Source organism: Actinoallomurus oryzae, from assembly GCF_039541955.1.
Lineage (GTDB): Bacteria > Actinomycetota > Actinomycetes > Streptosporangiales > Streptosporangiaceae > Actinoallomurus > Actinoallomurus oryzae.
Genome location: NZ_BAABHF010000054.1, coordinates 169,287 through 226,685, shown reverse-complemented (window position 1 = coordinate 226,685; position 57,399 = coordinate 169,287). Strand labels below are relative to the sequence as shown.

At 69.8% G+C, this 57,399-nt stretch carries 52 protein-coding genes (1 of these 52 cut by a window edge); 35 read left to right on the top strand and 17 right to left on the bottom strand.

The genetic code is table 11. The features are described 5' to 3' along the window. Positions 1-402, bottom strand: the 5' portion of a protein-coding gene (locus tag ABEA10_RS43780; protein ID WP_345474446.1) for a hypothetical protein. Its footprint begins 105 nt before the window's first position; only the first 402 of its 507 coding nucleotides appear in the window; the start codon lies at positions 400-402; its stop codon lies beyond the left edge, outside the window. A 90-nt stretch (positions 403-492) separates the two neighbouring features. Between ABEA10_RS43780 and ABEA10_RS43775 the strand changes: the two genes are divergently transcribed. Next, entirely contained in the window at positions 493-1,422 is a 930-nt protein-coding gene (locus tag ABEA10_RS43775; RefSeq protein ID WP_345474444.1) for an ArsR/SmtB family transcription factor, read from the top strand. A 16-nt stretch (positions 1,423-1,438) separates the two neighbouring features. Here ABEA10_RS43775 and ABEA10_RS43770 read toward each other — a convergent pair whose 3' ends face one another. Together ABEA10_RS43770 and ABEA10_RS43765 are read right to left on the bottom strand one after the other, a co-directional pair. Continuing rightward, positions 1,439-2,440 carry an NADP-dependent oxidoreductase gene (locus ABEA10_RS43770; RefSeq protein WP_345474442.1) on the bottom strand — a complete coding sequence of 334 codons (1,002 nt, stop codon included), beginning with the start codon at positions 2,438-2,440 and terminating at the stop codon, positions 1,439-1,441. Positions 2,441-2,535: 95 nt separating this feature from the next. After that, positions 2,536-3,342, bottom strand: coding sequence for an SAM-dependent methyltransferase (locus ABEA10_RS43765; RefSeq protein ID WP_345474440.1), 807 nt, complete (start codon positions 3,340-3,342; stop codon positions 2,536-2,538). 218 nt (positions 3,343-3,560) lie between these two features. Here ABEA10_RS43765 and ABEA10_RS43760 point away from each other — a divergent pair, with 218 nt between their 5' ends. From ABEA10_RS43760 to ABEA10_RS43740, 5 genes are all read left to right on the top strand, one after another. Further along, on the top strand, positions 3,561-4,322 hold the full coding sequence (locus tag ABEA10_RS43760) for a hypothetical protein (protein WP_345474438.1): 762 nt from the start codon (positions 3,561-3,563) through the stop codon (positions 4,320-4,322). A 149-nt stretch (positions 4,323-4,471) separates the two neighbouring features. After that, positions 4,472-5,212, top strand: a complete 741-nt coding sequence (locus ABEA10_RS43755; RefSeq protein ID WP_345474436.1) for an IclR family transcriptional regulator — start codon at positions 4,472-4,474, stop codon at positions 5,210-5,212. A gap of 85 nt (positions 5,213-5,297) precedes the next feature. After that, positions 5,298-6,275: a thiamine pyrophosphate-dependent dehydrogenase E1 component subunit alpha gene (locus ABEA10_RS43750; RefSeq protein ID WP_345474434.1), complete on the top strand. Its 978-nt coding sequence runs from the start codon at positions 5,298-5,300 to the stop codon at positions 6,273-6,275. Between the two features lie 8 nt (positions 6,276-6,283). Beyond that, positions 6,284-7,309: an alpha-ketoacid dehydrogenase subunit beta gene (locus ABEA10_RS43745; RefSeq protein ID WP_329259387.1), complete on the top strand. Its 1,026-nt coding sequence runs from the start codon at positions 6,284-6,286 to the stop codon at positions 7,307-7,309. Beyond that, positions 7,306-7,533, top strand: a complete 228-nt coding sequence (locus ABEA10_RS43740; RefSeq protein WP_345474430.1) for a biotin/lipoyl-containing protein — start codon at positions 7,306-7,308, stop codon at positions 7,531-7,533. Before ABEA10_RS43745 ends, ABEA10_RS43740 begins: the two co-directional genes overlap by 4 nt. 7 nt (positions 7,534-7,540) lie before the next feature. Here the strand turns inward: ABEA10_RS43740 and ABEA10_RS43735 are convergent, their stop codons facing one another. Beyond that, positions 7,541-8,386 carry an NAD(P)H-binding protein gene (locus tag ABEA10_RS43735; protein WP_345474428.1) on the bottom strand — a complete coding sequence of 282 codons (846 nt, stop codon included), beginning with the start codon at positions 8,384-8,386 and terminating at the stop codon, positions 7,541-7,543. A 63-nt stretch (positions 8,387-8,449) separates the two neighbouring features. Here ABEA10_RS43735 and ABEA10_RS43730 point away from each other — a divergent pair, with 63 nt between their 5' ends. From ABEA10_RS43730 to ABEA10_RS43720, 3 genes are all read left to right on the top strand, one after another. Continuing rightward, complete coding sequence (locus tag ABEA10_RS43730) at positions 8,450-9,175, top strand: helix-turn-helix transcriptional regulator (protein WP_345474426.1); 726 nt, start codon at positions 8,450-8,452, stop codon at positions 9,173-9,175. Positions 9,176-9,424: 249 nt separating this feature from the next. Continuing rightward, the gene (locus ABEA10_RS43725) at positions 9,425-9,550 is read left to right on the top strand and encodes a hypothetical protein (RefSeq protein ID WP_345474424.1); all 126 of its coding nucleotides are present in this window, start codon (positions 9,425-9,427) and stop codon (positions 9,548-9,550) included. A gap of 135 nt (positions 9,551-9,685) precedes the next feature. Further along, positions 9,686-10,723 (top strand): phosphatidylinositol-specific phospholipase C domain-containing protein, encoded by a 1,038-nt coding sequence (locus ABEA10_RS43720; RefSeq protein ID WP_345474422.1) that lies wholly within the window; start codon positions 9,686-9,688, stop codon positions 10,721-10,723. Between the two features lie 146 nt (positions 10,724-10,869). On the opposite strand, the gene ABEA10_RS43715 is transcribed toward ABEA10_RS43720, so the two are convergent. Beyond that, the gene (locus ABEA10_RS43715; protein WP_345474420.1) at positions 10,870-13,296 is read right to left on the bottom strand and encodes a lamin tail domain-containing protein; all 2,427 of its coding nucleotides are present in this window, start codon (positions 13,294-13,296) and stop codon (positions 10,870-10,872) included. A 554-nt stretch (positions 13,297-13,850) separates the two neighbouring features. On the opposite strand from ABEA10_RS43715, the gene ABEA10_RS43710 reads away from it, so the two are divergent. The 5 genes from ABEA10_RS43710 to ABEA10_RS43690 all read left to right on the top strand — a co-directional run bounded on the left by ABEA10_RS43710 (position 13,851) and on the right by ABEA10_RS43690 (position 19,067). After that, entirely contained in the window at positions 13,851-14,384 is a 534-nt protein-coding gene (locus tag ABEA10_RS43710) for a hypothetical protein (protein WP_345474418.1), read from the top strand. 14 nt (positions 14,385-14,398) lie between these two features. After that, a complete protein-coding gene (locus ABEA10_RS43705; protein ID WP_345474417.1) occupies positions 14,399-14,779 on the top strand; it encodes a hypothetical protein in 381 nt (126 codons plus the stop codon). Next, positions 14,746-15,012, top strand: coding sequence for a glycosyl hydrolase (locus ABEA10_RS43700; RefSeq protein ID WP_345474415.1), 267 nt, complete (start codon positions 14,746-14,748; stop codon positions 15,010-15,012). Before ABEA10_RS43705 ends, ABEA10_RS43700 begins: the two co-directional genes overlap by 34 nt. A gap of 187 nt (positions 15,013-15,199) precedes the next feature. Beyond that, positions 15,200-18,460, top strand: coding sequence for a GH92 family glycosyl hydrolase (locus ABEA10_RS43695; RefSeq protein ID WP_345474413.1), 3,261 nt, complete (start codon positions 15,200-15,202; stop codon positions 18,458-18,460). Between the two features lie 202 nt (positions 18,461-18,662). Then, positions 18,663-19,067 (top strand): spore-associated protein A, encoded by a 405-nt coding sequence (locus ABEA10_RS43690; protein WP_345474410.1) that lies wholly within the window; start codon positions 18,663-18,665, stop codon positions 19,065-19,067. A gap of 91 nt (positions 19,068-19,158) precedes the next feature. Here ABEA10_RS43690 and ABEA10_RS43685 read toward each other — a convergent pair whose 3' ends face one another. From ABEA10_RS43685 to ABEA10_RS43665, 5 genes are read right to left on the bottom strand one after another with little or no spacing between them, the layout of a single operon-like run. After that, the gene (locus ABEA10_RS43685) at positions 19,159-19,830 is read right to left on the bottom strand and encodes an ABC transporter permease (RefSeq protein ID WP_345474409.1); all 672 of its coding nucleotides are present in this window, start codon (positions 19,828-19,830) and stop codon (positions 19,159-19,161) included. Beyond that, complete coding sequence (locus ABEA10_RS43680) at positions 19,830-20,552, bottom strand: ABC transporter permease (protein WP_345474407.1); 723 nt, start codon at positions 20,550-20,552, stop codon at positions 19,830-19,832. The genes ABEA10_RS43685 and ABEA10_RS43680 overlap by 1 nt, the downstream gene beginning before the upstream one ends. Then, complete coding sequence (locus ABEA10_RS43675) at positions 20,549-21,586, bottom strand: ABC transporter ATP-binding protein (protein WP_345474405.1); 1,038 nt, start codon at positions 21,584-21,586, stop codon at positions 20,549-20,551. The genes ABEA10_RS43680 and ABEA10_RS43675 overlap by 4 nt, the downstream gene beginning before the upstream one ends. Before the next feature lie 46 nt (positions 21,587-21,632). Then, a complete protein-coding gene (locus ABEA10_RS43670; RefSeq protein WP_345474403.1) occupies positions 21,633-22,529 on the bottom strand; it encodes an ABC transporter substrate-binding protein in 897 nt (298 codons plus the stop codon). Beyond that, the gene (locus ABEA10_RS43665) at positions 22,529-24,568 is read right to left on the bottom strand and encodes a CocE/NonD family hydrolase (RefSeq protein ID WP_345474401.1); all 2,040 of its coding nucleotides are present in this window, start codon (positions 24,566-24,568) and stop codon (positions 22,529-22,531) included. The genes ABEA10_RS43670 and ABEA10_RS43665 overlap by 1 nt, the downstream gene beginning before the upstream one ends. A gap of 233 nt (positions 24,569-24,801) precedes the next feature. Between ABEA10_RS43665 and ABEA10_RS43660 the strand changes: the two genes are divergently transcribed. The 4 genes from ABEA10_RS43660 (at position 24,802) to ABEA10_RS43645 (ending at position 29,598) form a co-directional block, all read left to right on the top strand. Next, positions 24,802-26,277, top strand: coding sequence for a glycoside hydrolase family 76 protein (locus tag ABEA10_RS43660; protein WP_345474399.1), 1,476 nt, complete (start codon positions 24,802-24,804; stop codon positions 26,275-26,277). 181 nt (positions 26,278-26,458) lie between these two features. Further along, positions 26,459-27,346 carry a DUF8017 domain-containing protein gene (locus tag ABEA10_RS43655; protein ID WP_345474397.1) on the top strand — a complete coding sequence of 296 codons (888 nt, stop codon included), beginning with the start codon at positions 26,459-26,461 and terminating at the stop codon, positions 27,344-27,346. Between the two features lie 138 nt (positions 27,347-27,484). Then, positions 27,485-28,642: an RNA-guided endonuclease InsQ/TnpB family protein gene (locus ABEA10_RS43650; RefSeq protein ID WP_345474396.1), complete on the top strand. Its 1,158-nt coding sequence runs from the start codon at positions 27,485-27,487 to the stop codon at positions 28,640-28,642. 158 nt (positions 28,643-28,800) lie between these two features. Next, the gene (locus ABEA10_RS43645; protein WP_345474394.1) at positions 28,801-29,598 is read left to right on the top strand and encodes an IclR family transcriptional regulator; all 798 of its coding nucleotides are present in this window, start codon (positions 28,801-28,803) and stop codon (positions 29,596-29,598) included. On the opposite strand, the gene ABEA10_RS43640 is transcribed toward ABEA10_RS43645, so the two are convergent. Continuing rightward, positions 29,562-30,626 (bottom strand): dihydroorotate dehydrogenase, encoded by a 1,065-nt coding sequence (locus ABEA10_RS43640; protein WP_345474393.1) that lies wholly within the window; start codon positions 30,624-30,626, stop codon positions 29,562-29,564. The genes ABEA10_RS43645 and ABEA10_RS43640 overlap by 37 nt on opposite strands. Continuing rightward, positions 30,623-31,921 carry an MFS transporter gene (locus tag ABEA10_RS43635; RefSeq protein WP_345474392.1) on the bottom strand — a complete coding sequence of 433 codons (1,299 nt, stop codon included), beginning with the start codon at positions 31,919-31,921 and terminating at the stop codon, positions 30,623-30,625. Before ABEA10_RS43635 ends, ABEA10_RS43640 begins: the two co-directional genes overlap by 4 nt. Positions 31,922-32,264: 343 nt before the next feature. On the opposite strand from ABEA10_RS43635, the gene ABEA10_RS43630 reads away from it, so the two are divergent. The 12 genes from ABEA10_RS43630 (at position 32,265) to pntB (ending at position 45,053) form a co-directional block, all read left to right on the top strand. After that, positions 32,265-33,155, top strand: a complete 891-nt coding sequence (locus ABEA10_RS43630) for a DUF6282 family protein (RefSeq protein WP_345474390.1) — start codon at positions 32,265-32,267, stop codon at positions 33,153-33,155. A gap of 19 nt (positions 33,156-33,174) precedes the next feature. Beyond that, a complete protein-coding gene (locus ABEA10_RS43625; protein ID WP_345474388.1) occupies positions 33,175-34,083 on the top strand; it encodes a cupin domain-containing protein in 909 nt (302 codons plus the stop codon). Beyond that, on the top strand, positions 34,080-34,868 hold the full coding sequence (locus ABEA10_RS43620) for an HpcH/HpaI aldolase family protein (RefSeq protein ID WP_345474386.1): 789 nt from the start codon (positions 34,080-34,082) through the stop codon (positions 34,866-34,868). The genes ABEA10_RS43625 and ABEA10_RS43620 overlap by 4 nt, the downstream gene beginning before the upstream one ends. Continuing rightward, positions 34,865-35,389: an LLM class flavin-dependent oxidoreductase gene (locus tag ABEA10_RS43615; RefSeq protein WP_345474384.1), complete on the top strand. Its 525-nt coding sequence runs from the start codon at positions 34,865-34,867 to the stop codon at positions 35,387-35,389. The genes ABEA10_RS43620 and ABEA10_RS43615 overlap by 4 nt, the downstream gene beginning before the upstream one ends. A 21-nt stretch (positions 35,390-35,410) precedes the next feature. Beyond that, positions 35,411-36,346: a 3,5-dioxohexanoate:acetyl-CoA acetone transferase gene (gene kce / locus ABEA10_RS43610; protein WP_345474382.1), complete on the top strand. Its 936-nt coding sequence runs from the start codon at positions 35,411-35,413 to the stop codon at positions 36,344-36,346. Continuing rightward, entirely contained in the window at positions 36,343-37,101 is a 759-nt protein-coding gene (locus ABEA10_RS43605; protein WP_345474380.1) for an SDR family NAD(P)-dependent oxidoreductase, read from the top strand. Before kce ends, ABEA10_RS43605 begins: the two co-directional genes overlap by 4 nt. A gap of 887 nt (positions 37,102-37,988) precedes the next feature. Next, on the top strand, positions 37,989-39,230 hold the full coding sequence (locus ABEA10_RS43600; RefSeq protein ID WP_345474378.1) for an MFS transporter: 1,242 nt from the start codon (positions 37,989-37,991) through the stop codon (positions 39,228-39,230). 75 nt (positions 39,231-39,305) lie between these two features. Then, positions 39,306-40,238: an NAD-dependent epimerase/dehydratase family protein gene (locus ABEA10_RS43595; RefSeq protein WP_345474376.1), complete on the top strand. Its 933-nt coding sequence runs from the start codon at positions 39,306-39,308 to the stop codon at positions 40,236-40,238. Continuing rightward, complete coding sequence (locus tag ABEA10_RS43590) at positions 40,235-41,158, top strand: RNA polymerase sigma-70 factor (RefSeq protein WP_345474374.1); 924 nt, start codon at positions 40,235-40,237, stop codon at positions 41,156-41,158. Before ABEA10_RS43595 ends, ABEA10_RS43590 begins: the two co-directional genes overlap by 4 nt. An 83-nt stretch (positions 41,159-41,241) precedes the next feature. Then, entirely contained in the window at positions 41,242-41,670 is a 429-nt protein-coding gene (locus ABEA10_RS43585; RefSeq protein WP_345474372.1) for a spore-associated protein A, read from the top strand. A gap of 342 nt (positions 41,671-42,012) precedes the next feature. Further along, entirely contained in the window at positions 42,013-43,542 is a 1,530-nt protein-coding gene (locus tag ABEA10_RS43580; RefSeq protein WP_345474370.1) for a Re/Si-specific NAD(P)(+) transhydrogenase subunit alpha, read from the top strand. A gap of 59 nt (positions 43,543-43,601) precedes the next feature. Next, positions 43,602-45,053, top strand: a complete 1,452-nt coding sequence (gene pntB, locus ABEA10_RS43575) for a Re/Si-specific NAD(P)(+) transhydrogenase subunit beta (RefSeq protein ID WP_345474368.1) — start codon at positions 43,602-43,604, stop codon at positions 45,051-45,053. Positions 45,054-45,173: 120 nt separating this feature from the next. Here pntB and ABEA10_RS43570 read toward each other — a convergent pair whose 3' ends face one another. Both ABEA10_RS43570 and ABEA10_RS43565 read right to left on the bottom strand, forming a co-directional pair. Continuing rightward, positions 45,174-47,207 carry a hypothetical protein gene (locus ABEA10_RS43570; protein ID WP_345474366.1) on the bottom strand — a complete coding sequence of 678 codons (2,034 nt, stop codon included), beginning with the start codon at positions 47,205-47,207 and terminating at the stop codon, positions 45,174-45,176. After that, the gene (locus ABEA10_RS43565; RefSeq protein WP_345474364.1) at positions 47,204-47,749 is read right to left on the bottom strand and encodes a hypothetical protein; all 546 of its coding nucleotides are present in this window, start codon (positions 47,747-47,749) and stop codon (positions 47,204-47,206) included. Before ABEA10_RS43565 ends, ABEA10_RS43570 begins: the two co-directional genes overlap by 4 nt. 311 nt (positions 47,750-48,060) lie before the next feature. Here ABEA10_RS43565 and ABEA10_RS43560 point away from each other — a divergent pair, with 311 nt between their 5' ends. The 4 genes from ABEA10_RS43560 to ABEA10_RS43545 all read left to right on the top strand — a co-directional run bounded on the left by ABEA10_RS43560 (position 48,061) and on the right by ABEA10_RS43545 (position 51,374). After that, entirely contained in the window at positions 48,061-49,272 is a 1,212-nt protein-coding gene (locus ABEA10_RS43560) for a globin domain-containing protein (RefSeq protein WP_345474362.1), read from the top strand. A gap of 72 nt (positions 49,273-49,344) precedes the next feature. Further along, positions 49,345-49,797 carry a hypothetical protein gene (locus ABEA10_RS43555; RefSeq protein ID WP_345474360.1) on the top strand — a complete coding sequence of 151 codons (453 nt, stop codon included), beginning with the start codon at positions 49,345-49,347 and terminating at the stop codon, positions 49,795-49,797. A gap of 63 nt (positions 49,798-49,860) precedes the next feature. Further along, entirely contained in the window at positions 49,861-51,240 is a 1,380-nt protein-coding gene (locus tag ABEA10_RS43550; RefSeq protein WP_345474358.1) for an L-lactate MFS transporter, read from the top strand. A 2-nt stretch (positions 51,241-51,242) separates the two neighbouring features. Next, positions 51,243-51,374, top strand: coding sequence for an MFS transporter small subunit (locus tag ABEA10_RS43545; RefSeq protein ID WP_345474356.1), 132 nt, complete (start codon positions 51,243-51,245; stop codon positions 51,372-51,374). Positions 51,375-51,482: 108 nt separating this feature from the next. Here the strand turns inward: ABEA10_RS43545 and ABEA10_RS43540 are convergent, their stop codons facing one another. Continuing rightward, a complete protein-coding gene (locus ABEA10_RS43540; protein ID WP_345474354.1) occupies positions 51,483-54,149 on the bottom strand; it encodes a DEAD/DEAH box helicase in 2,667 nt (888 codons plus the stop codon). Positions 54,150-54,294: 145 nt separating this feature from the next. Then, the gene (locus ABEA10_RS43535) at positions 54,295-54,804 is read right to left on the bottom strand and encodes a hypothetical protein (RefSeq protein ID WP_345474352.1); all 510 of its coding nucleotides are present in this window, start codon (positions 54,802-54,804) and stop codon (positions 54,295-54,297) included. Between the two features lie 92 nt (positions 54,805-54,896). Between ABEA10_RS43535 and ABEA10_RS43530 the strand changes: the two genes are divergently transcribed. Next, a complete protein-coding gene (locus ABEA10_RS43530; RefSeq protein WP_345474350.1) occupies positions 54,897-55,340 on the top strand; it encodes a 3'-5' exonuclease in 444 nt (147 codons plus the stop codon). Positions 55,341-55,472: 132 nt separating this feature from the next. Here ABEA10_RS43530 and ABEA10_RS43525 read toward each other — a convergent pair whose 3' ends face one another. Then, positions 55,473-57,308 (bottom strand): DUF262 domain-containing protein, encoded by a 1,836-nt coding sequence (locus tag ABEA10_RS43525; protein ID WP_345474348.1) that lies wholly within the window; start codon positions 57,306-57,308, stop codon positions 55,473-55,475. Between the last annotated feature and the right edge of the window lie 91 nt (positions 57,309-57,399).

Below are 57,399 nucleotides of genomic sequence, written 5' to 3'. Positions count from 1 at the left end.
ATAGCCCGCCGGGTAGGCCTTGTTGCCGATCGGGATGCCGATCGCCACGCCCTGGCCGAAGTACCAGATCGCCCCGCCGTTCTGCATGTTCACGACCCGGCCGTAGCCGGACACGTCGCGGACGGCCGACTTGCCGTTGGCGGTGTTGGTGAGGCGGATCACGAGCGGTCCGCGGAACTCCTGGATCCTCGGTGACCCGTCCGGAAAGGTCGCGTCGGTTCGGACCTCCTCCTCATCCTGGACGATGTCGGCGTGGACGGTGAAGGAGCATCGGCCGACGGCGTCGAAGGGCTGGGTCCGGTACGGCACCCAGCCGTCATTTCCACCGGTGGCCCCGGCGACCGGGGCTCCCAGGACGACGGTGATTCCGGCGACGGCGGCGATGGTGGATAGTCTGCGCATTGCCTGCCTTTCGGGAGAGCTTTCCGCGCATCGTCGTCTCGCCCGTCCCGGGGGCGCCATGGTTTAGACCCAGGGCGAAAGGTCGCGAAAGTGCTTCGACTGCGCTTCACCGCAGAGGACCTGATGAACGTCCGGTTCGCCGACCGGCCGGCTCCGCTGCTGGAGCTGGGAATGGCGGTCGCCACCTATCAGCGCGACGACGCCGTGTTCGCGAGCTGGACCCGCCGTACGCGCCTGACCGGCGAGGCGCGGGCGCTGCTGGAGCTGATCCCGCCCGGGGCGAACGGACCGCTGTTCATCGACCCCTGCAGCGAGGGCCTGGAGGACGGGCTGGAGACGGTCCTGTCCACGCCGCCGGGCTACGCGCGGGCCGAGCTCATGCGCACGACCCGGCCGACACCGTGGGTCAGGAGACTGGCCGGCCTCGACCGGGAAGCGTGGCGGCTCCTCGAGAACGCATTGCGGCGTGCCCATGACACGGTGATCGCGCCGGACCGGGAGCGGGTCCGCGCGAGCTTCGACGCCGATCTCGCCTGGCGGCGGACGCAGCTCGCCGAGCGGGGCGTGGCCTCGGCCCTGGCGAGCCTGTACCCCGGCTCCCGCTGGAACGGCACCACGCTGGAGATCGAGGTGCCCGAGGACTCCGCGCACGCGCCGGCCGGCCGCGGCCTGACGCTGATGCCGTCGGTGTTCTGGACCGGCCGGCCGATGATCGGCCGGCACTCCGACGGGTCGATGCTGCTGCTCTACCCGGCGCTCACGCCGCTGCCGCTGGTCGACGTCAAGGCCCGCGACGCGCTCGCCGCGCTGCTCGGCCGTACCCGCGCGGCGATCCTCTCATCGGTCACCGAGGGACGGACGACGAGCGAGCTCGCGGCCGAGCTGGGGGTCAGTGCCGCGTCCGTGTCGTCGCACACCAAGACGCTGCGCGGCGCGGGCCTGATCGTCACGCTCCGTACGGGCAAGGCGGTGAACCACGTGGCCACACCGCTGGGAATGCGTCTTCTGCGCGAGCACTGAGCGCGGCGCCCGGCCCCTACAACCGGACGATCATCTTGCCGAGGTTCTCGCCCCGCAGCATGGCGAGGAACGCGTCGACGGCGTGGTCGATGCCGTCGACGAAGGTCTCCTCGAAGGTGATCTTCCCGTCGCGGATCCAGCCGCCCACGTCGCGGATGAAGTCGCCGTACCGGTCGGCCCAGTCCGTGACGATGAATCCCTTGAGGGTGCCCCGCTTGCCCACGAGCAGGGCGAGGTTGCGCGGGCCGGGCGGCGGCTCGGTCGCGTTGTACACCGAGATCGCGCCGCACAGCGCGGCCCGGCCGCCCTGGTTGAACGCGCCGATCGCGGCCTCGAGGTGGTCGCCGCCGACGTTGTCGAAGTAGACGTCGACGCCGTCGGGCGCGCTGTCGGCCAGCAGCCGGTGCACCGGGCCGGACTTGTAGTTGAACGCGGCGTCGAAGCCGAGACGGCCGGTGAGGTAGGCGACCTTCTCGTCCGAGCCCGCGCTGCCGATCACGCGCCGGGCGCCCTTGATCCGGGCGATCTGCCCGGCCATCGAACCGACCGCGCCCGCGGCGCCGGAGACGAAGACGGCGTCGCCCTCCCTCATCTCGGCGACGTGCAGCAGCCCGACGTACGCCGTCATGGCGGGCATGCCGAGCGCGCCCAGGTACGCCGACAGCGGGACGCCCTCGACCGGGGTCAGCCGCCGGAACCGGCGCGCCGGGCCCCGCGCGTGCTCGCGCCAGCCGAAGTCGTGCAGGACCACGTCGCCCTCGGCCAGGTCGGGGGAGCGGGACGCGACGACCTCGCCGACGGCACCGCCGGTCATCACCTCGCCCAGCCGGTACGGCGGCACGTAGGACTTGACGTCGTTCATCCGGCCGCGCATGTACGGGTCGACCGACATGAACAGGTTGCGTACGAGCACCTCGCCGTCATCCGGCTCGGGGCGTTCGACCTCGACGAGAGCGAAGTCGTCGGCCGTCGGCCAGCCCTGCGGGCGCGCCGTGAGATGGACCTCGCGCGTCTTCACCGTGTCTACTCCTCGCGTGGGCGTCGGGAAAAACCCTAGTCGCCGCACGCGAGGAGACGTTCACCCGGGCCGCCGTCGCGCCCGGGCGGGAGCGCCTACTGCCGGCGGCCGACGCCGCAGAGCATCCAGACCGAGTCCGCGTCCGCGGCCGGCGCGTCCGGGCGCCACTGCGGCAGGAACACCAGGCCTGGCTCGACCAGGTCGTACCCGTCGAAGAGGGAACCGATCTCCTTCGGCGTGCGCAGGATGGCCGGGGACGTCGCGCGAGCCTTGTACACGTCCGCGGCGGCCGCGGCGCCGTCGGTGTTCTGCTCCGGCGAGGTGATGTGGGACAGCGCGAGATGGCTGCCGGGCACGGAACGGTCGCGGAAGGCCGCCACCAAGCCGTACGGGTCCTCCTCGTCGGCGATGAAGTGCAGCACCGACATGAACAGCACGGCGACCGGCTCCTTGAAGTCGATCAGCCGGTGCAGGTCCGGGTGGTCCAGGATCGGGCCCGGGTCGCGCATGTCCGCCTCGATGACCGCCGTGGTGCCGTCGGAGGGCAGCAGCGCGTGCGCGTGGGCGCGCACGATCGGGTCGTTGTCGACGTAGACCACGCGCGCGGACGGGTCGACGGCCTGGGCGACCTCGTGCACGTTGCCCTGGGTCGGCAGCCCGGTGCCGACGTCGATGAACTGACGGATGCCCGCCTCGGCGGCGAGATAGCGCACCGCCCGGCCGAGGAACTTCCGGTTCTCCTGCGCCAGGACGCGGACCTCGGGGGCCGCGCTGAGCACCTGTTCGGCCGCTTCCCGGTCGACGGCGAAATTGTCCTTGCCGCCGAGGTAGTAGTCGTACATCCGGGCCGGAGTCGGCCGATCGGTGCGCAGATCCGGGATTGTGGAACGTTCGTCGGGCATGTAAGGAGCGTACTGTATTTCCCCCGCGAATCTCCGGAGCGACGCGTTGCGTTGCGACGGCAAGGCATCGGCAATAAAGGTCTTTGCGGTGTATTGCGGGAAATGTTCGGCTTTCGGGTAGCGGGCCGTGGAGAACGGGCGGAGGCCGTGCCCGTCGAACGCCGAGGCTCCGGCGAAAACCGGCTGCCGTCCGGCCTCCGGGCCGCCATGCTGGAGGCGTGGGACACAGGACGGGGACGCGCTGGGCGGCGTTGATCGCCGGGACGGCGTGCGTCGCCGGCGGGATCGCTCTGGGGTCCGGTCCGTACCACGATCGCCAGGCGTTCGAGAAGGCCGGCTACTGCGGCGCCGTCGCGCGGGACGACTGTGTGACGCGGATGGACATGACGGTGGTGTCGCGTTCCACCTACACGACCGAGGATCCCGACCCCGACCCGCCCCAGCAGCCACCTCCACCGCCGCCGCCCCCGGCGCCCGGCCCCTTCCGCTGGGGCCCGTCGATCGCGGCGCTGCCGGTGGACCCGATCGTGGCGGCCCTGCCGGTGGGCCGGGTCGTGGCGGCCCTGCCGATGTCGCAGACCACGCACTACCGGCTGACCGTGCGCACCGCGGACGGCGAACGCCACACGTTCGAGGTCGACCACACCATGTACGCCACGGCGCGCGCGGGAACCCGCGGCACGGCCGAGGTCTGGCACGGCCGTATCTCGCGGCTCCGGATCGGCTCCCACAGCGACGACGAGTGGTCGTACTGGTCGCTGGGGTTCGCCTGGGTGATCGGCTGGATCGGCGTGATGCTGATCATCGCCTTCGCCCTGCCGCTCCCCGACTCGGCGACGTTCCCCGCCGTCTTCGCCTGGTGGATGGGTGTCGTCCTGTTCGCCGGCCTGCACACGTGGCCTCCGGCACTCTGGGTGATACCACTGGCCGTCGGCGGCGTGTTCCTGCTGTACCGCGTGTGCGTCGCGGTCGCGCGCTGACGGCGGCGCCGGACGGCTCGGCAGAACGGACGCCCGCCGGCACTCGCGAGACCGGCCCCCGCCGTGGCCAGCGTACGGGGCGGTTGCCAACGGACGCGGGCGGTTCCATGCTGATGCCGTAGCAGCGAGTCGCCTCCGGAGGTGCCGCCGTGGGTGAGGCCACCCCGACGCTGATCGGCTCGGTGCGGCGCGCGCTCCATCTGCTCGACGCGGTGTGCGCCAGCGAGCGGCCCGCCACGGCCAAGCGGCTCGCGCACGCGCTCGACCTGCCGCTCCCCACCGTCTACCACCTGCTGCGGACCCTCGTGTACGAGGGCTACCTGCGCAAGCTCGACGACGGGTACGTGCTCGGCGGCCGGGCGAACGGCCTGCGGCAGGGCAACGCGCGGCAGGCCGCCGTCGGCCGCGCGCGGCCCATGCTCGCGCACCTGCGCGACGAGATGCGCGCGGCGGCCTACCTGTCCTCCTACGAGGACGGCGAGGTCGTGCTCGTGGACGTCGTCGACGGTCCCGGTGCGGAGTGCGTCGACCTGTGGGTCGGCATGCGCGACGCCGCGCACGCCACCGCGTTCGGCAAGTGCATCCTGTCCTGTCTGGACAAGCCGTGCCGCGACGACTACCTGGCGCGGCACGAACTCGCCGACCTGACCCCCCGTACGGTCACCGATCGCCGCGTGCTCGAACGGGCCCTCGGCGCGCGGCCGCCGTACGCCGTCGACCGCGAGGAGTACCTCCTCGGCACCGCGTGTGTCGCGGCGCCCGTGCGCGCGCCCGGGTTCGTCGGCGCGATCGCCATCTCGGTGCCGGTCCGCCGGTTCGCCTCGTCGGTGGCCGACGCCGACCGGCTCGGGCGGATCGCGCGCCGCATCGCCCGCGCCGTCGCGCTCTGAGCCCCTATCACCATCTGAAATCCACGACGTTGCCCGAGGCCCGGCGCCCGATGGACAGTGGCCGGGAGACGCCAGGGAGGCCCGCATGGACGATCAGCTCAGGCTGGATCTCCACCGGATGATGGTGCTGATCCGCACGTTCGAGGAGGCGATCCTCCGCGAGTACCACGCGGACAAGAAGCCGGCGTTCGACATCGGCGCGGGCGCCATTCCGGGGGAGATGCACCTGTCCGCCGGGCAGGAGCCCGCCGCGGCCGGGATCTGCGCCCACCTCACCGCCGGCGACGCGGTGACCGCGACGCACCGGCCGCACCACTTCGCCATCGCCCACGGCGTCGACCTGCGTGCGATGACGGCGGAGATCTTCGGGCGCGTCGGCGGGCTCGGGCGCGGGCGGGGCGGGCACATGCACCTGTTCGACCCGGCCACGCACTTCTCCTGCTCCGGCATCATCGCCGAGGGCTATCCGCCGGCCCTCGGGCAGGCGCTGGCGTTCCGGCGCCGCGGCACCGACCGGATCGCGGTCGCCGTCACCGGTGAGGGCGCGGCGAACCAGGGTGCCTTCCACGAGTCGCTCAACCTCGCGGCCCTGTGGAGGCTGCCCGTCGTGTTCGTCGTCGAGGACAACGACTGGGGCATCTCCGTACCCCGCAGCGCCTCCACGTGCATCACCTCCAACGCCGACCGCGCCGCCGGGTACGGCATGCCGGGGGAGCGGGTCGAGGACAACTCCGTCGAGGCCGTGTACGAGGCCGCCGGCCGGGCCGTCGAACGGGCCCGCGCGGGGCACGGGCCCAGCCTCATCGAGGTGCACACACTGCGGTTGTGGGGGCACTTCGAGGGCGACGCGCAGGCGTACCGCTCTGACCTGGAAGGCGTCCCGGGGCGCGACCCGATCCCGACGTACGAGGCGGCGCTGCGCGAGCGCGGCCTGCTCGACGACACGGGGATCGAGCAGGCGCGGAAGGCGGCGAGCGAACGCGTCGAGGACGCGATCGCGTTCGCCCGCGCCAGTGCCGAGCCGGATCCGGCGACCGCCCGTGACCATGTTTTCGCCCGTTAGGAGAGACCATGACGCTCACCGGCGCGACGACCCGGCGCCTCACCACGGCCAAGGCGATGGTCGAGGGGATCGCCCAGGAGATGGAGCGCGACCCGGACGTCTTCGTCCTCGGCGAGGACGTCGGCGCGTACGGCGGCATCTTCGGCTCCACGACCGGCCTGCTCGAACGCTTCGGGCCCGAGCGCGTGCTGGACACGCCCATCTCCGAGACCGCCTTCATCGGCACCGCCGTCGGCGCGGCGGTCGAGGGCATGCGGCCGATCGTCGAGCTGATGTTCGCCGACTTCTTCGGCGTCTGCATGGACCAGATCTACAACCACATGGCCAAGATCCATTTTGAGAGCGGCGGGAACGTGCGGGTGCCGATGGTGCTGACCACGGCGGTCGGCGGCGGCTACTCCGACGGCGCCCAGCACTCCCAGTGCCTGTGGGGGACCTTCGCCCACCTGCCCGGCATGAAGGTCGTCGTGCCCAGCACGCCGGCGGACGCCAAAGGCCTGATGATCGCCGCGATCCGCGACGACGATCCGGTCGTCTACATGTTCCACAAGGGGATCATGGGCCTGCCGTGGATGGCGAAGAACCCGCGCTCGGTCGAGCCCGTCCCGGAGGAGCCGTACGAGGTGGAGATCGGCCGGGCGCGCGTCGTACGGCCGGGCACGGACGTGACGGTCGTGACGCTGTCGCTGTCGGTCCACCACGCGCTCGACGTGGCCGGCGAACTCGCCGCCGAGGGCGTCGACTGCGAGGTCATCGACCTACGCGGCCTCGTACCGCTGGACACCGGGACGATCCTGGAGTCGGTCGGCCGCACAGGCCGCCTGGTCGTGGTCGATGAGGACTACCTGTCCTACGGCCTGTCGGGTGAGATCGTCGCCCGCGTGGCGGAGGCGGACCCGTCGCTGCTACGCGCCCCCGCCGCCCGCGTGGCGGTCCCGGACGTGCCGATCCCGTACGCGCGGTCGCTGGAGTACGCGGTCCTGCCGACCCGGTCCCGGATCCGCGCGGCGATTCTGCGTACGGCGGGCCGATGACCGACGTCCTGTTCCCCCCGGTCGGCGACGCGGACGCGGAGGGCGTCCTCGCGACCTGGTTCGTGCACGACGGCGAACGCGTGAACGAGGGCGCGCTGATCGCCGAGGTCGCCGTGGACAAGGTGGACCTGGAGCTCACCGCGCCCGCCACCGGCGTGATCCATCTCCTGGCCGGGGAGGGCGACGTCAGGCGGCGGGGCGCGGTGATCGCCCGGATCGAGTAGCCGCCGGTCAGGCGAACGCGGCGCGGTGGTCGTGGACCCACGTGACGAACGCGCGGGGCGGCCGGCCGAGGATCCGCTCGACGTCGTCGGTCAGCGTCGCGTTGCCGCCGGCGGCGACGAGGCGCGCGCCGCCGACCGCGCTCTCGACGAACACCGGGTCCAGGCCGGCGCCGCGCAGACGGTCGCGGTACTCCTCCGGCGACAGCTCGGCGGTCGCGACCGTACGGCCGAGGGCCTCGCCGAGCCGCGCGGCCAGGTCCGGCACGCTCAGCGCCTCCGGGCCGGTCAGCGTGTGGACGTGCCCGTCGAGGTCCGGCGAGGTCAGGGCCCGTGCGGCGACCTCGGCGACGTCGCGGGGGTCGACGACGCCCTGGGCGCCCTCGCCCATCGGGTTCGGGACCGGCGCGCCGGAGCGGATCGCCGCGGCCCAGCCCAGCACGTTGGAGGCGAAGCTGGACGGCCGCAGGATCGCCCACGCCAGGCCGCTCGACCGTACGGCCCGCTCTCCGGGGAGATGCCAGTCGCCGACGCCCGGGTGGTCGCCCGTGCCGATCGCCGACAGCTTGACCACCCTGCGCGCGCCCGCCTCCCGCGCCGCGGCGAGGATCGCCTCGTCGTGCCGTTCCACCCAGGGCCCCGGCGCGCTCAGCATGAACACCGCCTCGGCGCCCTTCGCCGCGTCCGCCAGCGACGACGGGTCGTCGAAGTCTCCCCGTACGACCTCGACGCCGGCGGGCGGCGACGCCGCCTTGGCGGGGTCGCGCGTCATCGCACGCGTCCGCGCACCGCCGGCCGCCAGCAGCCGGACCACTTCTCTGCCGATGGTGCCCGTGGCACCCGTGACCAGGATCATGGCCACCACGCTGCCAGCACCCGTACCGGCCGTTCTTGGAAAAATCGGCGGTACCGTCTGGCCATGGCCAGTGCGTTGATCGAGGAAGCCCACGACCTCAGCGGCGGCGCCGGCGACCCGCTCGTGCACCTCCCGGACACCGCCACCGCGCTGGTGTTCCGCACGAGGGCGGACGGCCGCGGTGACCTGGTCGTGGTGGGTCCGCGCACCCGGGCGGCCTACTTCGCCGGCAAGGACCTGGCGGTCTGCGTCCGGGTGCGGCTGCGGCCCGGTACGGCCCGGCCGCTGCTGGGGGTGCCGATCAGCGCGCTGGTGGACCGGACGACGCCGCTCGCCGAGCTGTGGGGCGGCGCCGCCGTCCGCCTCGAACGCCGGCTGACCCGCCTCGACGGCGACCGCCGCCTCATCCTGGAGCAGCTGGAGACGGCCCTGGACGCCCGGATGCGCGGCCCGGCCGTTCGCGACGGACTGGTCGGCGCCGCCGCCATGGCGTTGTCCGCCCGGGGGCGGGAGCGCCTGAGCGACCTCGCCCCGCGGATGGGCGTCAGCGAACGCCACCTCCGCGACCTGCTCACCGAGGACGCCGGGCTCACGCCCAAGTCCTTCGCCCGCATCGCCCGCCTCCGCGACGCGCTCGCCCATGGCGGTCGTTCCTCGGGCCTGGCCCAGCTCGCAGCGGCCACCGGCTACTACGACCAGTCCCACATGACCGCGGAGTTTCGCAGCCTGATGGGCGTGCCTCCCGGAGCGTTCTTCGCCGGCCGCCTCCCCGCCCTCCAACGCTGCTGAGAGCCGCCGAACGGGCGGGGGTGTTTCCCCGTCCGCATGGACACCATCGGCGATCGTCGCGAAGCTGGATCGGGCGCGCGTTCGGAGCGCGAGCCGCGCCATGGCCCGATACGGGTTCGCCGAATGGTGCGGGAGGCTGACCGTGACCGTGGGCCTGGACGGCCGGCCGCCGTACGTCGCGAGGTTCCGGCGCACCGCCATCGCCGCGATGATCCTCGAGGGCGCCGCCCGGCCCGGTTGCGGGCGGCGATGCGCGCGCACGCTCCCGGCGTCCCCATCGTCGAGAAGCGCTCCGACGCCTACCACGATCTCGTCGGCTGGCGTGCCGGCCGGGACCTGATCGAACGCCGGAACGCCGGCGAGCCGTTCTGGTGACATCAATGGTGACTGTTGCCGACAACCGATGGCAAATCGTTCATCCAGAAGTCCTTCCCTTTCCTCGTAATCCGGTTTAGCGTCCCCGGTGCGCGAATCGACTCCCTGGATTCCCCGCTGCCCTCGGGAGGCTTGATGTCGTTCCACCGAATCGCTCGCCGGGCCGTTACCGCCGTTTCGGCCGCCGTTCTGGCGGTGACGGCCTGGCCCGGAGCCCCGGCGCGTTCCGACGCCGTGTCCGCGGCCCAGACGACCGTCGTCGGACTGCACAACGCCTACAACAAGGCGGACTTCCCCTACCTGGCGCAGGCGCTCGACGCGGGCGCCTCCATGGTCGAACTGGACGCGTGGGACGACATCTTCACCCGTGAGTGGAAGGTCAGCCACGACAAGCCGACCAGCAACGACAACAACTGCGTCGACGCTTCGAGTTCCGCCGACATCTATTCCGGCAGTGCCAACAAAGACCTCGGCTCGTGCCTGGACGACATCAAGTACTGGCTCGCCGCGCATCCCACCCAGGGGCCCGTCTTCGTCAAGGTGGAGCTGAAGGCCGGTTTCCAGAACAATTACGGGATGGGGCCGAGCGCATTCGACGCCGTGCTGAACTCCCATCTCGGAGACACCCTCTTCCGGCCCGCCGACCTGCTCGGATCCCACGCGACCCTCGACGAGGCCGCGACGGCGAACGCCTGGCCGAGCCGGTCCGCGCTGGTCGGCAAGGTCATCGTGTACGTCATCCCCGGCACGGTCGAGCTGGCCAACCCGACCGACCGGCTGCACACGGACGTCGAGTACGCCACATACCTGAAGAACCTCAAGGCGGCCGGGAATCTCCGGACCGCCACGACCTTCCCCGCCGTGCTCGGCGCGCTGACCGGAGACCCTCGCGCGCAGTACACCGACGCGAGCATCCGGCCGTGGTTCGTGGTCTTCGACGGCGACGCCGCGACCTACGTGAGCGGAGTCGACACCTCCTGGTACGACACGAACCACTACCTGCTGACGATGACCGACGCCCACAACGTGCCACCGGCCCTGTCCGACACCGACCCGCCGGTGGCGGACGCCAAGGACCGGGTCGCCGAGCTGGCCGGCGACCACGCGAGCATCGTGTCGTGCGACTGGTACGGCCTGCCGTCCGTGATGTCGGAAGTCCTGCCGCGCGGCTGACGAGATGAAAGACCTCCCGGCGCGGACACGCGCCGGGAGGTCTCGCGTATGTGGCTCGGTCGCCGCCGGAGGCGAGGTCGAGTGACGTGCGGGGAAACGCGGCGGCGGGCGGGGGAGTCCCCGCCCGCCGCCAGGTCGTTCCGCTCCTAAGGAGTCAGGCGCAGGACCTGGGGGTCGTGGTCGCTCGTCTGTCCGGTGTACTCGGCGTTGATGTGGACCACCTGGTACCGCACCCCGCGTACGCCGGGGCTCACCAGGATGTGGTCGAGCACCTCGGAGATGCCGTCGAACACGTAGGTGTACTGCTCGTCCCGGGGCAGCGTGCTGATCAGGTCGGTGAGGATCGGCCGGCCGTGGCCGGTGGGCGAGCCGGTCCGCAGGACGGACAGCGCCGGGCTGAACTGGTAGTCGTTCAGGTCGCCGAGCACCACCACGTTCGCCTTCCGGTCCACCTTCTGGATCTGGCCGACGAAGTCGTGCACCGCCGTGGCCTGGGCCGCGCGCTGTTCGGCCGACGCCTGCGCGGGGTACTGGAAGCGGCCGTCCGCGTTCTGGTCGCCCAGCTTGGAGTCGAAGTGGTTGGCGATGACGAACACCGGCTCGTTGCGGAAGCGGAACTCGCCCGCGAGCGGCTTGCGGCTGGCGTTCCACGCCGCGTCGGCCGGGTCCACGCGGCCCGGCGACAGGCTGAGCGCCGGCCTGCCCTTGATCTTCTGCACCGCCGTCGGGGCGGTCGAGCGGTTCACCGAGGACGAGCCACGGTCGACGAACGACACCCGCGCCGGGTTGAACAGGAACACCACCCGGATGTTGCCGCCGGGCTGCCCGCCGTCCTGGTCGTCGACCGGGTCGATCTCCCGCCAGTCGTACTTCGGCCCGCCCGCCGCGACGATCGCGGCGGTCAGCTTGGTCAGGGTCTGGTCGGCCGCCACGACGCCGTCATCGGTGGCGCCGGTGTTGTCCTGCACCTCCTCGACCGCGACGATGTCGGGCTTCGCCAGGTTCGTCACGACGCCCTGGGCCAGTCGCGTGAACTTGGCGGCCGGGTCGCCGGGCGCGAGGTTCTCCACGTTGTACGTCGCGACCGCGAGCTGCTTACGGCTCTGCGGCGTGGCGACGACGGGAGGCAGGTTCTTGTGCCGGACGGTGCCGACCTGGGTCGCGGCGATCGTGTAACCGCCGTACAGCGAGTAGTCGACCGGTCCGGCGGTCGCGCCCTGGAAGACGTCGCCGACCGAGACGCCCGGGCTGCTCCCGTCCACCGGGACGACCTCGACCCGGCCGGACGGCACGGCGTTCTCGGCGCGCAGCTCGGTGCCGCCGCGGTACGTCGGCGCCTGTGACGGCTTGGTCGTGACGTACTGCTCGCCGTAGTCGTTGGAGGGACCGACCACGCGGGCGTCGTCGACCTCGACGCGCATGCCCTCGCGCGACTCCCAGAAGTCCAGCGCCGAACGGCCCGGCGTGACCGGCGTCGACTCGATGTTCGCCCCGCCGAGATCCGGAGCGTACGCCGACGGCACCGTGGAGGGCGTGATGACCTCTGCGGCCGGCAGGGCGTTGCCGTGGGACAGGACGCTCACCGACGCGCCGCTGATCTCGGTCACCGACAGGTTCGAGGTCTTCTGGACCGTGTCGCCGCTCGCGAGCGGGTAGTAGTCCTTGACCGTGCCCGAGACGAGGACGGAGTCGCCGACCACCACGCCGGGCGAGGTGGAGTAGACGAACAGGCCCTCGCTGGTGGCCGGGTCCGCGTCCGGCGTGGGGTCCTGGATCCAGTAGCCGCGGCTGCTGCCCGCCGTACGGATCGCGGTCACCACGCCGGGCACGTTCGTGACGTGCTCGTTGCCGTGCGGGGAGAGCCAGCCCGCGCCCTGGATGTCGTGGATGCGCAGCGGGCCGGGCTCGCCGCCTCCACCGTCCCCTTCGCCTCCGCCGGTGTTGGCGGCGCCGGGCGTCGGGTCGCCCGCGGTGAAGTCGGCGGAGTTGTCGTCGCTGTCCGCCTTGCCGGAGCGTTGCACGGAGGCGGTGTTGGACGCGCCCGCGGCCGGGGCCGTCTCCCGCAGCGCCGCCGTGCCGTAGCCGACCAGGTCGGCCGAGGCACTCTGGCAGCTCGCCGGGTCCGCGCAGGTCAGCGCCGTGGTGCCGGAGACGAGCGCGACCGTGCCGGAGGTGGCGGACATCGCGATGCCGCCGCTCGCCTGCGTCGTCGGCAGTGCCTGGGTGCCGCCGGCGCCCTTCGCCTCGCCGACCAGGTAGAAGCCGCCCGGGGCGATCGAACCGCTGAGCGGGGTGACCTGCCACGTGCCGGTCGCGCCACCGGAGTGGTACTGGACCGACCAGCCGTCGAGGCTCACCGCGGCGTCGCTCCGGTTCGTGAGCTCGATGAAGTCGTTGGTGTAGGTGGCGCCCGAGTTCCCTCCGCCGCCGTACACCTCGTTGATCACCACCGACGTCGCCGGCGTTGCGGACGCCGGTGCGTCGCCGCCGGCGACCAGCGCGGCGAGCACGAGACCGCAGACGGCGGTACCCGCGGTCGCCCGCGTCAGCCCGGGCAAGACATGGACGCGCAAGAGATCCTCCGATGACCGTTTTATGTCGGTCACCCATGATGGTGGGCGAATGACCGCGACGAAATGGCGCGCCGGCGTATTTCTCGCCAACGGCCGGGATACGGCGGCTCCTGCCGTAACGGCCGGTCAGGCGTCCGGAAAGCGCAGCGTGAGCGCGTGGATACGAAGGTGCCGGAGAGTGAGGGAACCCGCCCAACGGACACGCCGAGGACCGGCGACTTCTGCCGACGCGGCCACCGCCCCGCCTCCGCTACGCCCGGGGCCGTCGCGCCGTCCCGCGAGGTGGCCGGAAGCGGCCGGTGCCTCTCCCGCGGTGGGCCCGCGCGCCGCTTTCCCGGTCGCCATGGGCGAGCGGGAGCCGGAGGGGTACAACGACGGCGAGCCGTCGTACGTGGCCATGTCCATGGTCCGCGCACGTCGCGGCGGCGCGGCACCGATCGGCACCCGCGGGACGCCGGGGCGGGGGCGCGGCGCGCGACGGATGACGGAAACGAACAGAGACCCGCGCGGAGCCTCCGTCGCGGTCGGCACGAATAACGAGAACGGACACAGAAATGACGACATTCACCCTCAATGAGGAGGCGGCGCGTGACTGGGTGACAAGTCTGGTGATGGCCTATGAGCTCGCCGAGATGAATGGCGGAGCCGACGATCCGGTGGCCGTGTCGATGCCGCAGATCGGCATGGACTGGCACCCTCGCGAACCAGGTCAGGAGGACGCCGTCGCCTCTCTGGTGCGCTGCGCCCAGGTCCAGAGCGGAATTCTGGTGCCCGCGGAGAACGCCGAAGTGGCGCTGGAATTCGTCGACGACGGAGATGACTGGAGCTATCGCTTCTTGCTCCATGTCCGGGCGCCGGTGCCGGTCACGCTCGTGTCGCCGCCCAGAGAGGTTCATCGCATCGGGGAGGACTCCGCCTCCGGGGTCGACGCGGCCGTCGCGATTCTCCGTGAGGCGGCACTGGTCGCGGGAGACCTGCGGGAGCGGCTGGAATCGTTCGCCGAGGCGGTCGCCCGGCGGTACCCGGGCGAGACCGGCCCCGGGAGGGCGGGCGCGCGCGAGGCTCAGGCGCGCGCCGACCTGAACTGACGCTCGGCGGCGGGGTGCGGGAGGGTCCGGCGGAAAAACCGGACGAACGGGCGCTCGCCGACCTGGCCTCGGGGTGCCTGCCGCTCCTCTACAACATCGTCGCGGCGGACTGGGACGGGCGACCCGCGCCGCTGTGGCGCAAGCGGTTCGCCCGGCACATCCGTGGGTGCACGGGCTGCTCCGACCGGTCCTCGGATCTGATCCCGGCCGAACGGCTGCTGGCCTCCCTGCCGCTCGTCCCCGTACCCCTGGAGCTCGCGCACGCGAGCCCCGGCGCGTACGCACGTCTGAGTGGCACCCGCGTGCGGCACGTCGTGAAGGCGCGGAGCCTGCCGGTCAGCTTCGCCGCTACGTGCGGGCGGTGTACGCGCGCTACCACAAGCCGATCCGGCTGACGGAGTTCGCGCTGGTCCGCTTCGGCACGCCCAAGGTGTACCCCTCGGGGCGGCAGCAGGCGGCCTTCAGGAAGGCCGCGACCGCGATGCTCGCGGGCCTGCGCGGCGTCGAACGCCACGCCTGGTTCGCCCTGCCGGCCACCAAAGACGGCGGCACGGGGCTGTTCACCGCGGCGGGCGCGCCGACGGCCGTCGGCCGGGCCTTCCAGGGCCTGCCGCGCACCGCCCCCTGACCGCCGCCGGAGAGCTCACGCCGTGCCGCCTGACGCGCTCGCTTAGTACGCCTCCGGACCTGTGTCCAGCCCCGTGTCCGCTTTTGGCCGTGACGAGAGTCTTTAACCGTTACGGATTGACCGCTTTGTGGCTAAGGATCACGATGCCGGAGGTTGACAACGTTGTCATTAATCGAAAGGGGAGCACATGAGGCGACCGGCGGCGCGCCTGGCGACCGCGGTGGCACTCGCCACGGCAGCGGTCCTCGGCAGCGGCCTTCCCGCCATGGCGCAGGGCCCGAAACCTTCACCCAGCACCGGATCCCAGCTTCACAACGCCCGTACGGTCACCTGCGCCAAGGCGGCCGACGGGCGTCTGATCGACTGTCCGAAACCCTTGAGCGCCAAGGCCCTGCCGAAGGCCGCCAAGGACACCTCGACCCTCGCGTCCGTGAGCGACCCCGCGACGCTCGTCGACACGCGTACCTGGACGACCGGCGGCGGCAACACCTTCCCCGGCGCCGACGTGCCGTACGGGATGATCCAGTGGAGTCCCGACACCATGCCGCACCGGAACGCGGGCGGCGGTTACAACTACGGCGACGAGCAGCTCACCGGCTACAGCCTCACGCACGTCAGCGGCCCCGGCTGCGGCGCGGCCCAGGACGTGCCGATCCTGCCGATCACCGGTGACCTGCCGAGCGGCGACCCCAACGACGCCACCACCGCGTTCACCAACGCCGGGGAGGTCGCTCAGGCCGGGTACTACTCGGCGCAGAGCAACCTGCCCGACACCATCACCACGCAACTGACCGAGACGCCGCACAGCGCGATGGGGCGCTTCACCTTCCCCTCCACCACGCAGGCCGGCTTCCTCATCAAGCTGATGGACAGCCAGAACCCCGTCTCGGCCACCAGCGGCCAGATCGTCGGCGACAACGAGATCAAGGGCTCGGAGACGAGCGGCGGTTTCTGCGGCGACTCGCACCCGTACACGGTCTACTTCGACATCGTCTTCGACCACCCGTTCACCACGTCGAAGGTGATCACGGGATCGGGTTCGAGCCCACAGGCGGTGTCGGTCGGGTTCGACGCCACCAAGACCCCGACGGTCCAGGCGAAGGTCGGCATCTCGTACGTGAGCGCCGACAACGCGAACCTGAACTGGCGTACGGAGAACCCGGGCTGGAACTTCGACGCGGTCAAGAAGGCCGCGCAGAGGTCCTGGAACACCCTGCTGGGCCGGATCAAGGTCTCCGGCGGCCAGGCGTCGACCACGCAGGAGTTCTACAGCCTGCTGTACAAGGACTTCCTCCAGCCGAACATCACCAGCGACGTCAACGGCCAGTTCATGGGCTCCGACGTCAAGGTGCACTCGGTGTCGGGGCGTCAGAAGCAGCAGTACGGCATGTACTCCGGCTGGGACACCTACCACTCGCTCGCCCAGCTCCAGGCGATGCTGACGCCGAAGGAGGCCGGCGACCAGGCGCAGTCCCAGGTCAACTACTACGCCGAGAACGGCATCATCCAGCAGTGGGGCTACCTGCATCTGGACAACTGGGTGATGGCCGGCGACCCGGGCACGGCCCTGATCGCCGACTACTACGCGTTCGGCGCGAAGGACTTCGACACCAAGACGGCGCTGGCCGACATGCTCAAACAGGCCTTCTCGGTCAACGACGTACGGCCGGGTGAGGCGCTGGAGGAGCAGTACGGCTACATGCCCGAAGACGGGACGTACGGCTGCTGCAACCCGCACGCCCAGGTGTCCTCGCTCCTGGAGTACGACAACGCGGACTTCGCGCTGTCGCGCTTCGCGGCGTCACTCGGCGACTCCGCCAACGCGGCGAAGCTGCAGGACCGGGCGAACAACTGGGCGAACGTCTTCAACACCTCGACGGGCCTGCTGACGCCGCGCCTGAAGAACGGCGCGTTCCTGAGCGGCATCACGCCGTCGACGACCAGCCACTACATCGAGGGAAGCGCGGAGGAGTACCTGTGGGACGTGCCGAACGACTACGCCGGTCTGTTCTCGCTCCTGGGCGGCCCGTCGAAGGTCAAGCCGGCGCTGCGCAAGTTCCTGTCCCGGCCGGACGGGTACGGCGAGTACGCCCAGCTGTCCAACGAGTTCAGCTTCGGTGAGCAGTACGCCCTGGACTACGCGAACGACCCGGCCGGGGCTCAGCAGGCCGCCAACACCCTGCGGTACGGCCTCTACCTGCCCGGTCCGTCCGGTCTGCCGGACAACGACGATCTGGGAGCCAACAGCTCCGCGTTCGTCTGGGCGATGCTGGGGATGTACCCGGAGAACCCGGGCAGCGACACGCTGGTCTTCGGCAGCCCCGGCTTCCCCAAGGCCACCATCTCGCTGCCCAGCGGGAAGACCATCACGATCAACGCTCCGGGCGCCTCGCCGTCGGAGTACTACGTCAAGTCCATGAAGATCAACGGAAGGGCGAACAGCAAGCTGTACGTGCCCTTCTCGACGCTGGCCAAGGGCGCGACGCTCGACTGGAAGATGAGCACCGCGGAGACGTCCTGGGGGACCGGGGCGGAGAATGCCCCGCCGTCGTACGGCCCGACGTTCGCCGCCACCGGCTCGGCGAGCCCGTCGTCCCTGATCCTCTCGCCGGGCGAGTCGTCGAAGACGACGCTGAAGGTCACGTCGGTCGCCTCGGCCGACCAGCAGGTGCAGTGGACCGCCTCGGCGCCGTCGGGGGTCACGGTCAGCCCGTCGAGCGGGACGCTCAAGGTGTCACCGGACGGCAGCGCGAGCGCGGACGTGTCCGTGGCGGCCGGCGACGTCGACGGGAACTATCCGGTGAAGTTCACGCTGACCAGCGCGGCGGGGAAGATCCTCCCGGTGTCGCTGTCGGTCATCGTGGCCAAGCCGGGCGACCTGGGCCCGTTCTTCGACAACACCGGCATCAGCGACGACAGCGCCACCTCCTCGGCGAACTATGACGGCGGGGGCTGGAGCTACTCCGAGCAGGCACTGACCGCGGCGGGCCTGGCGCCCGGCGCCTCGGTGACGGCGGGCGGGCTCACCTACACGTGGCCCGACACTCCGGCCGGCAAACCGGACAACATCACGGTGGGCGGCCAGACCGTCCCGGTGAGCGCCCCCGCGGGAGCGACGAAGCTGGGCTTCCTGGGCAGCGCGTACAACGCGGGCACGGACGGCTCGACCGGCACGGCGACGATCACGTACACGGACGGGTCGACGTCCACCGCCTCGTTCGGCTTCAGCGACTGGACGCTGTCGGCGGGCAGCGGTACTCCGCAGTTCGGCAACGTGATCGCGGCGAGCGCCGCGTACCGCAACCACACGAGCGGAAAGGACAACGTCAAGACGTACGTCTTCGCCCAGACCATCCCGATCAGCAGTGGAAAGACGGTGGCGAGTGTGACGCTGCCGCCGTCCCTGAGCCGGGGCTCGATCGGCATCTTCGCCATCGCGGCCGGCTGACCCGGTAAGTCGCGAGGCCGGGGCCGTCACGGCCCCGGCCTCTTTTCATGCCGTCGACCGAGACGCCGTCGATCGAGGCGCCGTCGCCCGGCGAAGCCGAGGTCGGCCGGGCCGAAAAGTCGATCTTGACGAGGACCATAACGGATATGTATAACAAGCATGCATTTTTACCGCTGAGGATTCATACAGGCAGGAGAACCCAGTGCCCAATCTCCGTCGAGGAGCGGCGCTCGCGCTCGCCACAGGAGCCGTACTCGCCACCACGTCTCTGCTCCCCGGCAGTGCCGCCATGGCGGCCTCGTCACCGATCGCGGCGTGCGGCGGCGGCTCGTACCACGTCATCGACTCGCACGACCTGGGCAAGGCCACCATCTACCTGATGTACAACGGCAGCACCAACTGCGTCGTCACCTGGAAGGACAGCTCGAACACCCTTTTCGTCACCGCCAACATCAAGGCGGCGGGCGACGACTACTACCAGGAGGACGCGGGTCACTACTCGTACTACGCGGGTCCGGTGAAGCGCTCCGCCGCGGGGAAGTGCATCACGTGGGGCGGGGTGTACGACATGAGCAGCTATCAGTCCGGCTGGGAGCACTGCGGCTGACCGTACCCCGACGTCATCGGCGGGCGGGCAGGGCGCGCCCTGCCCGCCTTCTCGGTTCGGGGAGTCGCTGCCGGTGACGCCGACGGATGGCTCAGCGGTCCGAGCCGCCGCCGTTGCCCAGATGCCGGACTCCGCGCGGAGTGAGGAGCTTGCGCACCCCGCCGAGCAGCGCGTCCGCCACGAGGGCGAGCACCGCGACCCACAGAGCCGCCGCGATCACGCCGGAGAGGCCGTAGGCGACCTGGTTGAGGATGATGTCGCCCAGACCGCCGCCGCCGGCGACCGCGGCCAGCGTGGCGCTGGAGATGACGTACACCACCGCGATGCGGATACCGGTGAACAGCACGGGCAGCGCGAGGGGCAACTCGATGCGGAACAGGATCTGCCACGAGGTGAGACCCATGCCACGAGCCGCCCGTACGAGGTCGGTGTCCACCTGCTCCACGGCGAGGTAGGCGTTGGTGAGGATGGGCGGCACCGCCATGATCACCAATGCGACGAGGACGTTGGTGAACCCGATGCCGAGCAGGCCGAGGAAGATGGCGATGAGCGCGAGGCTGGGCAGCGCGCGTCCCACGTTGGAGACGCTGATCGCGATGAAGCCTCCCTTGCGCCGGTGACCGAGCCAGACGCCCAGCGGCGCGGCGATGACCAGCGCGACCGCGAACGCCGCCGCGGAGAGCACGAGATGGCTCCAGGCCTTGCCGAGCAGCAGGCCGAGATGCCCGCCCATGAAGGTGAAGCTGTCGAGGAAGGTGTGCATCAGACGGCCCTCCGCGCGTGAGTCCACGGGGTGAGCAGGCGGCCGACGAGGACGATCAGACCGTCCGCGGCGAGCGCGAGCGCGACGGCGAGGGCGCCGGCGGCCACGAACTGGGTGTTGAAGGGCGACTGCAGACCCTGCAGGATCGGCGACCCGAGTCCCTGGTCGATGATGAACGCCGCGATCTCGACCGTGCTGATCGTCGTGACGGTCGCGACGCGCAGGCCGCTGAGGATCGAGGGGATCGCCAGGGGGAGTTCGATCCGCAGCAGGATCTGCCGGCGCGTCAGCCCCATCCCCTCACCGACGCGCCGGACGTCGGGCGGCACCTCGCGAAGGCCGGTCAGGGTGTTCTTGAACAGCACCATGAGCGTGTAGGCGACCAGCGCGATCTCCACGGTGAGCACGGAGACGCCGGTGCCCGGCACGAGCAGCTCGAACAGCGCCAGCGGCGGGATCGTGTACAGGAACGCGGTGAACCCGCCGACCGGCCGTTCCAGCCAGCCCTTGAAGTGGGCCAGCAGGGCCGCCGCGAAGGCCAGGACGAAACCGATTCCCACCGCCATGACGGTGAGCCGTACGTGCTCGACCAGCGCGGGCCAGAACACGCTGTCCCAGTTGGCGGTGAACCAGTCGGCGCAGAAGAAGCCGTTGTCCTGGACGCAGCGGCTGACGTGCCCGAAGTCGGGGATCACCGGATGGGGTCCGGCGGCGAGGATCATGCGACCTCCCCGTCGGCCGGGCCGGCGTCCGCTTCGGCCCGGTGGTCCTCGTCCGGCGACGGCCGGCCGGCCTCCGCGCGGATGAGGTCGAGGGTCACGGTGCCGACGACGCGTCCGTCGCCGTCCGCGACGGGCAGCCGGTCCGCACTGGACGCCATCAGAGCGGACAGGGCCGTGTGGAGGGTCTCCGTGGCCGCGAGCGGCGCCGTGTCCGGTGCGGCGCCCGCGGGTTCCAGCGCGAGGTCGGCCAGACGCCGCAGGGTGAGCGCCTTCAGCCCCCGGTCGGCTCCGACGAAGCGAGCGACGAAGTCGTCGACGGGAGCGGTGAGAATCCGTTCGGGCGTGTCGTACTGCACCAGATGGCCGCCCTCGCGGAAGATCGCGATGCGATCGCCCATCTTGACCGCCTCGTCCATGTCATGGCTGACGAAGAGGGTGGTCTTGCGGACCTGCTCGTGCAGCCGCAGGAACTCATCCTGAATGCGCTCGCGGGTGATCGGGTCGAGCGCGCCGAAGGGTTCGTCCATGAGCATCACCGGCGGGTCCGCGGCGAGCGCCCGTGCGATGCCCACCCGCTGGCGCTGCCCGCCCGACAGCTGAGCCGGATAGCGGCCGCCGTACTCCCGGGGCGGGAGCCCGACGAGGTCGAGCAGTTCGCGCACGCGGTCGCGGACGCGGTCGCGCTTCCAGCCGAGGACCTGCGGCACGGTGGCCACGTTCTCCTCGATGGTCATGTGCGGGAACAGCCCGATCTGCTGGATGACGTAGCCGATGCGGCGGCGCAGGCCCGTGGCGTCCTGCTCACCCACGCTGACGCCGTCGATGCGGATGTCACCCGAGGTCAGCTCGACCAGACGGTTGACCATGGTCAGAGCGGTCGTCTTGCCGCTGCCGGAGGGGCCGAGCAGCACGCAGATCTCTCCGGCCGGTACTGTCATCGACAGTCCGTCCACGGCGGGGCCCGGGGCGCCCCGGTACACCTTGGTCGCCCGGTCGAAGACGATCTCGGCCGCGCTGTGCCCTTGGTTCGCCATCAGGTCCTCTCCGTTCGTACGTCCGTCGGCAGGCGCGAGACGCGGCTCACGTCAGGTGGTTGGCCGCGAGGAACCGGCGCGCCACCTCGGCCGGGCTGAGGCGCTTGATCGCGACGGCCTCGTTGAGCGCCTGCATCGCCGGCTCGGTGAGCAGCGCGTCGACCTGGTCGAGCGGCTCGGTCAGCCGGGTTCCGTACCGCTCGACCAGCTGCCGGCGGATGACCGGCGCCACGTTCTGGAAACCGAACACGTGCTTGTCGTCATCGAGAATCGTGAAGTCGTAGTGGCGCAGCTGCGGGTCGGTGGTGAACACGTCGGCGGCCTGCACCTTGCCGGTCTGCAACGCCGGGTACTGCAGGCCGATGTTCAGCGGCCGTACCTTCATCCGGTGCAGGCCGTAGGCCTTGACGATCGCGTCGTAGCCGAGCGGGCCGGTGATGTTGTCCGGATACTCGGCGTACGCGATGTCGCCGAGCCGCGCCAGGTCGGCGATGGTCCGCAGGTTGTGACGCCGGGCGTCCGCGCTCCGCACGGCCACGGCGTTGCGGTTCTGGAAGGGCGTCGACGCGAGCAGGGTCAGCCCGCGGGTCTCCTCGAAGCGCTTGGCCGCCTCGTACGTGCCCTGCGCGGTGTCCGGCAGGTTCTGCGCGGTCGCCAGGCTCTGCAGGATCACGCCGGTGTACTCGGGGTACAGATCGAGCTCCCGGCTGCGTATGGCACGGTCGATGAGGGTGGCGCTGCCGACGTTGGACTTGAGCGCCACCCGGAACCCGCGGGCGGTCAGCACCTGCGCGTACAACTCGCCCATCACCCACGACTCGCTGAACTCCTTGGAGCCGATGGTGATCGCGGGCCCGCCGCCGGCCACCGACCAGGCGGAGGCGCCGACGGCGGCGCCGGCCGCGACGAGCAGCCCGCCCGTCAGAAACGTCCGGCGCCTCATCAGACTCCCGTCCGCGGGATGACGGCGTTCCAGGTCCGGTGGAAGACGCGTTCGTTCCCCTCGTAGGCGGTGAGGCTGTTGCTCACCGAGAACGCCTCCGCGTCACCGCTCATCCGGCTGTAGGTGACGACCCGGGTACGCCACTCACCGCGGCCGATCTCCTCGGTGCGCTCGCACTCCACGAGCGCCGAGGCGGGGTCGCCCTCGGTCAGCGTGAACCGGTCGACCGCGTCCGCGCGCCGGTAGCCGCCGTCGGTGAGGTCGGTGAAGTGGCCGTCGTCCCCTCGCAGGGTGATCTCGATCCGGCCCGTCACGGGGTCGTGGTGGACCGTGCGCCCCGACGTGCCCGGCTCCTGCCGGAGCGGCGCGGGAGGGTCGGCGAGCGGCGGGCCGTACGGGCGCAGCCGCGCGTCCTCGGCCCGGCCGGGGCGTTCGGGCAGGTGCAGTGCTGAGGGTCCACCGGGGAGCAGGGTCACGGTGACGGGCTCCGGCGAGGGCCACGCGAGCGGCCAGTACGCGGCCGACACCGAGACCCGGATCCGGTGGCCGGGGGCGAAGGCGTGCGCGGTCGCGATCATCGGCACCGTCACGTCGTACGCCCGGCCGGGTTCGAGCGGCCGGGCCCGTTCGTGCCCGTCGCGGTGGGTGAGGTTGAGCAGTCCGCGCGTCACGAGCCGCGAGGAGCCGTCCGGCGCGACGTCGCACAGCCGTACGGCGAGGAGGGCGGCCGGCCGGTCGGCGCTGACCCGCAGGCCGGCCAAGGGCACGCCGAGGATCTCCACCCGCTCCGCCAGCGGGTCGGAGGTGAAGGTGTGGGACAGGCCGTCGTCGGCGCCCTGCGGGGAGAACTGCCCGGCGGCGTCGCCGAACTGCAGCCAGCTTCCTCCGTACGCGCCGACCGTGCGCGGGCTGGTGAGCGGGACCTCGGCGTCTCGTCGCGGGTCGGTGCGGGTGGCCGGGCCGAGGCTCTCGCCGGCGAGCGGGTACTCGCCCGTGGTGACGCGTGGTGACGGCCAGGAGTCCTCGGCGACCCAGCGTCCGGGCCGTTCGTCGGCGTCGGCGCCGGGTGCCGCCCATTCGGGCATCCAGGCGCGCAGCGCCGGCTCGTCCATCACGCCGGTGTCGCGGCCCCGCAGCCACTGGTCGAACCACCGGACGACCTCGGCGTGGAAGTCGATGGCCGGCCCCGGCAGGCCCTGGTGCGGGTAGGTGTGCGCCCACGGCCCGACGAGGCCGCGAGCGGGAGCGTCCAGCCCTTCGAGCAGGCGCAGCACCGCGCCGCAGTAGGAGTCGTACCAGCCGCCCACCGCGAAGACGGCCGCCTCGATCGCGCCGTAGTCCTCACAGACCGAGCCGTGCCTCCAGTACGCGTCGCGCTCCTGGTGGGCGAGCCACTCCTCGACGTAGGGCGGGGTGTCGTTCATCCGCCGCAGCCACTGCTCGCGCCAGCCGGCGCCGACGACCGCGGGGTCCGGTGGCCGCGCGTTGAAGGCGAGCATGGTCGAGGCCCACGGCAGCATCTCCGAGGCGATCAGCGCGCCACCGGTGTAGTGCACGTCCTCGGCGTAGCGGTCGTCGGTCGAACAGACGGTGACGATGGCCTTCAGCGCGGGCGGCCGCAGCGCGGCGATCTGCAGGCCGTTGAAGCCGCCCCACGACTTGCCGATCATCCCGACGTTTCCGTCGCACCACGGCTGCTTCGCCAGCCAGCCGATGACCTCGGCCCCGTCGGTGAGCTCCAGCTGCGCGTACTCGTCCTGCATCTGGCCGTCGGAGTCGCCGCTGCCCCGCAGGTCGACCCGGACGGAGACGTACCCGGCACGCGCGAAGTGCGCATGGAGGCTGTTGTCGCGTACGGCGGTGAAGTCGTTCTTGCGGTAGGGGATGTACTCGAGGACGGCCGGGCACGGCTCGCGTTCGGCGTGGGCCGGCATCCAGATGCGCGCGGCGAGGCGCGTGCCGTCCGCCAGCGGGATCCACACGTGACGCAGGACCCGGACCGCAGGTGCGTTGTCCGCCGTGGCACTCGAGTTCGACACCTACCGGATCCTCCATCGGCCAAGGGGACAGATCTGCAATATCGGCGTATCTTGCCAGGAGTCTTTGGTCTGACCCAAATTGGGGGTCCGGTGGGGATGCGCAGCTCAAGGCGGCGCCCTGTCCGGATCGCGAGCTTCTGGCGCGCCGTCGGGGCCACGGACGTCGCCGCGAGCGGCAGGCGAGCGCCGCTTTCGGGCATTGACTTGACGAATTCTGTCGTCAATAGTCAGTCATGCCGTCATTGCTCATCCTGCGGAGCAGGTCCCTCGTCCGGTTCCTCTGCCTGCTTCCGGCCGTCGCGCTTCTGGTGACCGTCGCGGTTCCCGCGCGGGCCGCCGCTTCCGTCTGCGACAAGTACTGCGACGGCCGCGACCCCGCGCTGGCCGCCGGCGACCGTACGCCCGTCCAGGCGACCATCTACTCGCGGCGGATCGTCGTGCATTTCGACGACGCCGACGACATGGCCTGGGGGAGCATCGACAACGGCGGTCCGGGCGACGAGGTGTGGCTGGACCGTTCGTTCGACGGCGGCCAGAGCTGGAGCCAGGGCAGCAGGCTCGGCGACACGACCGTCCCGAGCGGCGGGCGCGGCTGGCGCACCCTCATGTACAACGTCGACGACTGGAACAACCTTGGCGTCGGCGCGGTCCGCGCCTGCGGAAAGGCCGGCGACCGCGCCGAGATCGCCTGCACACCGTGGGCGCGTACGACCTGGAACGCCGGAACCCGCTCGACCGCCGCGGCGACCGCGCTGATGGAGTTCTACGACAACGGCACGGGCCTGTGGGCCACGACCGGCTGGTGGAACTCCGCGAACGCGCTGACCGCGATCATCGACAACGTCCGGGTCAGCGGGATGGGCAGCTACAAGTACGCGGTCGCCACGACGTACGACGCCAACCTCTCCGCGCAGGGCGGGCAGTTCCGCAACGACTACCTGGACGACACCGGCTGGTGGGGGCTGGCCTGGGTGGACGCCTACGACCTGACCGGCGACGCCCGCTACCTGAACACCGCCCGCGCCGACGCGGACTGGATGACCTCCTACACCGACTCGGTCTGCGGAGGCGGCGTCTACTGGCGCACCCAGCGCGACTACAAGAACGCCATCGCCAACGAGCTGTACCTGCAGCTGACCGCCGCCCTGCACAACCGCATCCCCGGAGACACCGCCTACCTGAACCTGGCGAAGAAGGAGTGGTCCTGGTTCAAGGCCTCCGGAATGATCAACTCCGCCCAGCTGATCAACGATGGCCTGGACCTGTCGACGTGCAAGAACAACGGGCAGCCGGTCTACTCCTACAACCAGGGCGTCATCCTGAACGGCCTCACCGAGCTGTACCGGGCCACCGGCGACTCCGGCGTGCTCGCCTCCGCCCGTGCGCTCGCCGACGCCTCCACGACCGACCCGACGCTGAACCCGAACGGCATCCTCGCCGACCCGGGCGAGCCCCAGTCGAGCGGCGGAGCCGACGGGCCGTCGTTCAAGGGCGTGTACGCCCGCGGGCTGGCCGCGCTCGACAAGGCGCTCGGCGACCACCCGTACACCGCGTACCTGAAGCGGCAGGCGGATGCGGCCTACGCCCACGACCGCAACCCCCTCGACCAGTACGGGTACCACTGGGCGGGCCCGCTGGACTCCACCGACGCCGCCCGCCAGCAGAGCGCCGCCGACCTGATGAACGCCACGGCCGCCGCCGGCACGTAACGACGGGCTCGCGGCCGGCAGGACGGAACCGCCGCGGTGATCCAGGAGTCCAAGGACCGGAACCCAGGAGTCCGAGCGCTGAATCGGTCACATCCCGGCGAAGTGGGGCATGCGGCATGATCCGCTCGGCGTACAGTCGTCCGCGTCACGCGGCGTCCCAGGCAGCCGGATAGGAGAGTCCGTGGTCTACGGAGCACCGCCACCTGAGGGGTCCACTCCCGGAGGACCGCCGTTCCCCCCGCCCGGCGGCCCGGGCGGCCCGGCCGGTCCAGCCGGTCCGGTCGGCGGCGGGTACGGCGGACCGCCGGGGTTCCCGCCTCCGATGCCGCCGCCCCGCCGTGGCCGGGGTCCGCTGATCGCCGTGGTCGCGGTGGTCGCCGTCCTGGTGATCGTCGGCGCGGTCGTCATCGTCCTCACCACCGGCGGCGGCGACGAGCACCCGACCGCGGCCCGTACGCCCGCACCGCCGCCGTCGCCGACTCCCAGCCCCACCGCGACGCCGACGCTGGACAACCGGTACCCGCCGACGGTGCCGGGCTGGCGGGTGATCGTGGCCTCCCAGAGCAACGGCCTGTCGTACGACGTGCCCGCCGACTGGAAGGACAACGGCGAGGGCAGCATGATCGGACTGGACGACGGCACCGGCAAAGGCGTCCCCGAGACCGCCGTCGACTACAGCGCGGAGTCCAAGAAGGGCGAGTGCAGGCTCGGCGGGGCGGGCTTCCGCGCGTCGGACGTGGACAGCGTCAAGGACTCCGTACTCCAGGGCGCCCGCATGTGGGCGAAGGCCGCCGCCCGCAAGCAGGGCTCCGCGCGGCAGAGCATCGGCACCCCGCAGAAGATGAAGCTCAAGAGCGGCGGCTGGGTCGAGCGGATCACCGCCCGGGTCACCATGGCACCGGACAAGGACAACTGCGGCTCGACGGGCACGACCATCCACGTCGTCGCCCTGCCGGTCAACGGCGGCGGCTCGCTCCGCTTCGTCCTCTACGTCCACACCGGCCAGCCCGGAGCCCTCAGCGACGCCGACATGGACAAGGTGGTCCACAGCGTCCGCCTCGCCAAGTGACCCTCGCGGACGGTGCGCCTGGACCGGTGCTGGGGCGCCGGAGACCAAATGCCTGCGCAGGGATGCGACGTTGTGACCGCCTTGGTTATCGGGTAATCCCACCCCATGTAACGCAGAAGAACGCTACGATTACCTTCTGTGAAGATCGTGGTGCAGGTGAAACTCATGCCAGATGCCGTTCAGGCGCTGGCGCTTGAGCGCACCCTGCACGCGGTGAACGAGGCGGCGAACTGGGTATCGGCCGTGGCGTTCGACCGTGGTGTGCCGCACGTGTACGAGCTGCGTAAGTACACCTATGCGGAGCTGAAGTCGCGGGGCCTGGGGGCGCAGGCCGCCCAGCATGTGATCAAGAAGGTCCGTGACGCCTACACCACGTTGAAGGCGAACCTCGGTGCGGGGAATCTCGGTAAGCCGGGCTCTCGTCGTCGCCTCAAGGCGGAGGCCAAGCCGATTGTGTTCCGCCCGGAGGCGGCGCAGCCGTATGACGATCGGTGTTTGTCGTGGCAGTACGACGCCGGGACCGTGTCGGTGTGGACGGTCGAGGGCCGGGTGAAGAACGTTCGGTTCGTCTGCTCGGCGGGTGCGCTCAAGACGCTGCAGGCTTATCGGCAGGGTGAGTCGGATCTGGTTCGGCGTGATGGTGTGTTCTATCTGATCGCCACGTGTGAGGTGCCCGAGGCCGAGCGGTTCGAGCCCGGGCGGTTCATCGGCGTGGACCTGGGCATCGTCGCCATCGCCACCACCTCCACTGGTTACCAGGCCGCTGGGCGGGGACTCAACCGGCATCGCAGGCGGCAGCTCGAACTACGCCGCAAGCTTCAAAACAAGCGCACCAGGTCCGCCAAGCGGCTGCTGAAGAAACGCAGCCGTAGGGAAAAGCGCCACGCGGCGAACCAGAACCACATCATCGCCAAGACGATCGTGACCGAGGCTGAACGCACCTCATCCGGAATCGCCCTGGAGAACCTCAAGGGAATCCGGCAGAGGGTACGGCTCCGCAAGCCCCAACGGGTCGCCCTGCACTCCTGGGCCTTCGCCCAGCTCGCAGACTTCATCGCCTACAAGGCCAAGCGAGCCGGCGTGCCCGTGGTCTTCGTCGATCCGGCCTACACCTCACAACAATGCTGTGAGTGCGGCCACATCGACGGCAGGAACCGGGCAAGCCAATCGGTTTTCTGCTGCCGGAACTGCGGGGTCGTTGCCCACGCAGACCGGAACGCCTCCCGCAACATCGCCCGCAAGGGCGAGGCTGTGTGGATTGCGGGGAGTGAGTCACGCGTCCCCGCCACCCCCTAAAAGGGGCGGCTGAACGGAGGAGCCCACCCAGCAGCCAGCCGGGAGCTACCTCCAAGCCCGGTCGTTCAGGGCCGAGTCAAGTTGACGTAGCCTGACACGCGTGTTCACTTGGTGAACACGCCCGCCAGGCTCTCTACGATCGTCCGCCGGAGGCTCCCGTGACCAAACCGACGAGGTCGCCGGACGCCGCCCGCGCTGACCAGGCGGACATCCAGGCGGTGAGCCGGGTCAGCCAGATCCTGTCGCTGTTCGACCCGGCCACGCCGGAGGTGACCGCCGGCGAGGTCGCCGAGCGGCTCAGCCTCAACCGCACGACCGCGTACCGCTACTGCACGTCACTCGTCGCCGCCGGTCTGCTCGAACGCAGCGCCGAGGGCGGCTACGTGCCCGGCGGGCTGCTGCTGCAGCTGGGCGCCTTCGCCATCGGCCGCCGCCGGGTCGTCAACCTCGCTCCGCGCCACATGCAGGCGCTCTCGCGCGCCACGCAGACCAGTGTGGTGCTCAGTCTCTGGGGCCTCACCGGCCCGGTGGTCTCCCGGGTCGAGGAGAACGTCTCCACCGTCGTCATCGTGTCCGTACGGGTCGGCAGCCACCTGCCCCTGGACACGGCGCAGAGCAAGATCTTCCTCGCCTACCACGTCGACCAGCTGTCCATGGAACGGCTGACGGCGAACCTGCCCGGCCCGGCGCGGGACGAGCTCCGCGCCGACGTCGAACGCGTCCGCGCCGTCGGCCACTGCTCCGCGATGAGCACCCCGGGTGTCGTCGCGGTGGCGGCGCCCGTCTTCGACGAGTACGGCATCTGCGCCACCATCGCCATCGTCGGCCCGGACAACACCCTGTCGATGTCCGACGACGCTCCCGAGCTACGGATCGTCGTCGACACCGCGCGGGAGCTCACCCACGAACTCGGCGGCCACTACCGGCCCGACGACCTCGACCAGCGCGCGGTGTAGGGCAGCCACGCGGGCGACCGCATCGGCGGGACGTCGGCGTACTCGCGCGCTCCGGCGAGCGCGCTGCCGACGAACTCCTCCAGGCCGCCGCCGCGAATCGTGGCGCGTTGCCGTAGATACGCGTCGACACCGGCGACCAGCTCCGCGAGCACCGCGGGTCCGCCGGTCCACAGCGCGGTGACGACCTCGACGGCGCGAGCGCCCGAAGCGAGGAACCGCAGCACGTCGGTCGCGGTGCGCGCGCCGTTGGTTCCGACCAGGGGCACGCCGGGGCCGAGCGCCGTACGTGCCTTGCTCACCCAGTACAGGCTCATCGGCAGGCACGCCGGCGATCCCCACGCGCCCCAGGAGCCGAGGATCGCGCCGCCGTCGAGGTCGGGCAGGAAGCCCGGGTAACGCCCGACCAGCCCGACGGCGTCCGCGCCGGCCGACCGGGCGGCACGGGCGAGCGCGACGACGTCGGACGCCTGCCCGGGCAGCTTGACGAACAGCGGTGCGTCGACGGCGTCGCGTACGACCCGTACGGCGTCGTGCACCGCGTCCGCCTCGGTCAGCCGGCGTACGGCGGGTGCCTCGCGGCCGTGCGGCGCGCCGACGTTGAGCTCGACGGCGGGCACCACGCCCGCCATCAGGCGCCCGATGCGCGCGGCCGCGACGGGGTCGGCCAGGGTGATGCTGCCGATCACCGGGCGACCGCGCGGCGCGCCGTGCCCGACCGCGGCGGCCAGTACCGCGAGCCAGTCGTCCAGGTCCACCTGCGCGAGCCCGGAGCGGTTCAGCAGGCCGTCGCCGCGCCGTGCCGCGCCCGCGGGCCGTACCCGCCCGGTGCCGGAGACGAACGCGTAGTCCGCGATGTCCAGCTGGCGCCGGGCGGCGGCGCTCTCGTTCACCGACTTGGCCACCACCGCGCCGGCGCCCGCGTCGACGCAGGCGATCAGCCCGCCGAGCGTCATGGTCAGCTCGGACGAGCCGACCCACACCGGATTGGCGGTGACCAGGCCGCCGACCGTCGTCTCCAGAAGGGTCAAGACAGCGCCGGGATCGTGGCGTCGTCGGTCATGTCCACGTCCTTGGTCTCCGGGCCGAGGAAGCCGCCGAGGCTGATCAGCACGCCGGCGAGCGCGATCAGGATGGCCGGGGCGAGGTGCGCCGAGACCACTCCGTCGAACTGCCGCAGATAGAACTGGTAGAACGCCGGCGCGATGAGCGCGAGGCTGTAACCGACGCCGTACCCGGTGGAACGGATGCTCGCCGGGAACCGCTCGGTCAGGTACGCGGCGATCGGGCCGAACGTGCCGACGGTGAAGACGCCGATCAGGACGGCCCAGCCGAGCGCCGCGCCGAAGCCACCGCCGGAGACCATCAGGAGCGAGTAGGAACCGGCGCCGATCACCAGAACCGACAGCCCGTAGCCGATGTAGAACCGCCGCCGCCCGATGCGCTGGGACAGCATGCCGAAGAGGGGATAGGCCAGTGCGGCGGCCGCGTTGATCACGAGCATGGTCAGCGTGACCTGCTTGCTCGACAGCAGAAGGTGCGCCTTCAGCTGCGCGGGTGTCACGGCGGCCTCCATGTTGGTCGCGAGCCACGTGCCGGTCATCAGCACGAACACCTGCGCCAGCGCCTTCGGGTACCGCACCAGCAGCCGTACGAACGGCAGCTTGTGCCGCTCGCCGGTCAGCTCCGCCGGGGGCTCGTGCACCTGCTTGAGGTAGAAGCGGAACAACAGGGCCGACAGCAGCGCGCCGACCAGGAACGGCACCCGCCAGCCCCACTGCACGTAGGCGCTGTGCAGCCCGGCGGAGGGCAGCAGCTGCAGCATCAGCAGCGTGATCGCGGCGATGACGACGTACGCGCCGGGGGAGGTCGAGGTGATGATCGAGGCGTAGAGGCCGCGCTTGTGCCGTGGGCTCCACTCCATCGCCAGCGGCACCGCGGTCGTGTACTCGCCGCCGAGGAAGATCCCGTCGACGAACCGCAGCGCGATCAGCAGGCCGACCGACCACGTCCCGATCGTCTCGTGGCCCGGCAGGCAGGCGGTCGCCAGGGTGATGGTGCCGAAGCCGCCGACCGCGACCAGCGTCGTGCGCTTGCGCCCGACGGTGTCGGCGAAGTGACCGAAGATCAGCGCGCCGAGCGGGCGGCCGATGAGCGTCGAGGCGAACACCAGCGACGACAACAGGGCCGTCGTACTCGCGCTCAGAGACGCCGACTGGAAGTAGACCGTCGCCGGGGCCAGCACGACGATCGGCAGGTAGATGTCGAACTGGTCGACGAAGTAGGCGAGCGCGCCGCCGCGTACCGCGGCGCGCACCTTGGCCATGTCCGGACCGTGTGACGGGTGTGGGCGAGCGTCGTCCGATGCCGCGGAATGCGGCACTGCTGCGTGTGACGGTGTGGACATCGGCGTCTCCGAGGTCTGCGGCTGGCTACCCGCGGTTCCTCAGTCACCACGATCGGTGTCATCCGAACCGCATGTTCACAAAGTGAACTCTTAGCACCGTAAGCGTGTGATCTTTGCAACACAAGACCGAAGTAGGGGTTGACTTGAGTCTTATAGTGAACAGTGACTTCATAATGCGAACTAAAGGCGGCCTTGTGACCGAGCGAAGCGAGGGAACCAAAAACGCGCTCCTGTGGTCACTCGCCCCGACGAAGGAGGACTCATGAGCCAGCGCCCCGCCATCGCCTCGGTCCTGGACGGTCTGGTCGACATGCACGTCCACTCCGGCCCCAGTCCGTTCCCCCGCCGCTTCGACCACGTGGAGGCCGCGCAGGACGGAGCGCGGATCGGGATGCGCGCCATGGTCGCCAAGTCCCACCACCACAACACCCAGATGGACATCCTGGCGATGAAGGGACGCTTCGCCGACGTCGCCGCCACCGCCTACGGCGGCATCGCGCTCAACAGCACCGTCGGCGGCCTCAACGTGCACGCCGTGCGCATGTGCCTGCGCATGGGCGGCAAGGTCGTCTGGTTCCCGACCATCTCCTCGGGCCGGCACATCGAGTGCCACCCCGAGGACGGGGCGTTCCCGACCACGACCGTGCCCCTGACCCTGGAGCGCATCGACATCGTCGACGAGGACGGCGGGCTGAAGCCCGAGGCGATCGAGATCCTCGACGAGATCAAGGAGCAGGAGGCCGTCGTCAACGGCGGCCACATGTATCCCGACTACATCCGCACGCTGTTCCAGGCCGCGAACGAGCGCGGCATGACGCGGATGGTCGTCAGCCACCCCGACTTCGTGATCGGTGCCGATCCCGACCTGTGCCGCGAGCTCACCGAACTCGGCGCGTTCGTCGAGCACGAGATCGGCATGTACGACCCCGAGGGCACCCAGAAGTGGGACCCGAGGAAGCTGCTGACCTGGATCGAGACGCTCGGCCCCGAGCACACGGTGCTGGCCTCGGACTTCGGGCAGGCGGCCAACCCCAAGCCGGTGGACGCGTGGATGCGGGTGGCCGGGGCGCTGCTCGACCTCGGCCTGGCGGAGAAGGACCTGCGGCGCATGGTCCGCGACAACCCGACCTACCTGCTCAACCTAGACGCCTGAGCGAAAGGACATCACCACCGTGTACGAGAAGGACGACCCCCGTTCCTCGCTCGCGACGGCGACCGCGCCGCGACCGGACAGCGGTGCCGCGATCGCGGAACCGCAGTACTTCGACTTCCGCCGCCTCGCGTCGCCGGACGCCGATACGCCGGACGAACGCACCGTGGCCGTCCGCGGTCAGAACGTCATGCTCGTGCGCACCGAGGCGCGCGCCGGCGACGAGCTCGACAACGGGACGCTCGACGGCGAACTCGCCGTGGTGGTCACCGGCGACTCTCCCGCCTTCTCGGTGATCGTCGACGGCGGCACCATGCTGATCGACGCACCCGGGCTCGTCGTGGTGCCGCCCGGCGCCTCGCGGATCAGCGTGCACGGCGACGGCCCGCTGATCCGTCTGGTCGAGGCGACCGAGCCCGCCTGGCGCGACCGGGCCGCCAACGCCGACGCGTACGCGGAGGACCACCCGCGCGTGGCGCTGCTCCAGCGGTGGCCGGAACCTCCCGGCGGGCCGGCGGTGCGGTACTACCGGCTCGCCGACGTGCCGGACGACCCGGCGCGGTTCGGCCGCATCTTCCGCACCCGCTCGTTCATGGTCAACTTCCTGCCCGAGGTCACCGGCCCGCGCGACCCGCACAAGCTCTCACCGCACACGCACGACGACTTCGAGCAGCTGTCCCTGGCCGTGCAGGGGGAGTACGTCCACCACATCCGCACTCCGTGGCTGAGCGACAGCACCGGGTGGCGCGAGGACGATCACGTACGGCTCGGCAGCCCGTCCGTCGCGATCATCCCGCCGCCCACCGTGCACACCTCCGCGGCCGGCGACCCCGGGGTGAACCAGCTGATCGACATCTTCAGCCCCCCGCGTACGGACTTCTCCGCCAAGCCCGGCTGGGTGCTCAACGCCGACGACTACCCGATGCCATGACGACTCCACGACGTACGGGTGCCGGGCTGTTCGCGCCGGACCGTGACACCACACCGCTCGGCACCTGGCTGAAGCTCACCTCGGGCGAGCCGGTGGAGATCATGGCGTTCGCCGGGTTCGACTTCGTCGTGATCGACCTGGAGCACGCGCCGCTCGACCTGCAGACGGCGTACCGGCTGATCAACTCGGCCACGGCGCTGGGCATGGTGCCCCTCGTACGGGTGCCGGACACGACGGCGTCGACGATCCAGAAGATCCTCGACGCGGGCGCCATGGGCATCCTCGTGCCGCACGTCGACACGGTCCAGCAGGCCGCCGCCGTCGGGCAGGCGTGCCGGTTCCCGCCCCACGGCATCCGCGGTGCCGGCGGCACCAGCCGCGCCGGAGCGTGGGGGCTGCGCCCGAACGCCGACTACCTCGCCACCGGGAACGACGACGTGCTGTGCATCCCGCAGCTCGAGAGCGTCGAGGCGATCAAGGCCGCACCGGAGATACTCGCCCTCGACTCCATCGACGCGGTGTTCGTCGGCGCCGCCGATCTCTCGATGTCGATGGGTTCCACGCCGGCCTCGCCCGACGTACTCGAACTGATCGGCTCGGCGCTCGACGCCGCGCACGCCGCCGGCAAGAGATGCGGGCTCGCGTTCGGCGGCGTACCCGAGCGGGCCGCGCGGGCGGTACGCGACGGCTGCGACTTCGTCCTGCTCAGCAACGACACGTCGATGCTGGCGGACGCCGCGCGCAGGCTGGTCACCGCGTTCCGGGAAGCCGACGGGCGCCGATGACGCTGTCCCTGCCGTTCCTGCGCGACTACCTCGACGGGATCGACGCGACGCTCGCGCGCCGTGGCGGCACCGTGCCGCGAGTCCTCGGCGCGTACTCGCCCGGGATCACCCGGTTGGCCGCCGAGCGCGCCGACGGGCTGATCACGTTCCTCGTCACGCCGGAGCACACCCGCTGGGCACGCGAGACGATCGGCCCGGACCTGTTCCTGTCGGTCGTCCAGTGGGCGGTGGTCGGCCGCGACCGCGCCACGGCCCGCGACGTCGCGCGCCGCCGTCTCGCCTACTACCTGACACTGCCGCACCAGATCGCCAAGCTGACGCGGCTCGGGTTCACCGAGTCCGACCTCGCGCCGCCCGGGTCCGACCGGCTCATCGACGCCCTCGTCGCCTGCGGTACACCGGAGCAGGTGCGCCAGGCGCTGCGCGAGCAGTACGACGCGGGCGCCACCCAGGTGGCGGTCAGCCTCGTCGGGCCGCTCGACGAGGGGAAGCTCGACGCCTACCGGGCGCTCGCACCGTAACCCCAGGGAGAGGACGAACCGATGAGAGTGGCTGAGAAGGTCATCATCACCACCGCGGTGACGGGCTCGGTGAACGTGCCGTCCCAGAGCCCGTACCTGCCGCTGTCCGCCGAGCAGGTGACCGAGGCGGCCCTGGAGGCGATCGAGGCCGGCTCGGCCATCGTGCACCTGCACGCCCGGCAGCCGGACGGCCGGCCGACGCCCTCGCCCGAGGTCTTCGAGGAGATCATCGAGCCCATCACCGCGAACACCGACGCCGTCATCAACATCACCACCGGCGGCTCGTCGGCGATGACGATGGAGCAGCGACTGGCCGCCGCCGTACGACTCCGGCCCGAGCTCGCGTCGATGAACATGGGCACGATGAACTTCGTGTCCGCGGGGATCGCCGACAAGGTGTCCGAATGGCGGTACGACTGGGAGAAGCCGTACGTCCTGAACACCTACTCCCATCCGTTCGTCAACACCTTCGACCGGATCGAGCACGCCCTGCGGACACTGGGGGAGTTCGGCACCCGGTTCGAGTACGAGTGCTACGACATCGGGCACCTGTACTCACTCGCCTACTTCGTCGACAAGGGCCTGGCCAAGCCGCCGCTGCTGATCCAGGGCGTGTTCGGCGTCCTCGGCGGCATCGGCGCCGACCACGAGAACCTGGAGCACATGGTGCGGATCGCCGACAAGCTCTTCGGCGACGACTACTCCTTCTCCGCGTTCGCCGCCGGCCGCGACCAGCTGAGCTTCGGCACCCACAGCGCATGGCTCGGCGGCCACGTGCGGGTGGGCCTCGAAGACAGCCTGTGGATCGGCAAGGGGCGCCTCGCGGAGAGCAACGCCCAGCAGGTCAGGAAGATCCGGGCCGTCATCGAAGACCTCGGAAAACAGATCGCCACACCCGCCGATGCCCGCGCGATGCTCGCGCTCCGCGGCGCCCGGGACACGGAAAGGACCTCATGAGCACACCACCGCTGGCCGGCAAGGTCATCGTTCTCGTCGGAGCCAGTACGGGCATCGGCGTCGACGCCGCGCGCGTCCTCGCCGAGGACGGCGCCGCCCTCATGCTCGTCGCGCGCCGCGAGGAACCGCTCGCCAAGCTCACCGCGGAGCTCACCGCGGCGGGACACGACGTGGCGTACACGACGGGCGACGTCGCGAAGCCGTCGGACGTCGCCCGGTTCGTCGACGCGACCGTCGCCCGGTTCGGCCGCCTCGACGGCGCGTACAACAACGCCGCGATGGGCGGGGCCGGGCGTCTCGACGCCGTCTCCGAGGAGGACTTCGACCGGATCATGGCCGTCAACGTGAAGGGCACGTGGCTGTGCATCCGCGAAGAGGTGCGCGTCATGGAGCGCCAGGGCTTCGGCTCGATCGTCAACGTGAGCAGCATCGGCGGCCTCCGCGGCAGCTCCGGCATGGGCGCCTACCAGGCCACCAAGCACGCGGTCATCGGCCTGACCCGCACGGCCGCCCACGACTTCGGCCCGCTCGGCATCCGCGTGAACGTGATAGCCCCCGGCCCGACCGAGACCCCGATGCTCGCCGAGCTGCGCCGTACGATCCCCGGCGGCGTGGAGGCCCGGATCGCCGCCACCCCGCTGCGCAAGGTGGGGACGGGGGCGGAGGTCGGAGCGACCGCCGCGTTCCTGCTGAGCGACCGGGCGAGCCACATCAGCGGCGTCGTCCTGCCGGTCGACGGAGGGTTCCTCGCCTGAACAGCCCGACTGCAGTGACGTTCTTGTCCGGCGCGGCTTGGGCCGGTCACGACCGCGAAGGCCGATAGACCGAACTGACCGGCGGCAACGCCAACGACTGCACCCGTTCTCCGTCCGGGTGGCGCTCCGGCACGGTGATCCCATGCCGTGGTGATCCCATGCCGTAACGCCAAGTTACACGCCTCTCACCTGCGCGGACGTGGTTTTCGGCAGGCGCAGGGTGGTCGGGATGCCGGAGGCGGGGTGTGAGGCGACGCGCCATCTCACATTTCAGCGCGGTATCTCGTCCAAGGGTGAGGGTGACGGCCGTGTCCTGGAACCCGCGGGCGATCGATAGGCCGCCCGGCGAGTTGCTGACACGACAAGAGGGCGAACGACACCGCGTGATCGTCGCCCGGCTCTGCCGCGGTCCGCCGTTTCCCGGCAGCCGTAGGCGCCGTTTCCGTCACCAAATCACATCGAGCTGGGAGGTGAGACGAAATGGACATCACTCAGAACTGGGTCCCCAAGAACTGGGTCCCCAAGAACTGGGTCCCCAAGAACTGGGTTCCGAAGAACTGGATCCCCCGCTGACCAGGCGGATCGCTGAAAATTGATCTCAGTCGCCATGCCCTGAGATTCGAGGCCGGTCCGGGGGTGCGGGCCCCGATGCCCTGTTCACGAATCCTCGGACCGGCCGCCGAGCCATGCGCCGGTGATCCGCTGTCGCCCCGCCCGAGCGACCAGCGAGCCTTCGTCGTCCAACGCTGGTCACGTTGATCACACAGGAGTCTCGTACGGATGGCCTCAGGCGCCGGCGACCTGCGCGGTGCACCGGGGCGCCAGGACAAGGGAAAGCGAGCATTCTTCACATGGCGGCGGATTCCTCTTCGCCCACTGAATCGGACATGCCACTCACCGGCCCGCGGGACGACGAAAGCGCCAGGGCCGGATATGGCGCCGTGTTCGCGGTCAAGGAATTCCGGGCCGTTTTCGTCGCTCATGTCCTCTCCGTGCTGGGCAGCGTCCTCGCCGAGGTCTCGCTGGCCGTCCTGGTCTTCCGGCAGACCGGCTCGGCGCTGTTGACGGCCCTCGTCTTCGCCCTCGGCTTCCTGCCCTACGCACTCAGCGGGATCGCGCTGTCGGGCATCGCCGACCGGTACCCGCCCCGCCGTGTGCTGGTCGCCTGCGACCTGCTGTCGGCGGCTTGTGTGACCCTGATGGCCGTCCCGGCGACCCCGTTCGCGGTCCTGTTCCTTCTCCGTCTCGCCGTCTCGATGATCTCACCGCTGTTCACCGGCACCCGGGCGGCGAGCCTCGCGGACATTCTGCAGGGGGACCGGTACGTCCTGGGCCGTTCGCTGATACGGATCGTCTCGCAAAGCTCCCAGGTCATCGGCTACGGGCTGGGTGGTCTGGCACTGGCGTGGGTGCCGCCGCGTACCGCCCTCCGCGTCACCGTCCTCACGTTCCTCGGTTCTGCCCTGCTGCTACGTCTGGGCACCCGTGACCGGCCCGCCCGGGTGTCATGGAGCGGTGCGATGACCCGTGATTCGATCGCCTCGGCCGGACGGTTGCTCGGCGACGCTCGCCTCCGCGCGCTGCTGCTGATGTGGTGGATCCCGCCGATGTTCTTCGTGGTCGCCGAAGGGGTCGCCGCGCCCTTCGCCGACGCCGCTCGGGCAGGCTCCGGGGGCTTCGGACTGTTCCTGGCCGCGATGCCCGCCGGCACCGTGGTGAGCGAGGCACTGGGCGGCACCCTGCTCGGCCCCACCGCCCGCGACCGCCTCGCACTACCGCTCATGGCCGTATCGCTGCTGCCGATGGTCGCATTCGCGTTCCACCCGCCGCTGCCGCTCGCGTCCGGACTGATGCTGCTCACCGGGCTGTGCGCCGCGTACACGCTCGGCATGGACAGGTGGTTCGTCGACGCGGTGCCCGAAAAGACGCGGGGCCAAGCCATGTCCCTGCTCGGCGCCGGGATCATGACCCTCCAGGGCCTCGGCATGGCCGTCGGCGGCGCCGTCGCCGCACTGATTCCCCCCTACATGGTGATCTGCGCAGCCGGCCTGCTGGGCACGATGAGCGTCCTCGGGGTGCTGCGCTCGGTACGCGGACATCATCTCCATCACGCCCGGGCCAGGCCGTGAGGCCGATCTCACAGATGGCGGGGCTGTCTCGTCTTGGGTGGCGGAGACAGGTTCTGGAAGCGGGAGGTGATGGTCATGAGGGTGTTCGTGGCGGGCGGGACCGGGGCGTTGGGGCGGCGGCTGGTGCCGCAGCTGGTGTCCCGGGGGCACCAGGTGACGGCGACGACGACGAGCGCAGCCAAGATGGGTCTGCTGGCGGAGCTGGGCGCCGATGGCGTGGTGATGGACGGGCTGGACGCGGTGTCGGTCGGTGAGGCGGTGGCCAAGGCCCGGCCGGAGGTGATCGTGCACCAGATGACCGGAATCAGCCTTACTCACGCCGGCAAGCCCGATCTGAAGCACTTCGATCGATGGGCCGTCCCCACCATCCGGCTGCGTACCGAGGGGACGGACCACCTGCTGGCCGCGGCCGAGGCGACCGGTGTGTCCCACTTCGTCGCGCAGGGCTACGCCAACTGGAACGGGATCCGTGAGGGCGGATGGGTCAAGACCGAGGAGGACCCGCTTGATCTCATGGAGGGGACGGTGGCGCACACGTCGATGATGGCGCTCCGCCACGTCGAGGACGTGGTCGGCAAGGCCGGTGGCGTGGTCCTGCGGTACGGCGCGTTCTATGGGCCGGGCGCCACCGACGACCAGGTCGAGCTGGTGCGTAAACGACAGTTCCCGCTGGTCGGACGCGCCACCGGCTACGCCTCGTGGGTGCATCTCGACGACGCGGCGAGCGCCACCGTCCTGGCCGTGGAGCAGAAGGCGAAGGGCGTGTTCAACATCGTCGACGACGAACCGGCCCCGGCGAGCGAGTGGCTGCCCCACCTGGCCGCGTGCGCGGGAGCGAAACGGCCGATACGGGTCCCCACATGGCTGGCCCGGCTGCTGGCCGGGGAGGTGGCCGTGGTGATGATGACCGAGGGGCGTGGCTTCTCCAACGCCAAGGCCAGGCGGGAGCTCGGCTGGGAGCCGCACTACCCTTCGTGGCGGCAGGGTTTCAAGGAGGAGCTGGCATGACCCGGGCTGAGGAGTTCGAGGATCTGCGGCCGCTGCTGTTCTCGATCGCCTACCGGATGCTGGGCAGTGTGACCGACGCCGAGGACGCGGTCCAGGAGAGCTGGCTGCGCTATGAGGCCTGCCTGACCGAGCCGAGTTCGGTCAAGGCGTTCCTGTCGGCGGTGGTGACCCGGATCTCGATCGATGTGCTGCGCTCGGCCCGCGTCCGGCGCGAAGAATACGTCGGGCCATGGTTCCCCGAACCACTGCTGACCGACCCCTACCAGGACCCGGCGCGGTCGGCGGAGCTGGCCGACTCGGTGTCGATGGCGGCCCTGTTGCTGCTGGAGCGGCTCAGCCCGCTCGAGCGCGCGGTCTTCGTGCTACGAGAGGTGTTCGCCTTCAGCTTCCGGGAGGTCGCCTCGGTCGTGAGCCGATCGGAGGCGGCGTGCCGTCAGCTCGCGATGCAGGCCCGCCGCCACATGGACGCGGGTCGCCCCCGATTCGAGGCCGACCGGGCCGAGCGCAACGAACTCGCCAGACGATTCTTCGACGCCTTCCGGGAAGGCGACGTCGACGGGCTGAGGGAACTGCTGGCCGCCGACGTTCAGCTGATCAGCGACGGTGGTGGCAAGGCCCCGCAGTGGGGCAAGGGCGTTTTCGGCGCCGAGAACGTGGCCCGAGCCTTCGCCGCCCTCCTCCCGCGGTTCGTCCAGATCGGCGGCGTCATGGAGCCGCACGAAGTGAACGGCCAGCCGGGCGCGATCTTCCATGACGGGGACGGCAAAGTCGTCAACACCTGGACGCTCGACATCCTCGACGGACAGATCCAGACGATCCGCACCGTGCTCAACCCCGACAAGCTCGGACACCTGGGTCCCGTGGCGGACGCCTGGACGGTCCTCCGTGAGACGAAGCTGACCCGCCGGTCCACAGATTGACCGCAAGAGCGCGTTTCTATGGCGCCCTGAGTGCGGGTGACGGCACGCGTCCCGTTGAAGTGACCATGAAAGCGAGGAATCCTGTGCGCAAGTTCCAGCAGAAAGCAGTGCTCACGCTTACCACCGCGGCGCTGCTTGCCGGTTCCGTGGCCGTGAGCGGCCCGGCGAACGCGGCGTCATCACCGATCGCCGCATGCGGCGGCGGCAGTTACCACGTCATCGACCAGTACGCCCTGCGCAGTTACGCCACCGTCTACCTGATGTACAACGGCAGCACCGACTGCGTGGTCACCTGGAAGACCGCCTATGTGGGCACCCCCACCGAGGTGCAGGCCTTTATTGAGAGAGAAAGTGACTTCAAGGCCGTTGAGGATGATGGGAAGTATTCCTACTATGCCGGTCCAGTGAAGATTTACGCCCCGGGAACGTGCGTCATCTGGGGTGGCTCGGCCGCCTTTCCGAGCGGGGCGACGGCGTCCGCGTGGTACGAGCACTGGTCACACTGCGACTGATCCTGGGGGCACGGGAAGTTCGAGGCTCATGTGACCGGCGCCGGTGTGCACCGGCCTCTCAAGTGATCTCACCGACGACGCCTTCCCGCACGGGGAAGTCGCCGACCCGGCCATGTTCGACGGTGCCGAACTCGCCCAGGCCGTCATCTCGGTCTTCCCCACATCCCCCCGGCACCGCCTGACCGGGCCCCGCCCCTGCGCTGAACCGCGCCAACGCCGCCGCACCACTGGTTCGACGGACCCGAAGGCGACGTTGCCGCGGCTGAAGTGGTTGGATGACTCGGTCATGAAAATTCTGCGGCTGGCCTACGCGCCACGCCGGTTTCCGAATGGACCCGCAGGATGCTCATCGGTGTTGTCAGGGAAAGCAAGAACGAGACCCGGGTAGCCGCGACCCCGAAGACGGTCAAGCAATTACAGGGCCTGGGGTACGACGTGGTCGTCGAGGCCGGGGCCGGTGAGCGGTCGAGCTTCACCGACGACGCTTACGCCGAGGCCGGGGCGACGATCGGCGAACCATGGGCCGCCGATGTCGTGTTCAAGGTCAACGCCCCGACGACCGAGGAGATCGCCCGGCTGCGCGACGGCGCGATCCTGGTGTCGCTGCTGGCGCCGGCGCTGAACCCGGAACTGCTCGATGCCCTGGCGGCGCGGCCGATCACCGCGCTGGCGATGGACGCGGTGCCGCGGATCTCGCGGGCGCAGTCCCTGGACGTGCTGAGTTCGATGGCCAACATCGCCGGGTATCGCGCGGTGGTCGAGGCGGCTCACGTCTTCGGCCGGTTCTTCACCGGCCAGGTGACGGCCGCGGGCAAGGTGCCGCCGGCCAAGGTGCTGGTGGCCGGCGCCGGGGTGGCCGGGCTGGCCGCGATCGGCGCGGCGTCGAGTCTGGGCGCGATCGTGCGAGCCACCGACCCGAGGCCGGAGGTGGCCGACCAGGTGCGCTCGCTGGGGGGTGAGTTCCTGGCCGTCGAGGTCGAGCAGGAAGCGTCCAGCGACGGCTACGCCCGGGCGACGAGCGAGGACTACGACCGGCGGGCCGCCGAGATCTACTCCGAGCAGGCCGCCGACGTCGACATCGTCATCACCACCGCGCTGATCCCGGGCCGGCCGGCGCCCAAGCTGCTGAGCGCCGAACAGGTCGCGACGATGAAGCCGGGCTCGGTGATCGTCGACATGGCCGCGGCGCAGGGCGGCAACGTCGCGGGCACGGTGGCCGGAGAGGTCGTCACCACCGGCAACGGCGTGACGATCATCGGCTATACCGATCTCGCCGGCCGACTGCCCGCGCAGGCCAGCCAGCTGTACGGCACCAACCTGGTCAACCTGATGAAGCTGCTGACGCCGGACAAGGACGGGAAGGTCGTACTCGACCTCGACGACGTCGTCCAACGCGGCATCACGGTGGTCCGCGACGGCGAGAAGCTGTGGCCGCCGCCGCCCGTCCAGGTGTCCTCGGCCCCGCCCGCGGCCTCCGGCCCGGCGGCCGAACCCACGCCGGCGAAGGCGCCTCGCCCGGCCTGGGCGAAGTTCGCCACCGTGGGCGTCGGGATCGTCGGGCTGTGGCTGATCTCGGCGCTGGCCCCGCCGCCGATCCCCGAGCACTTCACCGTGCTGATGCTGGCGGTGGTGATCGGCTACTACGTGATCGGCAAGGTGCACCACGCGCTGCACACGCCGCTGATGTCGGTCACCAACGCCATCTCCGGGATCATCGTCGTCGGCGCCATGCTGCAGATCGGCATCCGGGGCAGCGGCGACGACACCATTGTCATGGTGCTGTCCGCCGTCGCGATCCTGCTGGCGTCCATCAACATCTTCGGCGGCTTCGCCGTGACCCGGCGCATGCTTCGCATGTTCACGAAGGAGTAGCGCACCACGTCATCGACCACGGACCCTTCTACCGCCGGAAACACCACGGGGGCGTCAAAGTGAGTACTCATTCGATCGCCGACGGGGCGTACATCGTCGCCGCGCTGCTGTTCGTCCTGTCCCTCGCTGGCCTGAGCAGGCACGAGACGGCCAAGCAGGGCATCGTCTTCGGCATCTCGGGCATGGTCATCGCTCTGGCCGCCACCATCGGCGTCGCCACCGAGCACGCGCGGGCCGTGGCCGTCGTGCTGCTGGTCGTCGCGATCGTCGTCGGCGCCGGCATCGGCCTGTGGCGGGCCCGGGTCGTCGAGATGACCGGCATGCCCGAGCTGATCGCGCTGCTGCACAGCTTCGTCGGCCTGGCCGCCGCGCTGGTCGGCTGGGATGGCTACTACTCGGTCGAGCACAACAGCGGTCAGCGCGAATTCGCCGGACCGCTGCTGCGCATCCACCACGCCGAGGTGTTCATCGGTGTCTTCATCGGTGCCGTCACCTTCACCGGATCGATCGTCGCCAACCTCAAGCTGTCGGCGCGGATCAAGTCGGCCCCGCTGATGTTGCCGGGCAAGAACTACATCAACCTCGGCGCCCTGGCCACGTTCGTCGTGCTCACCGTCTTCTTCGTCCACTCACCGAACCTGCCGTTGCTGATCGCCGTCACCGCGGTCGCGCTCGCCCTCGGCTGGCACCTGGTCGCCTCCATCGGCGGCGGCGACATGCCGGTGGTCGTGTCGATGCTCAACAGCTACTCGGGCTGGGCCGCGGCGGCGTCGGGTTTCCTGCTCGACAACAACCTGCTCATCGTCACCGGTGCGCTGGTCGGCTCGTCCGGTGCCTACCTGAGCTACATCATGTGCCAGGCGATGAACCGCTCGTTCATCTCCGTCATCGCCGGCGGCTTCGGCATCGAAGCCGGACCGGCCGAGGACACCGACTACGGCGAACACCGCGAGATCGACGCCTCCGGCGCGGCCGAGTTGCTACGCGACGCCTCGTCGGTGGTGATCACCCCCGGCTACGGCATGGCCGTGGCCCAGGCGCAGTACCCGGTGGCCGAGCTGGCCAGGAAGCTGCGCGAGCGCGGCGTCACCGTCCGCTTCGGCATCCACCCGGTCGCCGGACGCCTGCCCGGGCACATGAACGTGCTGCTCGCCGAGGCCAAGGTGCCCTACGACATCGTCCTGGAGATGGACGAGATCAACGACGACCTCCCCGACACCGATGTCGTCCTGGTCATCGGCGCCAACGACACCGTCAACCCGGCCGCCACCGAGGACCCCGATTCCCCCATCGCCGGCATGCCGGTGCTGCGGGTCTGGGAGGCCAAGGACGTCATCGTCTTCAAACGCTCGATGGCGGTCGGCTACGCCGGGGTGCAGAACCCTCTCTTCTTCCGCGAGAACAGCCAGATGCTCTTCGGCGACGCCAAGGCCCGCGTCGAGGACATCCTCCAGGCCCTGTCGACACAGACGGACCAGCTGAGAGGCCGAGCGCTCGATCCGGTCGCCTAGGCTCCATGAGCGCGAGGCCGGTGACGCCTGGACTCCCCGCGAGCCACGGCCGCGGCGATCGTCCGCCCGGAACTCACCCTGGGCGCACATTGTCGAATGCGCCCATGCCGGAGTCGTCGCTCACCGTTGATCTCGGAGGTTCACCACCAGCGTCCGCAGCCATACGTACATCATTTTCAGCAGCCGCAGCCACCACGGCGTGGTGAGCGGGATGACGATGTCCTCCTTGATCCTCCTGCGCACGGGATTCCCGGGGTCGGTGGCCGCCCAGCGACGCACCAGCTCGATCATGACTTCGGCCGCGAGCGTGCCTGCGCCGACCGGGCCGAAGACCGTCGCACCACCGAACGACGCCCCAGCGAGGCGTGCCGCGTCGACGAACGCGGCGGCGATCCGCCCGCGTAGGCGAGGGGCGAGCAGGGCGGCGTCCAGCCATTGGCGGACGGTCTCCACCAGCGCGGTGCCTCGTCCGTCGTCCGTTGTATGAAGAATCGCCCGCCACGCCGGTACACAGTCCAGGGGGTCGATCGCTCCGTCGCCGTACAGCAGCGTCGGCATGCCGGACGGCGACGTCCGGCTCGCCAGTTCGAGAAAGAGCATGGCCCCGGCGCGGATCCGGCGTCGCCGCGCCGCCATCGACAGACGCTCGGTGTTGCTCTCCGCGCACCAGCCGAGCGCCGCCTTGAGCACTTCGTGTGCGCTCCCGGAATCCGCCAGGCTCACCGCGGCCGCGACTACCTCCCGCCTGACCTGCGGATTGCCGTACGTCGCGAGGTGCTTGAGCCGGGTCAGGGCGATGGAGGGGTACACCTGCCCCAGCGGCTCACAGACCCGCGCGATCGTGAGTTTCAGTGTCTGCGGGAGGCTCTGCGTCCGTGACCAGTCGTACAGGGCGCGACGGACCCTTCCGCCGACGAGTGGGTGCAGGCAGGTCCGGGACAGGGCGATGAACGCCAGATCGGCGTGTTTCTCCTCGCCCCACTGCTCCGACGCCTCGGTGATGTGGCCGGCCAGGCCGTGACCGGCGGCCAGATCCGCGAAGGTCTCGGCGAGTCGCTCTGGCGACCGGTGCGAAACGGACGTGTCCGTGGGGAGGCTCGCCAGCCAGGTGACCACGTCGGAGCGCGCCAGGGGATAGTCCGCCAACGCGTGGCGTAACGCCGACGCGGCATAACCGTGGCGGCGGAAGACGATGCGGCCCTCGGCGGGGTCCGCCCTCAGCAGCGCCCGCACGCTGGTCACGGGACACCAGACGAGCCCACCGCCGTTCATCGTCACCTTCAGCCGCCGGGCGAGAGACGACGCGGCGGAGTAGACGTCCGTCTCCTCGGCCGCCGGCGCGAGCGTCGCCGCCGCGACGAGGAGCGCACGCTGGTGCGGCTCCCGGTGCTCGGCGAACCAGCCGCGCAGCTCATCCGTCCAGCCCCGGTATTCGCTCGCGACCTCCTCCCGCTGTTCCGCGATGTCACCACCGCGCCGATCGGCGAACTCGACGAGGTCGGCCAGGCGCCGCGCCTCGGAGGGCAGGGCGTCTTCGAGCAGCGCGGCGGCCTTCTCCCAGTCCGACCAGTGGGTGAGACCCCGCCGGGCCACCCGACGCCGGTAGACCTGCACGGGGTGGGAAGGCTCGACCCGCACGCACTGCAGAGGCGGTGTGATCTTGAGCTGATCCGCCTCATCGTGCCCGATGACCACCAGGTACCCGCCGGTGGCGCGTACGGCGTCGACGCATCGCCCGAGACGCTCGAGCCCGCCGTCGGCGGCGCGGACGAGATAGCCGCAGGGACCCTTCACATCGATCTCTTCGGCGTCCTCCTGATCCAGGGAGAACCAGCGAATGCGGATGCCCGGCCGTAGATGTCCGATGGCGGCGATGGCCGTGGTCTGGCGACCGCAGCCCGCCGGGCCGAAGAGGATGATCGCGTGGTTGGCTTCGAGCGTCTTCTCGATCACATCGTGGTTCAGCGCCGGTACGTAGGAGGCCAGCCGATCCGTGATCTCCTCAGCGCCGAGATACCACGACGGCTTTCCGCGTACGAACCTGATCTGCTTTTGGACCAGGTCGCCGTTGACCTGATTGCCGACCGCGTTCATCGTGTCGTCGCCGTCGATGTCGACGTCCCCGACGTACGGACCCCAGTGCGGCACTGTCATGACCGGTCCTGCCTGATGCCGCCGCTCACCTGGTTGCCGATGACGTTGTTCGTACCGTCGCCGCTCACCGAAACGTCACCCATCGAGATCCCGCCCGTCGGCGCCGAGGGGCGAGGTCCCGGGACCGGGGTGGGCGCGTCATCCGGGTTCTCGCGCCGGGACGGCTTCGGGACGTACAGGAAGGCCGGTCGGTCGAACTGCTTGACCTTCGCCCGTACCTGCGTGAACCGGCTCGGCTGCAGGCCGGTGCGCCCGGCGCGGACGAACATCTCGAACACCTCTTGCGAGAGGACCATGGCGGCGAACGTGACGCCGGGATCGCTGTCCCGCAGCGCCGCTCGCAGTGGATCACAGTCCAGCAGCCGGCTGACGTCGTTGGTGGCGGTCGAAATGCCTGCCGTGACCGGGTGTTCGTCGTCGACGAGTCCGGCGTGGAAAGCGACCCTGAGCCGGAGGCTCAGTCCACGGGCGCGCAGCCGCGGTGCCGAGTCGGCGAGAGTCTCCTGCAGGCGATCCGAGAACGGATGGATCAGGCGTGGCATCGCGTCGAGCGGTAGAACGGCAGGACCCGGCCCGGCTCGTGACGCCGGACGTCACCGGCCGAGACGAGACGGGCCCACGCCTCCGCTGAGACGCTCACGTTCTACGTCTTCTCACACTTCCTGGAGAGCGCCAAGAGGTCGCCGCGGGAATCCGCGCCCAACGGGCCTCTACGTGGGAAGCCGCTGGTGAGCGGCCCTGTTCGGTTAGGGTCGATAGAGAGATGGCGCGGATCCGGCCACCGGCTCGACACCCGCCGTAGGCACTGCCCGGCGGCCCGCAAGGCACCAGATCCCCGTTGGGGGAGGCCGTCATGCTCTCAGAGAAATCTCGGCAGGTCATCGCGGCGACGCTCCCGGTGGTCGCCGAGCGCATCGGTGAGATCGCCAAGCGCTTCTACGAACACATGTTCAGCGCTCATCCCGAGCTCCTGGACGGCACCTTCAACCGGGGGAACCAGGCGAGCGGGGAGCAGCAACGGGCGCTGGCCGGTTCGGTGGCGGCGTTCGCCACCAAACTGCTGGAGGTCCCGGAGGAGACGCCGGAGCACCTGCTCTCCCGGATCGCGCACAAGCACGCGTCCCTCGGCATCCGCCCCGATCAATACCAGATCGTCAATCACCACCTGATGTGGGCGATCGCCGACACCCTGGGGCAGGCCGTCACCCCGGAGGTCGCCATGGCCTGGAACGAGGTCTACTGGCTGATGGCCCACAGCCTCATCCACGAGGAGCGCGGCCTCTACGGCGCACGCGGGGTCACACCCGACACCGTGTGGCGGCCATGGGAGGTCGAGAAGAAGTTCCGGGAGACCCAGGACGTCGTCACCTTCGTGGTGAAGCGGATCGACGACCGCCTGGTGAAGACCTCACTGCCCGGCCAGTACGTCACCGTCCGGATGCGGATGCCGGACGGCATCCTCCAGCCACGCCAGTACAGCCTGACAAGGGCCGACGACGGCGCGCACCGCCAGTTCTCGGTCAAGCGAGTCCACGGCGGCGACGGCAAACCGCCCGGTGAGATGTCGACACTCCTGCACGACTCGGTGGACGTGGGCGACATCCTGACGCTGTCCCTCCCGTACGGAAACGTCGTGCTGGACGACTCCGGCCGGCCGGTGGTCTTCGCCTCGGCGGGAATCGGGATCACCCCGATGGCCGGGATGCTCTCCCACCTTGCAAGGGCCGAGTCCAGGCTGCCGATCACGATGCTCCACGCCGACCTGGAGGAGGCCGCCTTCCCGCTGCGCCGCCAGGTCGTCAACGACGTGGTCGAACTGCCGCACGCGGAGCTGTACGTCTGGTACGAGAAGGGCGCACACAGCATCGAACCGGTGAACGGGGTCTTCCACGGCACCATGGACCTCTCGGCGGTCGACCTGCCGCAGAACGCGATCTATTACCTGTGCGGCCCGATGCCTTTCATGCGCGCCCTGCGAGCTTCGCTCCTCACGCGCGGCGTCGTATCTGACGACATCCACTACGAGGTCTTCGGCCCCGACCTCTGGCAGGCCGACCTGGAGTAGCCCGTCCGCGGCCGCCTTACGACCGCGTACAGCTCCTCCGCGAGCGGAACGTCACGCCGTACGGGTCTCGTTGTGGACGAGGCAACCGAAGGCCGACTCGGCAGGCCGGACGGGGAGTACGACTACCCGGACACCGTCCCGGACGGCGACGGCGGCTTCATCGAGAAGACGCTGCCCGGGTACGGCTTCACCGCCTCAGGCGGGACTCACGTCGCGGCCTTGGCAGACCGGCACTTCAACGGCGACGAGTCTCCGTTGCCCCGGGCCAGCGGGACGCTCCGGGGCCGCTCCCTCTGGCAGCGCCAGCTCGGGGACCTGCTCACGCGCCCGCTGGCCGGCGCCGGCGCCGCCGACGTGACCCGGCTCGCCCACGCGCGTGTCCTGCTCGCGCATCCCGATGTCCGCGGCGTGCTCGCCTTGCTGCGAGCACGCATCGCCTACCGCCTGACCCGCGACTCCACGGGGCGCCAGCGTACGTCCTCGACGCCGCCGGCCAACGTCCTCGGCCACAGAGCAAAGGTTTAAAGTTCAGCCATTTTTGTATACCGTATGCCTGACTCCGGTAGGAGCACCTGGAGGTAACCCAGCGTGAGCACCCGTGAAGGCTTTTTTGACCGGTCCCGTACCGTCGCGCCCCCCTCGTGGAGCCGCTGGCTGATTCCGCCGGCGGCATTGTCGATCCATCTCTCCATCGGCCAGGCGTACGCCTGGAGCGTTTTCAAGCCGCCGCTCGAATCCTCGATGAACCTTTCCGGGAAAGGCAGCGCGCTGCCGTTCCAGCTCGCCATCGTGATGCTCGGCCTGTCTGCGGCGTTCGGCGGCACGCTGGTCGAGCGCAAAGGGCCGCGCTGGGCCATGTTCGTGTCAATGGCCTGTTTCTCGTCCGGATTCCTCATCTCCGCGCTCGGAATGGCGCTGTCGCAGTACTGGCTCGTGGTGTTCGGCTACGGCTTCGTCGGCGGGATCGGCCTGGGCATCGGCTACATCTCACCGGTCTCCACGCTCGTCAAATGGTTCCCCGACCGGCCCGGTATGGCGACCGGCATCGCCATCATGGGGTTCGGCGGCGGCGCGCTGATCGCGTCCCCGTGGTCGACCCAGATGCTGTCGTCCTTCGGCACCGACAAGGGCGGTATCGCCGAGACGTTCCTCGTCCACGGCATCGTCTACGCGGTCTTCATGTCCTTTGGCGCGTTGCTCGTGCGCGTGCCCGCACCGGACTGGCTCCCGGCCGGCTGGGACCCCCGGCAGGTCGCCGAGAAGCCACTGGTCACCAACGCGAACGTCTCGGCGCGCAACGCGCTGCGCACCCCGCAGTTCTGGTGCCTGTGGGTGGTGCTGTGCCTGAACGTGACCGCGGGTATCGGCATCCTCGAGAAGGCCGCGCCGATGATCACCGACTTCTTCGCCCACACCTCGGCGCCCGTGTCCGCCAGTGCGGCAGCGGGTTTCGTCGCCCTGCTGTCGCTGAGCAACATGCTCGGGCGGCTCGGCTGGTCGGCCTTCTCGGACGTCATCGGCCGTAAGAACATCTACCGCTTCTACCTGGGCGCGGGCGCGCTGATCTATCTGATCATCGCGCTGACCCAGAACGCCGGCAAGCCGGTGTTCATCATCTGCGCCGTGGTCATCCTGTCCTTCTATGGCGCTGGATTCTCCACGATTCCCGCCTATCTGAAGGACCTGTTCGGCAGCTACCAGGTCGGCGCCATCCACGGGCGCCTGCTCACCGCCTGGTCCGTCGCGGGTGTGGCCGGACCCCTGATCATCGACGGCATCGCCGACGCGCAGAAGAACGCCGGCAAGACCGGTCCGGCGCTCTACACGGAGTCGATCTACATCATGATCGGCTTGCTGGTGATCGGCTTCATCGCCAACGAACTCGTACGCCCGGTCCACACCAAGCACCACGAGACACCGATGGAAGCGCCGGAACAGGCACCGGCGTCGGCCGGCAAGGGGGAATGACCATGGCCGCCACCGAACAGGATCGGACGAACCGCATTCCGTTGATGATCCTCGCCTGGGCATGGGTGACCCTGCCGTTCCTCTATGGCGTCTTCGAGCTGATACGGAAGGTCGCACAATTGTTCAACGGCTGAGCCTGGGAGCCACCGGCCTCCCGGCCGCACTCCAGACCGTCTCGTCGCCTATGCCAAAGATGTAGCTGAGGCCCCACCTCCCGCATTGGAGGCTATGCGCGTTGAGGCTCAGCTCCCGGCGGAGGCGCGCTCGGCGAGGCGCTGGCGTTCGGCGGCCACGACCTGCCGCACGAGTTCGGCCTCGGACAGGTCCACCGCCTCGGGCGTGGAGTCGGCCATGTCGCTGACCCGGGCGAAGTCGTCGAACAGCCGCTTCTTTCCGGCCAGCAGCTCGACGATCCGCTGGTCGACGCCGTCCTCGGACAGCAGCCGGTGGACCTGCACCGACTGCACCTGCCCCATCCGGTGCGCGCGGGCGACGGCCTGGGCCTCGGTGGTGGGCTTGAGCTGAGGCTCACAGAGGACGACGACGGACGCGGACTGGATGTTGAGCCCGACGCCGCCGGCCATGATCTGGGCGACCAGAACGGCTCCGTGCTCGGCCGACGAGAAGTCGTCCACCATCTGCTGCCGCCGGCTCGCCGGCACCGACCCCGTCAGCGGCCCGAACACCGGTCCCGGCAGCGACCGGGCGACCAGGTCCAGTACGTCCCTGAAGTAGGAGAACACGATGACCCGCCGCTCGTTCTCCTCCGCCTCGCGGACGATGTCGATGAGCCGTTGCACCTTCGCGGATCGAGGCCCTTGGAGCATCGCCGCCTGACGCATCTCCATGAAGTTCGAACGCCCGACGGCGGCGCGGTAGTGGGAAGTGTCGGCCGCGGACATGGGCAGCCATTCCTCGACCTCGATGAGCTCGGGCAGCTCGGTCAGCACGTCCTCCTGGTTCCGGCGGAGGTACGCGGGCGCGATCTGCCGCCGGAACGTCCTCGGCGACAGATCCGTGGCGTCGACGACGAGGTCGGGACGGACGTACGACGCCAGGTTGCGGAACTCGTCGACTCTGTTCTCCAGCGGCGTGCCGGTGAGGAGGATCGCGCGGTCACAGCGCGCGATGACGTTGTTGGTCCTGATCGTCCGCCGGGCCTCCGGGTTCTTGATGTAGTGCGCCTCGTCGACCACGACGCACGCCAGATCGCGGACCTCGGTCAGCGCCGACCCCCACCAGGCCAAGGTCTCGTACGTCGTGACGGCGACCCCGCCGTCGCGCACCCAGGCCCGGGCCGCGCGGTCGCGGTCCGGCCCGTGGACCCGATGCCCCCGAAGCTTCGACTTCTCGCCCACCTCGCGGATCCAGTTGGTCACCACCGCGGCCGGGCAGATGACAAGGAAGCGCGTCTCACCTCGGCTGCGCAGATGGGCGAGTACGGCCAGAGCCTCCACGGACTTACCCAGGCCCATCTCGTCCCCGATGATGACCTTGCGCTGCACGAGTGCGAAGCGGGCCGCGAAGCTCTGGTAGCCGCGCAGTGACACGGTCAGGTGCTCTCCGCTGAGCGCCTGGTCGCGTACGGCCTTGATGATCTCCTCCGGGAGATCGCCGTGCACCGCGTCCTCGTCCTCGGTGAGGAAACCGAGCTCGGAGAGCATGGCGAAGTAGTCGGCGGGCCGGGCGAGGAAGTCCTCCCACGGGTCCGCGGCGAGGCTCTTCCGGCGGCGGGATACGGAGGAGGCACGGAGCAGTTCGGCGCGCCGCTCGACGATCTGGATGCTCTCGCGCAGGCCGGCGGCCGCGAGCGTTCTCGTCGGGATCACCAGGAGATGACTCGTCGTGCGGCGGCCGATCGCCGTACGCAACGGCGCGAGCTCGGCCGCACGCTCAAGGTCGGCCGCCGCACCACGAGTCTGCCGGCACGCGTCCCATTCGGCGAGGCGACGCAGCAGCTCGGTCGTTCCCGGATGCCGGTCGCCGATGTCGATGCGGACGGGCATCTCGTCGTACGTCGTCCGCCAGAGTGTCTGCGCGGCCCCGAGCACGTGCCGTGCCGAGGTCTCCCCGATGCCCGGGAGCGTCTGCAGGGAGGCGTCCCAGACCAGCACCTCCTGCACCGTACGGATGCCCGCCTGGGTGAGCGCGCCCAGCCGGAGGCGTTCGCGGGTGGCGGCCTTCAACGCGTCGACCGGCATCTCCGCCAGGATCCGTTGTACGTCGGCGACCCGGACCTGCTGGCCGGCGTCGCGCGCGGCCGAGCGGTACGAGGCCTCGCCCGCGACGACGCGGTCGATGGTGCTTAGCGCCTCGGCCAAGCCGTCGACGGCGGACCGGTCGAGGAGCTCGGGCTGCGGAGCATTCGGCCCTGAGAGGAGGTCGAAGTGAAGGGCTGGATCGAGCAGTGCGCCGAACCCGGGTTCCGCCTGGTCGACGGGCGCGGTGAAGACACCGAGCTGCTCCAGACGCCGCGGTCCGTCGCCCCCGACGACCATCGGATGCCGGCGGCGCAGGAACTCACCTGCCTCTTCGGCCGTGCGCTTCTTCTCCGATCCGCTGAAGAAGCGACGTACGCCGAGCGCGGGGGCCACGTCGGCGAGGGCACGGGGTACGCCGTCGGTGAGCAGCCGCAGCAGGGCCTGGTCGCCGGGTGTCGTCACCGGCAGGTACGCGCGTTCCCGAAGGCGCCGGACGACACCGGCGTCGTCCCCGCCGAGGGGCACCACCCGCCAGGCGGACTCGCCCGCCCGGTCGATCAGGAGGCTGCGTGCGCGCAGATTCTGCTCGTCACTGCCGGCGACGTTCTGGACGGCGTGGTGCCAGGCCCGTACGCCCGCGGCCCGTTCACTCCATCGCTTGAAATCCGCTACGAGGTGACGAAGCTGTTCGCGCTCTGTTTTGTTCATGCCTCGCCACGGAGAAGGACGACGGGTCAGCGTGAACGATGGTATGGGAGAACCATGCGACGGGGAATGTGACCTCCAAGGACACGGCCGGCGCCGATGTCATGCTCATCAGGAATGCGGCAGCGGCTTGTGCTTCGACGAAGCATCAGGCTCGTCGGTGTCGGCCCCTCGCCTCCCTACGGGTGCGAAACCACGAACGCCACCCGATGGCGGAGATCAGCATCAGCCCCACGGCGACGGACAGTCCGACCAAGGGGCCGATCCATTCGTACCTGGCCTTCCGCGGATACACATCGCGCGACGATCCGACGTCGATGGCGGCGACGCGCGACCCTCGTTTCAGGTCGCGGGTGCCGATCCCCGTGATGAGGACGTCCTGCCGCCGGCTCCGTCCCTCGGCGGAGACGAAGTCCCCCTGCCACTTACACCAGCGACCTTTGCCGCTGGTGCAATACACCCGCTCAGCCGTGAAGGTCCCCGGATCGCCGTGGCCGAGGGCGACACGTAACTGAGGCACCAGCATGGTCAGCATGCCACCGAAGAGGATGACGCCGATGGCGAGAAAGAGCAGACCGAAGTACAGCGCCTGGACGCCCCCAGCGTCCGCCGCCCGCCTCACCCGCTCGGCGGCTGCTAAGACTTCCTCGTCGGTCATCGGCGCTTCGCGCGCCCATCGGCTTTCATGCCCGTTCGACGTCCGCGGCAGCTCCCCGGTTCACCCGGACCTCCGCGCCGTGGACCGGGATCGTGACCCTCAGGAACAAAGGGAGCGGGTTCAAGCCGCGGGAGAGCTCCGACAGCCTCTTCCGCAAGGCACAGGACCTGCAGGCCTGCGGGGAGACCTGCCTGGCACTGCTGGATCAGCAGGTCCAACTGGCCATCGAGCCGCCCCACATTATGACCGCCGCGCTCCTTCTCAAGGACGCCCTGGACCTCTCCGACGACGGCGTGCGCATCGCCACCATGCACGCGATGAAGGGCCTGGAATTCCGCTGCGTAGCCGCCGTCGGCGTCAACGAGCGTGCCTTTTCGTTCGAGGCCGCCGTCACGCCGGCCGACGTCGACCGGATGCAGCACGAGGTCGACATGCTCGCCGAACGTTCGTTGCTGTTCGTCGCCTGCACCCACGCTCGGGACGACCTGTACATCTCCTGGCACGGCAAGCCCAGCCCCTTTATCCCAGGCACATGACACAAGTCGGGTCTGGCTTCATTCGCGTTCGCGTTTGTGCGGTCAGGTAGATGTCGATCATGGCCCGGCGGACCGATCCTCGATCTCGTTCACCTAACCTGCGTTCGGTCACGCGTCTCTGGCTCGATGCCGTCAGAGAGCCGGACATGGCCAGATCCGGGTGGCTCGTGCCGCCAGTTCTGCTGAGCGGCGCAAAATATCTTCCTCAGTCCAGGCGTTAACGTGCTGGTTGACGACCTCGGCGTTGAGCTTCAAAGTGCTGTGCTCGCTGAGTAGGCGGCGCTTCCCTTTCGGCAAGCTTCGATTATTTGCATCGGTGTCGGTCCATGGTCGGTTGGATAGGGCAGGATTCAGTCGTTCATTCACCAGCGTGAGATTGCCCAACGTCTGTACGAGCTGATCACGCCGTAGTGAGGCCCTGACGTCTTCGATGTCACCACCCCAATGTTCTGTCCATGCCTGAGGCATGATGTGTTCGATCGTCAGTTGCCCGCGCGGGCAGTGCTGGTGTTCACTCCAAGGCCCCCGCATGTCGTCTTCCAAAGCTTCCAAGACCATCCGAAGGCGCGCACGTGTCAGCATGTGGTAAATCGGGGTCTCTCGAAGCGCTGCGGCAAGATCCTCATCACTCGGCCAGTAAGCCGTGTCAGCCCTGCTAGATGCGAGGAAGCTCTCGGTCTCGGAACCCGCCGCTGAGGGGCCTACCCGATCGAGGTGTTGCAGCAGGTCCAGCATGATCCTGTTGTAGTTTTTGGTGGTCGCCTTGCAGAGCATGCGTCGGACCAGCCAACTCTCAACGGAGGTCAGCGCTTGATGCCGCTGCTCGATGGGCATCTGCTCTTCCGGCCAGCGTGACACCCAGAGCAAGAAGGGGGCGACAACCGACGTGTCCATGGTCTTGATAACGCGGTAGTAGAAGGTGCCTTCTACCGAGTCCCAAGGAAGATTTTCTAGATTCACGTAAACTTGGCCGTCACTGGCAAGGTCTCGCATGACTTCCCAAGCGGCGAGCTCGCTGACGCGGACCATCTCACGGAAGTCAGTGAACACTCGGTCTGCAGGCACTTCCCGAAGCTGTCGCATCGTCAGCCAGTAGTTGATAAAAATGTCCACATAGGGCCGTTTGAGGCGTCCTTGCCGTACTTCTCTTCGCCAGTGAGCGGAGTCGAACGGCTTCCAATATTTCTGATAGAGGTCCGGAAGATTCTCGTCTTGGCCGGCGGCCAGTTGGAAGACGAAATTCTTGATGAGGTCAGCCGCCAGGAGCGGGGTCCCGCGGTGGTTCAGCGTCTCAAAGATGACCTGCGCATTGTCCCCTGCCTCTAGGTCGATCACGACCAGCTTGAGGTACCGACATAGCGCATGCGTCAACGCCGTCAAGCGCTTCTTGCACTTGTCGGGGTCACCATCTGGTTCCGCCCACCCTGTGATCTCGTGGACGAAGTAATCATGTGCCTGAGCGATGTTGCTGGAGGCCAACTCCGCTGGAACGGTCGTTTCGTTGTCCATCACCGCCCGGAACGCATCCTGGTCTCGGTCTGTCGGCCACACCTTGAACTGTTCGTCGGGATCCTGTGCCAAATCCTTGCGGTTCAGAACGAGTGCCTGCAGTGCCCGTGCGTCGACCTGGTTTCCGTATTTCTCGGCGACCAGTTGGGCCGCGTCGAGGAGGAGCTGAAGCGTCGTCAGACGCTGCTGGCCGTCGATCACGTGACGTACCGGGATGTAGGCGGTCGCAGCCCACTGCTGCTCCAGCACTATTGCGCCGAGGAAGTGAGGAGGGACGTCTTGCCCGCCAAAAGGGCCACGCCTCGCGTCAAGGACCTGCCCGGCGACGTTGGAGACGTCCTGCCAAAGCGGCTCCCACTGATCGATACGATTCCACACATAAGGCCGCTGGAACAGTGGAACCAGGTATCGAACGTCGGAGCCGAAGATCTCTGCCGGGGTGTGAGTGTCCGCCTTCATCAGCCTCAGCGCTTCTGTTGTGGCTTGTCGATCGAATCGTCATTCTTACATGAGGCTGCTGTATTGGTCATCGGAGTGCTTCCTTGTGACC

Bases quoted from the DNA above. Each gene is read 5' to 3' on its own strand.
- ABEA10_RS43765 (WP_345474440.1), bottom strand. From the start codon at position 3,342: ATGCCCGACGAACGTTCCACAATCCCGGATCTGCGCACCGATCGGCCG.
- ABEA10_RS43750 (WP_345474434.1), top strand. From the start codon at position 5,298: ATGGACGATCAGCTCAGGCTGGATCTCCACCGGATGATGGTGCTGATC.
- ABEA10_RS43745 (WP_329259387.1), top strand. From the start codon at position 6,284: ATGACGCTCACCGGCGCGACGACCCGGCGCCTCACCACGGCCAAGGCG.
- ABEA10_RS43740 (WP_345474430.1), top strand. From the start codon at position 7,306: ATGACCGACGTCCTGTTCCCCCCGGTCGGCGACGCGGACGCGGAGGGC.
- ABEA10_RS43735 (WP_345474428.1), bottom strand. From the start codon at position 8,386: ATGATCCTGGTCACGGGTGCCACGGGCACCATCGGCAGAGAAGTGGTC.
- ABEA10_RS43730 (WP_345474426.1), top strand. From the start codon at position 8,450: ATGGCCAGTGCGTTGATCGAGGAAGCCCACGACCTCAGCGGCGGCGCC.
- ABEA10_RS43725 (WP_345474424.1), top strand. From the start codon at position 9,425: ATGCGCGCGCACGCTCCCGGCGTCCCCATCGTCGAGAAGCGCTCCGAC.
- ABEA10_RS43720 (WP_345474422.1), top strand. From the start codon at position 9,686: ATGTCGTTCCACCGAATCGCTCGCCGGGCCGTTACCGCCGTTTCGGCC.
- ABEA10_RS43710 (WP_345474418.1), top strand. From the start codon at position 13,851: ATGACGACATTCACCCTCAATGAGGAGGCGGCGCGTGACTGGGTGACA.
- ABEA10_RS43695 (WP_345474413.1), top strand. From the start codon at position 15,200: ATGAGGCGACCGGCGGCGCGCCTGGCGACCGCGGTGGCACTCGCCACG.
- ABEA10_RS43685 (WP_345474409.1), bottom strand. From the start codon at position 19,830: ATGCACACCTTCCTCGACAGCTTCACCTTCATGGGCGGGCATCTCGGC.
- ABEA10_RS43680 (WP_345474407.1), bottom strand. From the start codon at position 20,552: ATGATCCTCGCCGCCGGACCCCATCCGGTGATCCCCGACTTCGGGCAC.
- ABEA10_RS43675 (WP_345474405.1), bottom strand. From the start codon at position 21,586: ATGGCGAACCAAGGGCACAGCGCGGCCGAGATCGTCTTCGACCGGGCG.
- ABEA10_RS43670 (WP_345474403.1), bottom strand. From the start codon at position 22,529: ATGAGGCGCCGGACGTTTCTGACGGGCGGGCTGCTCGTCGCGGCCGGC.
- ABEA10_RS43660 (WP_345474399.1), top strand. From the start codon at position 24,802: ATGCCGTCATTGCTCATCCTGCGGAGCAGGTCCCTCGTCCGGTTCCTC.
- ABEA10_RS43635 (WP_345474392.1), bottom strand. From the start codon at position 31,921: ATGGCCAAGGTGCGCGCCGCGGTACGCGGCGGCGCGCTCGCCTACTTC.
- ABEA10_RS43630 (WP_345474390.1), top strand. From the start codon at position 32,265: ATGAGCCAGCGCCCCGCCATCGCCTCGGTCCTGGACGGTCTGGTCGAC.
- ABEA10_RS43620 (WP_345474386.1), top strand. From the start codon at position 34,080: ATGACGACTCCACGACGTACGGGTGCCGGGCTGTTCGCGCCGGACCGT.
- ABEA10_RS43615 (WP_345474384.1), top strand. From the start codon at position 34,865: ATGACGCTGTCCCTGCCGTTCCTGCGCGACTACCTCGACGGGATCGAC.
- kce (WP_345474382.1), top strand. From the start codon at position 35,411: ATGAGAGTGGCTGAGAAGGTCATCATCACCACCGCGGTGACGGGCTCG.
- ABEA10_RS43605 (WP_345474380.1), top strand. From the start codon at position 36,343: ATGAGCACACCACCGCTGGCCGGCAAGGTCATCGTTCTCGTCGGAGCC.
- ABEA10_RS43600 (WP_345474378.1), top strand. From the start codon at position 37,989: ATGCCACTCACCGGCCCGCGGGACGACGAAAGCGCCAGGGCCGGATAT.
- ABEA10_RS43595 (WP_345474376.1), top strand. From the start codon at position 39,306: ATGAGGGTGTTCGTGGCGGGCGGGACCGGGGCGTTGGGGCGGCGGCTG.
- ABEA10_RS43590 (WP_345474374.1), top strand. From the start codon at position 40,235: ATGACCCGGGCTGAGGAGTTCGAGGATCTGCGGCCGCTGCTGTTCTCG.
- ABEA10_RS43580 (WP_345474370.1), top strand. From the start codon at position 42,013: ATGCTCATCGGTGTTGTCAGGGAAAGCAAGAACGAGACCCGGGTAGCC.
- ABEA10_RS43570 (WP_345474366.1), bottom strand. From the start codon at position 47,207: ATGACAGTGCCGCACTGGGGTCCGTACGTCGGGGACGTCGACATCGAC.
- ABEA10_RS43565 (WP_345474364.1), bottom strand. From the start codon at position 47,749: ATGCCACGCCTGATCCATCCGTTCTCGGATCGCCTGCAGGAGACTCTC.
- ABEA10_RS43560 (WP_345474362.1), top strand. From the start codon at position 48,061: ATGCTCTCAGAGAAATCTCGGCAGGTCATCGCGGCGACGCTCCCGGTG.
- ABEA10_RS43545 (WP_345474356.1), top strand. From the start codon at position 51,243: ATGGCCGCCACCGAACAGGATCGGACGAACCGCATTCCGTTGATGATC.
- ABEA10_RS43540 (WP_345474354.1), bottom strand. From the start codon at position 54,149: ATGAACAAAACAGAGCGCGAACAGCTTCGTCACCTCGTAGCGGATTTC.
- ABEA10_RS43535 (WP_345474352.1), bottom strand. From the start codon at position 54,804: ATGACCGACGAGGAAGTCTTAGCAGCCGCCGAGCGGGTGAGGCGGGCG.
- ABEA10_RS43525 (WP_345474348.1), bottom strand. From the start codon at position 57,308: ATGAAGGCGGACACTCACACCCCGGCAGAGATCTTCGGCTCCGACGTT.